Source organism: Cohnella boryungensis, from assembly GCF_042651945.1.
Lineage (GTDB): Bacteria > Bacillota > Bacilli > Paenibacillales > Paenibacillaceae > Cohnella > Cohnella boryungensis.
In genome coordinates this window covers 57,672-115,342 of the sequence record NZ_JBHSED010000023.1, presented here as the reverse complement: position 1 = coordinate 115,342, position 57,671 = coordinate 57,672, and the positions used below count along the sequence as shown (strand labels likewise).

Here is a 57,671-nt window from a genome sequence, read left to right as displayed (position 1 = left end):
CCCCGGACCCGGAGCTTGCCTTCGGATCGCCCGAGGCTTGGTTGCCCCCGCTGTTGGCGCTGTTGCTCCCGCATGCCGAGACCAAGACCATCAGCATGATGGCTGTCAGGCAAATACCGAGAAATTTTTTCACTTTCTTTTCCTCCCTTTTTCGCTCTGAGCTTGAATCTATACAAAACGGCTGTGAGCCGTCATGTAGCGCGTTTCGGTCACTTCTTGCGCCCGGAGGCGAATCGCTGCTTCAGCTGAGGAATCGCTACGGAGAGGATCAGCAGCAGGCCCAAGACGATAAGAAGCATCTGCGCGGAGACGTTCACAAGACCGAGGCCGTACCGCAGGAAACCGATCAGGAACACCGCAAGAATCGCTCCGATCATTCGGCCCTTCCCCCCGGCTGTGCTGATCCCCCCGAGCACGACCATCGCGATCACTTCGAGCTCGTAGCCCATCGCGATATTCGGACGCGTGCTGCCCATTCTGGAGGTCAGGAACAGCGCCGTAATCGCCGACATCACACCGGCCAGCGTAAAGACGACAAGCTTGATTCGGTCGACCTGAATGCCGGAGAACCGGGCGGCCGTCGCATTATTGCCCATCGCATACAAGATTCTTCCGAAGAGGGTCTTGTGAAGCAGCAGCCAGAAGACAACCGCGAAGAAGACGAAGGCAATGAGAATAAACGGAATGCCGCCGACGTAACCCCATCCCAGAAATTTAAACCAGCTCGGAAATTTGCCGGAGGCCTGATCCTCCAAGAGGATATAGGCTATCCCCCGATAGATGATCATGGTCGCCAGCGTAACGATGACCGCCGACAGCTCCTTGTATTTCACGATCAGCAAGCCGTTAATCCACCCGGACAGCGTGCCTACCGCAAGGCAGACCAGCATGGCCCACTCCATCGGAAGCCCGTGATTGTACAGATCGGCCATAATGACCGAGCATAAGGCGACAATCGAGCCGACGGAAATATCGATGTCCCCAAGCAGAATGATGAATACCATCGGCAGGACGATAAAAGCTTTGTCCAAAAAACCCATCGTCGCGTCTCGCAGATTCGCGGAATCAAGAAAGTAGTCGGACAGATTCGAGTTCATGACGAAGACGGCTGCAAGGAGAAGGACCAGCAGCCACTCCCATTGGAAGAAAAAGCCCTTCAGCGTCCATTCCTTCTTGTTGGCAATCAGTCTCTGTTCCATGGCTTATATTTTCCTCCTCATCAGGTTGTTGCGGTCGATCCCCCGTTTCACCAGAGCGTTAACCAGCACGGCTATGAGGATGATCGCGCCTTGAATGAAGTTTTGCCAGAACGGCGATACGTTGATCATTGGCAGTGCGTTGTTCAAGATGCCCAGCAGAATGGAGCCGAGTACAATCCCGGAGATTTTCCCCACCCCGCCCGCAATGCTTACGCCGCCCAGCACGCAGGCCGCGATGACGCTAAGCTCGTAGCCCGAAGCCGTGTCTCCTTGAGCGGATGCGAATTTGGACACCCACAGAACGCCGGCCAGCCCGGACAGTCCCCCCATAATCGAGTAGACCAGCCACAGGATTCTGCCGGAACGAATGCCGCTGATCTCTGCGGAGCCTGGGTTGCTGCCGACCGCGTAAATTCTGCGTCCCGTCCGCGTATGGCTGACGAAATAATAAGCGATGAGGTAGATAGCGATCGCAATCAGAATGAGATTGTTGATCCCCAGCAGCGATCCCGTCGCAATGCCCTTAAAGCTTGCCGGCATCTGATGGGCGCTCACCCATTTCCCTCCGCTCGTCTCGAAGGTCAGCCCCCGGAAGACGTTCATCATGCCCAAGGTGGCGATAATCGGCAGGATGTTCACCCACGAGACCAGAAATCCAATAACGATGCCGCATGCAAGGCCGATACCGATACCCAGTCCGACGGCGAGCAGAGGATGCAGGCCCGGATAGTGGCTTACGGTGAGCGCTGCAATCATGCCCGATAACGCCAGCGTCGCCCCGATAGACAGATCAATGCCGCGCGTAATGATAACGAGCATCATGCCCACGGCGAGAATGCTGAGAATAGCCGTGTTCGTGGCAATATCGCTGATGTTCTCCCAAGTCAGGAAGCTCGGGTTGCGCAGCTGCACGCCAAGGGATAGCAATACAATAAACGCCAACAGCCCCAATTCCCTGAACCTCGCGATATACGCGCTAATCGACATGGAGGTTTTTTCTTGCCCGGCATGCGCAACCGACAGCGCCGCCGATTCGGCTGCGGGATTCATCCCTTTTCTCTTCATGCCTCAGCCCGCCTTTGCCCGCCCGTCTCAGACGTCGATTTCGTATCATCCATAGAAGCCGCAAGGATGGCTTCTTGCGTCAGGCCCTGGCGGTCGAGAATCGCCGTAATTCGGCCTTCTCTCATGACCGCGACCCTGTCGCACATTCCGATCATCTCGGGCATCTCCGAAGACACGAGCAGTATGCCGTATCCCGCGCAGGCAAGATCGCTGATCATTTCATAGATCGCGGATTTCGCCCCGACATCCACCCCCTTGGTCGGCTCGTCGAGAATCAGCACGTCAAGCTCTCCCGTCAGCAGCTTGGCGAACACCACCTTCTGCTGATTGCCCCCGGACAGAGAGCCAGCCAAGTCAAAGACGCTTTTCGCCTTCACGCCAACCTTCTCTGCCAGCCGCTTGGCGGTGTCCAGCTCCTTGCGCGTGTCCAGCATGCCGCTGCGGACGAACTTCTGAAGCGCGGAAAGCGTGATGTTGCGCCCGATATCCCATTGCAGCACCAGTCCCTGTTTCTGCCGATCCTCCGGCAAATAGCCGATGCCTTGACGCATAGCGTCCTTTGGACTTCTTACCTGAAGCTCCTTGCCCTTGAACATGATCTTTCCCTTGTCCGGCTTCGCCACCCCGAAGAGCGTCTCGCAGACCTCTGTTCGTCCCGCGCCGACAAGACCGGTTAGCCCTAATATTTCGCCTCTTCTTAGCGTGAAGGAGACGTCGGCGAAATACCCCGTTCGGCCCAGCCCCTCCAGTCGAAGCAGTTCCTCTCCGATCTGCGCCTCCTTCTTGGGAAACAGCTGCGAAATTTCCCGGCCCACCATCGCGATGATCAGGTCCGGGTTCGAAATTTCGTCGACATTCCAGGTGCCGATGTACTTCGAATCCCGAAATACCGTCACCTTGCCGGCCAGCCGATACATATCCTCAAAGCGATGCGAGATGAAAATAATCGAAGCCCCGTTGTCCCGCAGACGTTCCGTAATCCGGTACAGCTCCTCGCTCTCGTTTTTCGTCAGTGCGGCTGTCGGTTCGTCCATAATAATAATTTTGGCATCCACCGAGAGCGCTTTCGCAATTTCGACGATTTGCTGCTCGGCCACGCTTAGCGCGCCCATCAGCGTTTTCGGACTAAAGCTCGCTCGCAGCTCCTTCAGCAACCGTCCCGCTTCCTCGTGCATGTCGCGCCAACGAATCCGTCTCGTCGTTTTTTGTATTTTCTCGTGACCCATAAATATGTTTTCCGTCACGCTTAAATCCGGATAGCTCGTCACGTGCTGATAGATGGCCGCAATCCCGGCTTTCTGCGCATCCGTCGGATGGCCGAAAGCGACCTTCCTCCCGTTCAGAAACATTTCACCTTCTTCCGGCGCGTGCACGCCGGTAATGACTTTGATGAAGGTCGATTTGCCTGCGCCGTTCTCGCCCATCAAAGCGTGAATTTCGCCCGGTCTCAGCTTGAAATAGACGTCATCCAGCGCTCTGACTCCCGGGAATATTTTCGTGATGCCTTTAAGCTCCAATACGTATTCGGCCTCTGCCATTCCCCGACTCCTCCCTCTAGCTGGCGCTCTATGTAGCTATAAGCTTACAGGCCGAAGGAGGAGCTCCATAGGAGACATTATTCAGGTATGGGGGATAAACTTCGGATCATGATCGGCAAAAAAAGGCTGCTTGAGCAGCTGAGATACCTCTGGGGGCTTTGGCGTGCTTTAGTTCGACTTTGCGTAACTAATCGGAGGCTTGGCGGGGCTTTGGCTGGCTGTAGTTCGGCTTTGCGCAACTAATTGGCTGCTCGGCGGGGCTCTGGCTCGCTGTAGTTCGGCTTTGCGTAACTAATTGGCTGCTCGGCGGGGCTCTGGCTCGCTGTAGTTCAACTTTGCGTAACTAATCGGAGGCTTGGCGGGGCTTTGGCTCGCTGTAGTTCGGCTTTGCGCAACTAATTGGCTACTCGGCGGGGCTCTGGCGCGCTTTAGTTCGACTTTGCGTAACTAATCGGAGGCTTGGCGGGGCTTTGGCTCGCTGTAGTTCGGCTTTGCGTAACTAATTGGCTGCTCGGCGGGGCTCTGGCTCTCTGTAGTTCGGCTTTGCGTAACTAATCGGAGGCTTGGCGGGGCTTTGGCGCGCTGTAGTTCGGCTTTGCGTAACTAATCGGAGGCTTGGCGGGGCTTTGGCGTGCTCTAGTTCGACTTTGCGTAACTAATCGGAGGCTTGGCGGGGCTTTGGCGCGCTGTAGTTCGGCTTTGCGTAACTAATTGGCTGCTCGGCGGGCCCATGGCGCGCTTTAGTTCGACTTTGGCGAACTAACCGCATGCCGAGCGAGGCTAGAACTCCGCAGTTCAAGCGGACAACGCGAACAGGCAGGATGCCCGCGGGCGCCCTGCCTATCGTCCTTATGCGCAATTCTCGCGCCGTACCGGCTACTTCAAGTAAAAGATTTCGCCAAGCGGACGAATCGGCTCCGCTTCTCTCAAATCGAAGGAGCCCTCTATCATCCTGGAGGTTATCGCGTTCCAACGTTGGCAGACGTCGCTCTCGGCCAGAACCGCAAAAGCCTTCTCCACGTCCTCGCACTCAAAGCAATAAAAAAACTGGCGGCCGTTCTGAAAGATCGAATAGTTCCGAATGCCCGCGCGGGAATGCTCCGCCATCATCTCCGGCCAAGGCTCCTTGTGAATCGCCACATACTCTTCGAGACACTCGGGTTTGACCGCCCATGTCCAGGCGAACTTACGACTTCCGCTCATCGTCTTCCCCGCCTCTCTGCCCGAACAACGGCTCGCGATATTTCGACGGGGTCTGTCCTGTCCACTGCTTGAACAAGCGGCTGAAATATTTTACGTCCTGATATCCGATCAGGCCGCAGACGTCCTGGATTCTCAACGCGGGGTCGGCCAATAGCTCCTGCGCCCGTTCCATCCGTTGCCTTGTCAAGTAATCCAGCATCGTCTCCCCCGTATGAAGCTTGAAGTATTCGCTGAAATACGTCGGGTTCATGTACACCTGATCGGCAATCCGCTTAATCGTAATCTCCTGGTCGAGATGCTCCGCAATCCAGCCTTTGGCATGCTCGATCGGCTTCCGGCTCTCGCTTTCCCGCGCCCGGCGAATAGCCGCGATCACTTGCTCAACCATGCCTTTAATGCGCTGCTTCACCTCTTGCATATTGGCGGACCGTTCCGCATTCTGCAGCTCCTCTTCGATCGAGGGCAGACTCGCCCCGTCTCTTCTGCTCTCTATTCCCGCCGAATGAAGCAGGATAATCGCGTTCCGCACCGCTGTCTGCAATTGAGAAGGCGACTCTATCCGACCAAACAGCTCGAATAGCAGCCTGAGCTCTTCAGCCGCTTCCCGCGCATTCCCCTGTTCAACTGCGCGCTTAAGCTTCCGGGCCGCGGCCGATAGTTCTTGATCGAACGCGCTCGAAGGAACCTCATGCATTCCGACGTCCTCCGGCCGGAATATCCGATTGCCTCCGCTGACGAAGCGGTAGTTCATCAGAGAGACAGCCTGCCGTTTCGCTTCGGTCAGCAAATAAAGATCCTCAATCGGATCGCCGTAAGCGACGGATACGGAGAAAGGCGTGTAGGTCTGGATCGAGGAGCGAATTTTCGCCGCCAATTCGTATACGGCCGTTGCCCAGCACAGCTCGTCATCGGAGCTGAAGAGCAGCATCCAGAATTCGGCCTCTCCCCCGCGCCAGCACCAGCACTGCCGGTCGGCTTGCCCGAATTGCTGCTCCAGCACTTCGACCATAATATTTTCCAACGCGTAGAAGTAAGCCTTCCAGTCGCTGGCCTTGTAGCTTCTCGTCTTAACCGGCATCGTATCCATGCGGACCGAGAGCAGCACGAAATCCCCCTTGGGGAAATCCTCCACCCAGTAGCCCAGCGAGGCCAAATCGATGTCCATGGAGGTGATGTAGCTCAGCGTCTGTATTTGCCGCGATTTCCGCAGCTTCTCCGCCTCCCGTTCCATCTCTCCCCGCTTATGGGTCTGATAACGGCCATCCGAGATAATCGCGCGGATCTCCGACAGCCTCGTGCGAAATTGCTCGCGGTCGACCGGCTTGAGCAGATAATCGAGCGCCCCCTCTCTCAAGGCGGTCTGAAGATACCGGAAATCATCGTATCCGCTGACAAGCAGCGGATAGAAGGAATAGCTTTGCTTCGCTTCCCGAATCAAGCTCAGACCGTCCAACTCCGGCATCTTCACGTCCGTAATCAACAGGTCGACCGCTCCGCCCGTCTCGTGAAAATACTCCAGCGCCTCCTTGCCGTCGCTCGCAGTCGCTACGACCTCCCAGCCGTCGCCGCAAGAGCGTACGAGCCGCTCGATGCCGCGCCGAATTCTGGCTTCGTCATCCACGATTAACGTTCTGATCGGCTGCATTCGCATTCCCCTCCCCTCGGATCATGGGGATGCGGATGATGACCTCCGTCCCCTTTCCAACGATACTGTGCAACTGCAGCCCGTAATCCGGGCCGTGCATCATGACGATTCGCGCATTGACGTTGATCAGGCCAAAGTGCGCGCTCCGGCCTTCGAAGCCGACCTTCTTGAGCGTCTGCTCCATCTCGTCCAAGCGTTCCGCCGGGATGCCCGGGCCGTTGTCGCGAATTCGGAACACAATGTCCCTCTTGCCCGAACGCGCCACGAATTCCTGGCTCGCCGCGATGTGGATATCCAGCGCCTTGCGTGTCTCCAGACCGTACTTGATGGCGTTCTCCACAATCGGCTGCAAAATGAATTTCGGACTGTACAAGGTATGAAGATCCTCGTCGTCCATCACCTGAACGATCTCGAAACGAATTCTTTCCTCGAACCGAAACTTCTGGATCGTCAGATAATCCCTGACGTGCTGCATTTCCTCCGCAACGGTCACGGACTTGGACTGGCTCGATACGGAGAAGCGCAGCATGCGTCCCAGCAGCGTAACCATATCCACGACCTGCTCGTTATCCCCTTCTTCGACGGCCATGCCGATCGTCTCCAGCGTGTTGTACATGAAATGGGGATTGATCTGGGATTGGAGCGCGTACAGCTCGGCGTCCTTCTGCCTGATTTCGATTTGATAGTTTTTCTGAATCAGATCCCGGATCGTCGCGATCATCGAGTTGAAGCTGCGCGCCAGATTGCCTACCTCGTCGCCGCTTTGCACCTTGAGATCGACTTGAAAATCCCCCATCTCGACCGACTTCATCAGCCCGCTGAGCTTCTTCAAGGGCCGGGTTATGTTGTACGAAATGACGACGGCAATGATAGAGGTTACGATAATGACCCCGATGATGACGAAGACGGCGACATTGCGGACCAGGTCCGTTCGCTCGGTCAAATCCTTCAGAGGGATGCTATGGACAAGAATCCATCCCCGTTCGGCCGACTGATTGACGCTGACTAGTTTGGGGGGTCCTGCGGAGCTTGTGCGGAAGCTGCCGTTCAGCGTCGGGTAGCGCGCCTTGTCCTCGTCTATCGTTCCGATTCTCTTATGATCCGTATGGTAAATTACTTTGCCGGACGAGGCCATCACCCACAACGCAGCCCGTTCGTTGCGCTCGAAGTTGCGCACGATGCTGTCGATGAAGGTCAGATCGACCGCAATGAGCATCGTACCCAGATTTTTACGATTGTCATTGTCGCTGATGGGCTTGAGGATGAACAAGGAGGGTACGCGGCTCTCGAAGCTCAAGCCGAGCTCATCGGGCAGGAGCATTCGGGCCTGGCTTCCCGTAGTCTTCGCCTTCGTGACGTAGGCTCCGAGCCGCTCGCTCCAATCCTGCTCCAGAAAACCCGATTTGGCGCTGTAGAACAGCCTGTCGTTGGAAATGACGAATACGCCTAGCACGTCGGCATTCCTGCCGCTCGTATACGTACGGGCCAAGTAGCTATTCAGCGTGTATTGATCCCGGTTGAAGTCCGATGTCCGCTCATAGGACTCCCGCCGCAGGATGGCCAGAATCGCCTCCGAATTAAACAACATATCGGGCAACGTCGTCAGCTCGTCGATATGCTTCTCGATGTCGGCGTTCGCCTGGTACAGAAACCTCGGCATATATTCTCCGATCTGGTCCTCGACCGATCTGGCGTACTGCGTGTAAGCGATATAGACGAGAAGCAGCAGCGGAAGCACTGTAAGCAGACCGTAGGTGACGATCAGCTTGTATGCGATAGGGTAATCCCGGAAGTTGAAGCCCAGCCGACGCTTCTTAAAAATCATATTGACCTACGTTCTCCGCCGTGAAATCAAGCGGCTCGCCCATGATCACCATATCCCCGTTCACCCGTATGTTCCCTACGCCCGAGACGGCTTCTCCGTCCTTGGGCAGCTTCCCGTTCAGTAAATCGTTCGCGAGCATCACCGTAAGATAACCCAGCTTCTTCGGGCTCCACAGGGTGGACATCTGCGCCGAGCCGTCCAGAAGATGAGGCCTCATCTGGTTGGGACCGGACAAGCCGACGACCTTGACCCGCCCCGCCTTCCCTGCCTCCTTCACGGCTTTGGCCGCGCTTGGCGGACCGACGGAGGAATTGCCGATTATTCCGTTCAAGTCCGGATAATCGGCCAGCAGCCTAGCCGCCGCCTCATAAGCCCGGTTCAGATCGTCTCCCGTTGTAACCGTTTGCACAAGCTCCAGATCGGGATAGTAATCTCTCTGTTGAACCTTGATCCAGGCCAGCCATTCGTTATTGTTGGCCGCGGCGAACGAGCTGGTCATAATCGCGAACTTGCCCTTCTCGCCCATCGTCAAGGCCAGCGTATCCAGCAGATGTCTTCCCAGCATTTCCGGCTCGACCATATTGACGAAAAACTGCCGCCCCTCCTCCTGGGTATCCGCATCCCAGGTAATGACCTTGATCCCTTGCTCCATCGCCTTCCTCAGAACCGGAACCAGCTTGACCGGATCGTTGGCGGAAATGGCAATAAGATCGACCTTGAGATCGATCAGCTGCTTCACGGTATTCATCTGCAGGTCCGCATCGGCGCTGGCCGGTCCTTGGTAGATCAGCTCGATGCCCAAATCCGCCGCCGCTTCCCTCGCCCCTTCCGCCGCGTACTCGAAATAATCGATGCCAACGCCTTTAGGCACCAAAGCGATTCTGTATCGGGGCGCAGCCCCGTCCGTTCCAGTCGAAGAATCCGTTGCCGCGGGAGCCGCCGGGGAAGTCCCGGGCTCCATGGAATAGATGAGCTCATAGCCCTCGGCCGCCCCCGAGCGGCAGCCGAGGAGCAGCAACGATAAAGCAAGGAAAATGGACAGCGCTCGATACACAAGCTTTCCCTCTCTTCCAACCTCGTCGAATATTAAGCCCGTTTATGATTTATAGCGTAACGGAATGAATGCGCATGAGTTGCCCGACCTTGGTCAGCAAAGAGCCGTTATGGCCGATCGACATGGCGCAATGATGGGTAGGGGCCTCTGCGAACCAGCGCTCCATGTAGTCGTCAGGGTGCATTCGGAACTTCACGGGGGTCTGCGTATTGCCGATCTTCATGATCGGACCGTCCGTCGATTCGGCTTCGCTGACGATGAGCTTCAGCTTCCCGTCCCCGGTCTGGGTAACGTTAAGCGTCGTGATCGGCCCGGTCTTCACCTTCGCTTCGACGGATACGCCCGTTCCCTGTTTGCCGTGATACAAGCCCATGCCTCTCAGAACGGGCTTTCCCTCGGAGATGGCAATGTGAAAAGGCCCATCATGTCCCAGCAAAATTGTGCCGTCGACGTAATCAACGACGACAATCTCCGAGAAGCTGCCTCCGGTTCCGAGAATATCGCAAATTTTCATGGCTACAGCCGTCTTGAGGTCTCCTTCTCCCGCGCACGGGATGCCTCTGGCGGTCAGCAGGGAGTGCCCTACGATAAAGCCGCCCTGCAGCTTCTCGTATTCCCCTCCCGGCGCTCCATGGTAATAATAGCACAGCGCGTCAAGATCGAATTCCCTAACGAGCTTTTCTTGCGCCGCCGCAACCCGGCACGACCAATCGAGCTGTTCCTCGCCGGGATTCCTGGCAATCGGGTCGGAAGGCGAATCGCCGCTGATTCGGAACATTTCGTTGACGGCATTCAATTGCTCCCGCACCTCGCGCTCGGTTACGCTCTTCAGCATCCGGTCGAGATCGCACATCTCCAGCACCTCCACGTGCAAGCCCGTCTGGGCTTGAATCATCGTAAAGTCGCTGTACATGTCCAGCATACCGCTGTAGGTGTTGCCCAGAAATCCGAATCGGCTATGCTTCAGCGTGCGAGGAACGGCTGCGGCGCGTACCCATTCCTCGATCTCGCGCCAGGCGCGAAGCGCCTCCGCCTTCTCGCTCGTCTTCTCGTTCGTCAAGGAAATCGCCGGAGTGTAATCGAGTCCGAGCATGCCGTTGATCACACGAAAAGGCAGACCGGCGCGATTGAAGGCGTTGGCGAATTCCGGTACCGGACAAGCTCCGCAGTGCGCCAGCCACTCTCCCGTCGTCGTCTTGTCGTAGTGAATTCGGTCGGTCGGCTGAAGGTTAAGAAACACGGTCGGCGCAGGACAGATTTGATGAACCGGCAGCACCGTCGCGCTCGTCGCGTATGTCGCCGCGTGGCAGAATACGAGATCCACGCCGCTCGCGTTCAGCCACTCTCCGGCTTTGCGCCCTTCCGTCTCGGTATCGACCAGCCCGTAATTGTAAATCTCTCCCCACTGGGACATTCGCCGCTCGATGAACTTCCCGTATTCCTCCAGCCGCTCCCGCAGACCGGGAAATTGCTCCCAGTATGCGCGCAGCCCGACGCTGTACAAGCCGATTCGCGCCTTGCGCGGCGGCTTGATCGCTTGCAGGAAAGACATATTTACCACCTCTTGTACGTATGGAATAATGGTTGTATTCCGATTGTAAATGCTTTCAATCAATCTGACATCCAACGATCTTGGCTAATAATGACACAATCTTGGAGATGAAGCCTTATGCCGAGCTACCGAGAGAAAGCCTCTCATGACTGGACGGGAGACTCGATTCGCACGATGGTCACGCCGTCCGCATTCGCCAAAGCATCGCTCTATTACGTGCAGGAAACCGGCCGCTTCCGTACGATGTCTTCCTATTACACGGAGCGTGAGCATCTGGACTCGTACTTGGTCGTCTATACGACGAATGGCAGGGGATATCTCAATTACGGGGATAAACGCTATACGCTGACTCCCGGCCAGCTCTTCTTTATCGATTGTCGAAAATACCAGTATTACTACACCGATCCGGGCGAGCTTTGGGAGATGCTGTGGGTCCACTATAACGGCAGCTCCTCTCCGGGGTACTATGATCGCTTCTCCGCCTGCGGCAGTCCGGTCGTCTCTCTATCCGCACAATCGGGCATTCCGGCCATTCTGGAGGAAATCGTCGAGCTCTATCAGGGAAAAACGTTCCAAACCGAGCTGTCCGGCTCCAGGCTGATCGTCGATCTGCTGACCGAGCTGCTGTTGACCGTGCATAACCGCGAGGCTTCCTCCGCCCCCGGCATTCCGACGCTGATCCGGGACGTCATGAAGCATTACGACCGGCAGTATGGCGAGAGGCTCACCTTGGACGGCGTGTCGGCCGCCTTCTCCGTCGATAAATACCATCTCTCGAAGGAGTTCAAGCGCTATACCGGCTTTTCTCCGAATGAATATTTAATTACGGTCCGCATTAATCGCGCCAAGGAGCTGCTCCGCTTCACGGATATGCCCGTGGCCGAGATCGCCGCGGGCGTCGGCGTGGACAATGTGAGCCACTTCATCAGCCTGTTTCGCAGTCGGGAGACGTCAACCCCGCTCGCTTACCGCAAAATTTGGCGGCAACGCTAAGTCATGAAACGGCGAGTCAACCCGGGCGCGCGCCTCGCTCCGGCCTTCGCCGCATTCCTTTCTTCTTATCCGTCTTCGAAAAAGACGACGGGTATGCTATATTACGATTAGGAAAAGCCATGACAGAGCCATATGGCAGGACGAGAGAGGAAGACGACTATGAGAACACGGGTATTCACGATGATTGCCGCCTCGCTCCTCCTCTTGCTCACGGCAGGCTGCGGCCCCTTCCCGTCCGCGCTTGCCGCCGACGGGGCTGTCTCCGAGGCCCGAATGCAGCAGGACATCGTTAACGCGCTTAAAGAGCGCAAAAGCTCGCTGCAGCTTAAATTCACCGGCAAAGCCTCCACGCTGAAGCAAACGGTGAAGGATACGCTGGAGAAGGCGATTCGTACGGACGACTATTTGCACTACGTCGTCAAAACCTATGGCTACAAGGCGACGCTTAAGGGAGACACCGCCACCATCGCCTTCAGCTTCACCTATTGGGAGACGTTAGCGCAAAGCGCAGAGGTGAAGCGGCAAGTCGCCCGGGCGTTAAAGCGGATTCTGACTCCTTCGATGAACGACCATGAGAAAGAAAAAGCGATTCACGACTGGATTGTGACCAATCTTTCCTACGATACGCAGCTTATCTCGCATTCTGCCTACGACGGACTGATGAACGGCAAAACCGTCTGTCAGGGCTACGCTCTGCTTACGTACGAAATGATGAAGCAAGCGGGCATACCGGTGAAAATCGTAGAGGGAACCTCGCGCGGCCGAGCGCATACCTGGAATCTCGTGCAGATCGCCGGGCAATGGTACCACCTGGACACGACCTGGGATGATCCGGTGCCGGACATGGCCGGCAAAGCCTACTACAACTACTACAATCTCACGGACGCGCAGCTTCGCAAGGACCATCACTGGAAGGCGTCCGCTTCGTATCCGGCAGCGACCGCCGATTACGGGCAAGCGCTCAAGGCCCTCGGCGCCAAGCCCTCCTCCAAAGCGGAATTTTACCGCAAGCTGTACGGCACGCTTGGCTTCTCCTTCCTGGAGGACGCTTATACGGTGACCAGCGTCTCCGATCTGACCGACCGTATCCGCAGGGCTGCAGACAGCCGCGAGAACGAGCTTGTCGTTCGGTATACGCGGGGAGGCACGGTGAAGTCCGATCTGAAGAAGGCCTTAAACGCGCAGACGGGCGTCGCCGGAATGAGCTACACAATGGAGGACTACACGCGGACGACGATTAACGATAAGCTCCTGCGAATCAAGCTGCAATATTAAAGAACAACCCCCGAAGCGGCGTATGCGGCCGCTCGGGGGTTGCTCTGTCTATGCTGTGTCTATGCTGTGTCTATGTACGCTTTATTGCGTTTCCTCATCTTCAATTTCATCATCTTCAATTTCATCATCTACATGTTTCGCCCATTCGCTTTCATCCTCGGACTCTTCCTCTTCCTGCACGTCCATGGTCGGATCGTAGGTTTCATCCAAGTCGTTCTCGGCATCGTCTAGAGGACTCCGAACATCGGCGTTGCTGACGCCGCTGGGTGAAGCGGTCTGTTTCTCCAGCGTTCTTAACCCGGTTCGCAGCAGCCCCATCTGAGGCATCGAATTCCTTCTAAGTCCGGATCGCAGACGCATCAGCGTAGCCTCTTCCCGCGCCTCCGCGCTCGTCTCGTTCTGAGCCCGTTCGATGTCCGTCATTTTCAGCCTCTCACTATAGGTACTCAGCAGCGCGTTTTTCTTGAAAACGGCCAAGTTGCGAGCTTCGGCCACCTTAGCGCCTTCGGGTCCGCGCTTGACCTTTTTCTTCACCGCGTAATCGGATAGCTCCCTGTTCATGATCGAATTTTCTACAGCATCGAATTGATGGACCGCACCCGTGCCCGTGGAGCTAAGAGTTCCAGGCAGGTTAAACGTCACTTGCTCTTTTTTCTTCTTTTTAGTAGCATTTTCTGCTTCTGAATCGTCCTTCTTTGAATTTCTCTTTCTTTTAGTGTCCAGCTTGCGCTCCTCCGAGGTTCCAAAAGCGCTGCTGAAGGACGCGGAGGCGCCCGTGGAATGCGCCTGATTGGCGATTTCCAGATTGGTGCTGGCGCCCATTAACGGAGACCGCTGAACCTCGGAGATGTTGGTAATCGTCGGAACCGACATCAGCAACTGCTCATGTGCTTCAAAGCCATTTGGAGGCTTCTCTCCGCGGTTGACCGCATCCAGCGCCTTCCATACATCCTTCCTGGTTTTCCCGCCGGTAGTCAGCTCCTCCAGATGATCGGCCTCTCTCGGATACGGAGTGAAGCTGCCGCTTTCATCGTAAAAATGCTGCTCCTTCGCAGACCCTTTCATCGGCGGATTTTGAAGTCTGCCGAGCTTGAAGTTTTCCTGTGAATTCGATGAGGAAGGCGCTTCCAGCTTCAGGTACTTGTGGCCGCGTCTCTGATCCTGCGCTTCCTTCACCAGCGCTGCGCGATCGGAGGGCTCCATCAGCGTCGCGAGACGTCGCCCATCCGGCGTCTGGGCGTTTAAATGAGGAAGCTGCTCCTGGTCGCTGGAGCTGACCGTATTAGCGTATGCGGACTGCAGCCCTCGATTGAATTCCTGCAGGAGATCCAATTGCGGCAGCTGATAGTCAAATCCGCCGGCGCTGACTTGAAACGTATTCGGCCCGGGCGCGGAGGTCGCCGGACGAGTCTGAATCATCCGCAGCGTGTCCTGATTCCCTTGCTGCATGTCTTGCGCATTGCTCACGACCGCGCCGGAGCTCGAGGAGGCCGAGGCCTTCGCCCGGCCTCCTTTTTTATTTGATTTAGGCAATTTCTTATCCTCCCTTAATCCTCCCCGCTCATCTCGGTTTCCCCTTCAACAGCTTCTTCCGAGGAGCTCGATCCTGGCACTGGAAGTCCATGCTTGCTCGCACTGGCGTCCGATTCCCGTTTGGCCAGCGTTCTGAGACTGTAGGGCAGCAGCCCCATCTGAGTCATCGTATTTCTGCGCAGGCCGGATTGCAAACGCATCAGCGTAGCCGCCTCCCTGCCCCCATCTCCCTCGATCTCTTGAGCTTTGCGGATATCTGTCATCTGCAGGCGATCGCCAAAGGTTTTCAGCAAGGCATCCTTCTTACCGACGGCCAGATCGCGAGCTTCAGCTACATTGCTTCCTCTGGGAGCGCGTTTTACTTCCCCCCGTACAGCCGCATCGGAGATGTCCCCGCTCTCGATGGCTTTCTCTACCGCTTCGAACTGGTGAACCGCTCCCGAGCCCGTGGAGTGAATCGATCCCGGCATGTTAACCAGCAAGGGCTTTGGTTTGCGCGAGGGCTTTGCTTTCTTTTTTGTCGCAGTTGGAGACGCTTTTTTTCTGCTGGGTCTCGCGCGCTCCTCCGTATAACCGAAAGCGCTTTGGAAGGATGCGGCTTCTCCCAAGGCGTGCGCCTGATTGGCCATTTCCAGATTCGCGCCCGCGCCCATAAGCGGCGAACGCTGAACCTCGGAGATATTGGTGATTGTCGGGACTGACATCAGCGACTGCTCGTGCGCTCTAAATGCTTCTGACGGTCTTTGCCCGCGATTAACCGCATCCAGAGCTTGCCACACATCCTTCGTCGATTTTCCGTCGGCGGCCAAGCTTTCGAGATGCTCGGCCTCTCTCGGATACGGAGTAAAGCTGCCTCCCGCATCATAGTAATGCTGCTCCTTCCATAGAGCAGGCCTTGTCGGGTTTTGTATTCTTCCGATCGGGTAGGTCTCCGAAGGCTTCGCTAAAGATTCTCCATCCAGCCCTGTATCCAGCTCTGCATCTAGCTCTGCTTCCAGCTGCGCGTATCTGTGACCGTGTCCCAGCTCCTTCGTTTCCGCTACCAATGCCGCGCGGTCGGAAGGAGCCTTGAGCAACGCACGGCGTCTCCCCTTCTTTCCTTTGGAGTTCAAGTGGGGAAATCGGTCTTTATCGCTGGAACTGGGCGCATGGGCATAAGCGGATTTCAGTTCGCGATTGAATCCCTGCAGCAGCTCCACCTGTGGCAGCTCATAGTGATTCCCTCCCGCACTGACATGAAACCTATCAGGAGAAGGCGTAGCGGAGGGGGGGAGACTCCGAATCAAGCCGAGCGCATCCTGATTGCCGATGGCTGGCGTTCCCGCTTGAGACGAGCGATTGGCAGAAGAAGCCCCTTTCGAGTAGGGACCTTTCCGATCACGCTTTGTAGAATCTTTAGGTATCCTCTGCTCCCCCTTCCGTCTAGGAAACCGTATGACTCCATTTTAATCCAATTGGTAGTAGAAACAAACAAAAAATGAGCCCCCTGAATGCCGGGCGGCTCATTTTTTGTCTGTGGGGCCTATCGCGCTAATCCGCATATTGTCTCAGAAGCTCCTCTGTTGTCAGTTCCACTTTCGCTTCCTTGTTCAACAGTCCCTTTTCCTCCCAACAAGCGACGCATTTGCCTTCCGTATCGCATTGGTGAGCGTCCTGGCACGTATAGCAGAACTTAAGGTAGTTTACGGTAAACAGGTTTTGGGTTTCCATTGTAATCACTCCTATCGTTTATCTTGCACCTTAAGTGTAAACGATAACCCGACGTATGTATGTGATTTATTTCACATTGTATGAGGGGTACGTATTATTTCTTTATTATTTGGGTCCCGTTTTACATGCCAAAGCCCCGTCCATGGATGACCATGACCGGGGCTAGCCTTGCGATAACCGACTATTCATTTGTTTTTATTGAACCTCCGATACATGCGCCGCATGCGCTCATTCAGATTTTTTACTCGAACATGCTTGGCATGTAACCATTCACGTTCACTTTCGCGTTCTCGTTCAATCGCTTACCTGGATACCCGCATGCCGGGAGGTATGCTGGCACGCTTCGCCTCGCGCTACGTCATCGGATGATACTCCCTTCTGCCTGTCGGATTTATTGCTCAGTTCAAGCGATTCGTGATTGGGGGTGAGCCGGACCGACCCGATTGCGCTGGGTCGCCGTTTGGTCACCTCAGGTTCGCCCGAAGCAGGACAATCGAAGCTGTGAAGCTTACTCCGTGATGCTTGAGGAGGAGTGGTGTTGCTGTCTTTATTATAGCCTGACTTTCAATAAAACTAAATATTCAGATTATTCTGTTTGATGTAAAAAGAAAGGCATTTGCTCCGGGATTCACGCCTATTCTCCATGATCTTTACTTTTTCGCCGTTTGCAAAGCGGACGGGAAGCGTTGCGGTTCTCCTGCTTCATCCGTAATCAGGCAATTTTAAGCTAAGCTTCATATCAGATTAAGATCCGGGGTTCAGAATAAGGACAACATCCTGACGGAAGCCAAAAGGAGGATACTTATGGCGAGCAACAAATGGACGAAATGGTTTGTCGGCTTGTCCGGCGCAGCGCTATTCACAGGTTTTGTCGGGCTGATGGCCGGAGATAAAGCGAATGCGGGTACGGATACGCCCGTAGCCGCTTCTTCGGAGACCGTGACTGGCGAGGACGGAATCGAGCGCCAATGGAGAGAGCAGGATCGCAATATGGGCGGCATACGCAGCTATGGATTCGAGCAAGACGGGCAAACCGATCAAGGCGATGCCAACGCGCCAAGCGCCCCCCAATCCAGATCCTCCGGCAAGATGAGAACTCACGCTTCATAGGAAAGGAGGCCGTGTTATGCATGCATTTCGAGCGATGAATTCGAATATTGTCACCTTGGGCCTGCCTGCCCGCTGCAGAACCAAATCGGAAAGCTGGTTTGCGTTCGTGGAGCGCAACCTAAGTCGGTTTCTGCCGCAAAGCGAATTAAGCTCGCTTAACGCGGCGAATGGAAATCCGTTCGTCGCCTCGGCCTTGCTCTATCAGGTTGTTGAGGAAGCCGACCGTTATTACCGGACAACCGAAGGCCTGTTCAACCCTTATTTGGGAGCTCGCCTCGAACGGCTAGGCTACTCGGAATCCTTCGAATGTCTCGGCGAAGCCAAGCGCAGCGAGCCGCTCCTTGGGGCCGGATTGGAGGGCACGCCTTGCTTACTTGACCCGGCCATGAAGAGCATAAGGCTTCGGCCCGGCGCGTCCGTCGATCTGGGAGGCATCGCCAAGGGCTGGAGCGCTCACCAGCTGTCGCTAATGCTGCAGAGAGAAGACCTTCCTGCCGGGGCCATCTCCGCGGGAGGAGACATTGCGTTCTGGGGAACGCCTGACGAAGGCTGGGAGGTCGGCATCGGTAATCCGAATGGCGAAGGTCCGGATCTGCTGACGCTCCGGCTGCAAGGAACGATGGGCGTCGCGACGAGCAGCGCGATGAAGCGGCGGTGGGCGGACGATTCCGGGCAATGGCATCACCATCTGCTCGATCCGCGCAGCGGAACCTCCTCCAGCTCCGATCTGGTCCAGGTGACCCTGCTCGCTCCCCATCCGGTCGAGGCGGAGGTTTTCGCAAAATGCGTTCTGATTCTGGGCTCGGAAGCCGGGACGCGCTGGCTGGAAGCTCGCCATCCCGAGTGTGCGGCAATAGGCATGACCCGTAACGGCTCGCTTATCCATTGCGGGAATCTGGCCCGGTATCGCTGGAAGGGGGCGGGCTCTCATGAACGGATTTCTTGAATGGCTCGGAATCTGGGCGACGACGCGGGCGGCGGGCTTGACCGCTTACCTGCTGCTGTTCGCGTCCGTTATGACCGGGATGATGTCCAGCTTGAAAATGTTGAACGGGCGCTCCAAGTCCATCCTGCTTACGGTGCATCAATCCAGCGGCTGGTTCGGCTTCCTGTTCGGACTGGTTCATGGAGCCGTGCTGCTGTTCGACAATTATGTCAATTATAGCGCCACGGGGCTGCTCATTCCGTTCACGGCTCACTCCCACCCCGTTCTGACCGGTCTCGGTACGCTCTCCTTCTATTGCCTGCTTGCGTTGCTCCTGTCCACGGATTTTATCCATAAGCTAGGAAGGAAAACATGGCGGCTTATTCATTTCCTTGCCTTCCCCTGCTTTGCTCTGGCATTGACGCACGGGCTCATGCTGGGAACGGATTCGCAATATATATGGGCCAAGTCGCTGTATCTGTGCACAGCCATCCTGTTCGCCGGAATGACTCTCCTTCGAATCGGAGTTGCGATCCTCGATCGCAAACGAACTTCTCAAGCCTGACCCGAAGGCCGGAACACCTTGAACGGGGCGTTCCGGTCTTCGCTTTTTTGCCGCGCCCGCGGTATTCTAATTGACAAACGTCAACTCCCCCCGGTAATGTTAGCTTATGCCCTTTTGTTTTGTAACCTAATCGATAAACTAAAATATAACTTTACTTTACTTGCATAAGTCGACAATCCGCCATTAACCGGAGGTTAATCAACCGATGAAGCAAAGCGTTACAATGCGCGACATCGCCGACAAGCTCGGAGTAAGCAGCGTTACCGTGTCCAAAGCCATCAACGATAAAGAAGGCGTAGGCGAGGACCTCCGCAAGAAAATCAAAGAAGCCGCCATCGATATGGGCTACCGCCTGAACGCCGCTGCCAAGTCGATGAAGGACGGCTTATCCTATAACATCGGCATTATTATTCCGGAACGATTCACCGACGTCACCCAAGGCTTCTACATGCGCTTCTATCAAGACTTGGCCAAAAGCATGGACGAGCATAGCTACTCCGGGATTATGCACATCCTGAGCATGGAGGACGAGGACAACCTGATCCTGCCGCGCGTCTATCTGGAGAAAAAAGTCGACGGCTTCATCATCCTGGGCCAGGTGAGGCGCAGCTATATCGATATGTTTCTGCAGACGGATACCCCGATCGTGTTTCTTGATTTCTACACCGATCAGCCCGATGTCGACTGCGTCATTACGGACAATTTCTACGGCATGTACGATCTGACCAACTACCTCATCCGGCTCGGTCACCGGGATATCGCTTTCGTAGGCAATATCCACGCGACCAGCAGCATCCTTGATCGTTATCTGGGGTATTACAAATCTATCCTGGAGCACGGAATTCAAGTCGACAGCGATTATCTGGTGAATGACCGCGACGAGAACGGCCAGTATATCGACATGACGCTGCCTGCGCGCATGCCGTCCGCCTTCGTCTGCAACTGCGATCAGATCGCCTTCTATCTCATCTCCCTGCTTCGACGCAAAGGGGTCAACGTCCCCGAGGATTGCTCGGTTGTCGGGTTCGACAACGACATCTACGCAGGGCTTGCCGATCCGAACTTAACGACGGTGGAGGTCAACATGGCGGAAATGTCCAAGACCGCCGTCTCGATGATCGTGGAAAAGCTCAAGAATCGGAATTCCAGCCAAGGACGGGTAGCCATTAAAGGCAAGATCGTCTACCGGGACTCCGTCAAGGATTTGCGATAACACCCGGAACCGCTTGTCGGCCGCCTCCCCCACAGGGAGCGCGGCCGATTTTTTTTCGCAAAAATAATTGACTTGAAAGCGCTGACATCTTATACTCACGTTGTAACCTAATCGATTAGCTAAATTAAGGGGGAAATCGTAAGTGAAGAAACCTTTATTTTCAGTCACCCTGGTTCTCGTTCTTCTCGGCAGCTTACTTGCAGGATGCGGGGGCAACAACAAAAACGAAAGCAGCCCGTCGCCTTCTGCCAGCAATTCGTCGCCTTCCGCCTCCGAGAGCGCTCCGGCGTCGGAGAACAAGATTAGCGGCTCCATTACCGTACTTACGCAGCGCACCGACATTGTAGATACGCTGCAAGGCGAATTTACCGATGAGTTCAATAAGGTTTACCCGGACGTCAAGGTCAAATGGGAAGCTGTCCAAGAATATGAGAACAATATCAAAATCCGCATGAACACGGAAGATTACGGCGATGTATTGCTCATTCCGAACAATATCGAGCCGAAGGACTATCCTAACTTCTTCGAGCCGCTGGGCGATTACGAAGCCGATAAGACGAAGTACTCCCAGATCGACGCTCACCGCTTCGAAGGCAAATATTACGGCATTCCTATGGCGATCAATACCTTGGGTATCGTATATAACAAAAAAGTGTTCAACGATGCCGGCGTTACGCAAATGCCGAAAACGCCAGCCGAATTCCTGGAAGCGATGCATAAAATCAAGGACAACACGGACGCCATTCCGTTGTACACGAACTACAAGGACGACTGGACGCTGAGCCAGTGGGCGGATTACCTGCAGCCCGCTTCCGGCGATCCGAACTATCCGAACATCGGCCTGCTTGAGGACCCGAACCCATGGGCGGCCGGCAAGCCGTATAACGATATTTTCAAGCTGATGTACGACGTGGCGAATCAAGGCCTGATCGAGGCCGACCCGACGACCACCGACTGGGAATCCTCCAAGGGCATGATCAACCGCGGCGAGATCGGCACGATGGTGCTGGGCTCCTGGGCGATCACGCAAATGCAGGGCGCAGGTCCGAATCCGGACGATATCGGCTACATGCCGTTCCCGACGAACGCAGCCAAGCTGTCCGCGCCTCTGGCAGCCGACTACAACTGGTCGATCAACGTGCACAGCAAAAACAAAGAAGCGGCCAACGCATTCATTCACTGGGTCGTAGACGAATCCGACTACTCTACCAAATACCAAGGCGGCTTCAGCGCCAAATTCGGTGCGGATGGTAAATTGCAAATTCCCGAGCTGCTCAAAGGCTTCCAAGAGCTTGGCGTGACGATGGAGCTTTCCACGCCGGGGCCGGACGACCTGAACGGTATGGGCACTCAGATCGACAACGACTCCGAGGTCGGCATTCACAATCCCGACTTCAAGAAACGGCTGATCGAAGCTGCGATCGGCAACCGCAAGGACAGCTTCGACGATATCATGAACGACCTTGACAAGAGATGGAACAAATCCCGGGAGAAGCTGATCCCGGATAAATACAAGAAATAATCCGATACGGCGCAAACGACTCTTAGGGGAAAGTGCATTCGTGCTTTCCCCTAAGTCTTTCTTACATTAAAAGGGCAGCGGAGGTACGGGAATGCTCAAGTTATCGAATCTCAGCTATAAGTCTCAAAGAATCCTCATCATTTTCTCTTTTTCGGCCATACCGATTCTGTTGTTGCTGACCTTCGGCTACTTGCCCGTCATCGGGATGTTCCGATACGCCTTCACGGATTGGAACGGATTATCGCCCGACTACAATTGGGTAGGCCTGGACAACTTCAAGACGATCTTCACGGACGAAAGATATTATGAAGGCTTTGTTAACAGCATTTATTACTTCTTCGGAAGCTTCGTACAGCTCGCCATTGCATTGTATTTCGCGACGGTGCTCAGTTTCGCGGTACGGGGCAGGAATTTCATGAAAGGCGTGCTGTTCTTCCCCAGCATGATCAACAGCGTCGCCGTAGGTCTGATTTTCCTGTTCTTCTTCCGGCCCGAAGGCACACTGGATTCCATTCTCAGCTTCCTGGGCGTTACCAATCCGCCGAAATGGCTGCTCAATCCCGAAATCATCAATTTCTCCCTGGTCGGCGCATCCGTATGGCGGTACTTGGGCTTTAACTTCATTTTGCTGCTCGGGGCCATCTCCTCGGTGCCCGGGGATCTGTACGAAGCGGCTGAAATCGACGGCGCCAACCGTTGGCACCAATTCCGGTACATCATTCTGCCCAGCATTCGGAGAATCGTTGCCATTACGCTTATCCTGTCCATCAGCGGTTCGGTTGCCCCGTTCGAAATTCCATATATCATGACCGGAGGGGCTAACGGCAGCAACACGTTCGTCATTCAGACGGTCACAACGACTTTCCGGTACAACAAGTACGGCATGGGCTCGGCGATGGCGGTCTTGCTCTTCCTGATTGTCATTCTCGTAACAGTCATCCAGAAGCTGGTTATTAAGGAGGAGAAAAAGGATGTATAAGCTGAAATACGCCTCGTCGTCCACGTTCAAGTATCTCACCTTGATTATCGGCGCGTTCTGCGCTCTGGCACCGCTTGTCGTCGTGCTGTTCGCTTCCTTCAAGACCTCTCAGGAGTATATGGGAACAAGCTCGCTCACTCCCCCTGAGAACTGGTTCAACCTTGAAAACTACAAAACCGCCTTCGTGAAAGGCAAAATGCTGATCGGCTTCAAGAACACCCTCATCATCATGGCCGTCGCGCTTGCGGGCAATATGGTGATCGGGACGATGATCGCTTATGTGCTGCAGCGCTTCACCTTCGTGTCCCGCACCGCCATCATGGCCGCCTTCTTGTTCGCCGCCTTGATTCCGGGAGTTACAACCCAGGTCATTCTGTTCAAAATCGTGCACGCGCTCGGCTTGTTCAACACGATGGGTTCCGCAATTATCCTGTACATGGGAACGGACATCATCGGGATCTATATCTTCATCCAGTTTATGGACAACATCTCGAAGCAGCTGGACGAATCGGCCATGCTGGACGGCGCTTCCTACTTCAAGATTTTCACCAAGATCATCTTCCCGCTGCTGGCGCCGGCGATCGTGACGATGATGATTATCAAGGGCATCGGCATCTACAACGACTTCTACATTCCGTTTCTTTACATGCCCGATCCGGCCCTTCGAACGATCTCGACTTCATTGTTCGCCTTTAAAGGACCTTTCGGTTCGCATTGGGAAACGATCTGTGCGGCCGTCATGATCATCATCATCCCGACGACCGTCGCCTTCCTTGCCTTGCAGAAATACATCTATAACGGATTCACCCAAGGCGCGGTGAAGTAACATCACATCCGAACCACAAGGAGACTGCAATGAGCCTAACCCTAACCCTTACGAACAACTGGAAGTTTCGAGCCGCTGGCGACAGTCTGTGGCTTCCGGCCCAAGTCCCGGGCTGCGTGCATACCGATTTGCTGCGCAACGACAAGATCCCGGCTCCCTTCTACGGCACCAACGAGAAGGAGCTGCAATGGATCGACAAGCGCGATTGGGAATACGAAACCGAGTTCGATATATCGGAGGAGCTTCTGCTTCAGGAGCGTATCGAGCTTGAGCTGGACGGTCTGGATACGTATGCCGACGTTTCTCTGAACGGGCAGGCACTCCTCGCGGCGGACAATATGTTCCGTTCCTGGACAGTTGACGCCAAGCCGCTGCTGCGGGCGGGTGAGAATCGGTTGCATATTCGTTTCCGCTCCCCGATTCAAGAAGACCTGCCCAAGCTGGAGAAGCTCGGCTACCCCCTGCCCGCGTCTAACGATCAATCCGATGTGGGCGAGCTGGGAGAACGAAGGGTCAGCATTTTCTCGCGCAAAGCGCCTTATCATTACGGCTGGGACTGGGGGCCGCGCTTTGTCACGAGCGGCATATGGAAGGACATCCGGCTGGTTGCCTGGTCGGGCATACGTCTGCGCGATCTGTACGTGAGGCAGAACAAAATTACGGCAGATACCGCGCTGCTGACCGTTGTTCTTGAAGCGGAGGCGACCCGGGATTGGGAAGGTCAGCTTAGACTGCAAGCGGACGACCTGCAATGGGAGGAGGCCGTTCGTCTTCAGACGGGCAGCCAAACGGTCCAACTGGACATTACGATCGATTCTCCCCGGCTCTGGTGGTCGAGAGGCCTGGGCGAGCAGGCTCGCTACACGTTTACCGCCGCGCTGCGGCAAGGCAATGAGGCAATTGCCGAGAAGTCGGTCAAGACAGGACTTCGCTCTATTCGCCTAGTCCGGGAGGACGACGAGCACGGCGCCGGCTTCCAATTCGAATTAAATGGCTTCCCCGTATTCGCCAAGGGAGCCAACCACATTCCGAACGACAGCTTCATCACGGAAGTCAGCGAGGAGCGTTACCGACACGAGATCGCATCGGCAGTACAGTCGAACATGAATATGCTGCGCGTGTGGGGCGGCGGCGTGTACGAGAGCGATCTGTTCTACGAGCTTTGCGACGAGTACGGCCTGCTCGTCTGGCAGGATTTCATGTTCGCATGCAGCATGTATCCGGGCGATCAAGCATTCCTGGACAGTGTGCGGGCCGAAGCCGAGCAGCAGATCAAACGTCTTCGCAATCATCCTTGTCTCGCTTTGTGGTGCGGCAACAACGAGATCGATACCGCATGGGCTCACTATGACGAGAATCACGGCTGGGGCTGGAAAAAGCACTATACGCCGGAGCAACGGGAAGAAATGTGGACCAGCTACACGGCCGTCTTCCATCGCATTCTGCCAAGCGCGATCTTCGAGCTTCACGGAGAAGTCGATTATTGGCCATCCTCTCCGCTTCACTCGTTGAGCGGGGATGCCCGGCAGCATGCCCGCTACGATTCTACAAGCGGCGACATGCACTATTGGGGCGTCTGGCACAATCTGGAGCCGTTCGATCAATACAATCGGATCATTGGACGATTCATGAGCGAGTACGGCTTCCAATCGTTCCCCGAGCGGCGCACGGTTCTATCCTACGCCGAAGAATCCGACCTTTATCTGGAATCCGAGGTGATGCTTCGCCACCAGAAGAACGGGCAAGGCAACCAACTGATTCGTCAATATATGGAGAAATATTTACCCGAGCCGAAGGACTTCTCCTCGTTCCTGTATATGAGCCACATTCTGCAGGCGGAGGCGATGAAAACGGCCATCGAGGCGCACCGCCGCCGCAAGTTCTACTGCATGGGAACGCTGTACTGGCAGATGAACGACTGCTGGCCAGTCGCCTCCTGGTCCAGCATGGATTATTATGGACGCTGGAAGGCTACGCAATATTACGCCCGCCGCAGCTTCCGCGACGTTCTGGTATCCATTGACGGCACTCGCGAGGAGCGGATCGATATTCACCTCATATCCGATCTTAGAGACGCCTTAAGCGGAACGCTGGAGCTTCAGCTGCTGGATTTCTCCGGCCGCGAGCTGCAAGCCTGGCATCAGGAGATCACCCTCTCCGGCAATGCGGCCGAACGGGTTCGCAGCTTCTCGAGGAAGGAGCTGCTAGAGAGACGCGATCCGGGAGCGGTGCTGCTTCTGGCTCGCTTCGCGCAAGCGGGAACCGTAGTGGACAGCAAGGTGCATTACTTCGTATCGGCCAAGGAGCTCGTCTTGCCGCGGCCTGAGCTGCGGACGACGCGCAGCGATGAGGACGGACGCACATCCCTTACGCTGGAGACGGACAGCCTGGCCGTGCAGATTTGTCTTACAGCCGAACAGGAGGGCACGTTCAGCGATAATTTCTTCGATCTGCTGCCGGGATACCCGGTTACGGTCGAATTCTACCCGAGGTCGATCGAGGGCGAACCGTTCGTTCCCGGTCTGGCGGGAAGCGTCGAGATTCGCTCCATGGCGGATTATGTGAAGTAAAACGACAACAGACCGGGAAGGAGGGCCGCCCTCTCTTCCCGGTCTGTTGCGGTATAAAGCTTCACTCCCAAGGTTCCTCCCTTCCCAAGATGAAAAGGGGCGCAGGCTATGCTAAAATTGAGCTTTGCGTCTTCACGTCCATTCCCGTCAGGAGGTTCATTCGCGCTATGCTGATTATCGGTATTGCAGGCGGCACCGGCTCCGGCAAAACGACGGTGGCCCGCTCCGTTATCGCCCGTCTAGGCGCCGACAAGGTCACCTTTATCTCTCAGGACAACTATTATAAGGATCACGCCCATCTCAGTCCGGAGGAGCGCAGGGCCATCAACTACGATCATCCGCTAGTCTTCGACAATGAGCTGCTCATCGCGCATCTTGCCGCTCTTCGGGAAGGTCGAACCGTTCATGCCCCCGTCTACGACTTCACCGTCGATTCGCGTTCCGCTTCCGAATCGGTCGAGCTGCCGCCCAACAACATCGTCATTCTCGAAGGGCTGCATGTGCTGTCCGACGAGAAGCTTCGCGCTCTGCTCGATATTAAAGTGTTCGTGGATACCGATCCGGACGTGCGCATCCTTCGAAGGGTGCTGAGGGATATCGAGGAGCGCGGCAGGACGATCCGTTCCATTCACACCCAGTATTTGAACTCGGTAAAGCCGATGCACGAAGCGTTCATTGAGCCTTCCAAGAAATATGCCGACATCATCATTCCTCAAGGAGGAGAAAATGAGATCGGCATTGAAATGCTCTCGGTGCTGACGGAAAAGTATCTGCACGGCTGAAAGACGGCAGATTAACGTTCTCCTCTTCCGCTTACCCTCCGGAGCCCTGAACATTATGAATGAGCACAACCGCAATTGCGAATAGGAGCACGCAGGCCAGAATGCCTTTGTCTTCATAGAGTAGAGCCTCAGGCTTGCCCCCCTTCCCCAGCACATGAATCAAATAGAGATAACGGAACATGCCATAGATGACGCAAGGAATCGTCCACATAAGGACCGTCTGGCTGGAGATAAACGCATACAACGAGTAACACATGATCGTCATCGTCGTGACGACGCCGGACATCTGATTAAGCAGCGGCTCGGAATAATTCAACAGCACCTTGCGGTGCGAGCCCCGGTTGAATTCCAGCAGAAGCAGCTCGTGCCTCCGCTTGCCGATAGCCAGAAATAGCGACAGGAAAAACACGCATAGCAGAAACCACGGCGTAAAGCTCGTCTTGAGCACAAGACCTCCGCCGACCGCCCTCATTCCGAAGCCGGCTGCAATAATCATAATATCTAGAATGACGACATGCTTCAGCTTTAACGAATAGGAGACGTTCATCGCAAAATAGGCCGTCAGCAGAAGCCCGAACAAGCTGTTCTGATAGAAGCCGACGGCAAGTGACCCCGCCAGCAGAAAACCTCCGAACGTCAGCGCCAATGCCGGATTCAGCCTTCCCGACGCCATCGGGCGATTGGCCTTGTCCCTATGCTGACGATCCGCTTCCCGATCCACGTAATCATTCAAAATATAAACGCATCCCGATACGAAGCAAAACAGCAGAAATGCCGTTACGCTCGACTTCAGGCCTCCCAGATTTATCTCATCGACGCTGAATACCAGCGCCCCGAAAACAAGCAGGTTTTTGGACCATTGCCTGGGCCGCAGCTGCTGAAAAAGCAGCATGATAATTTCCAGCAGATGGGGTCTTTTGGGCAACGGAATCGTTTCTTTGCCTAATTCCATTCTCTGTCCCGCCTCCTTCCTGTAATGAAGCAAGGAACCATCTCTTACTTCTTCGTCGGCAACGGATTGGACCTGTGAACTGAACGGACGAGCTTGTTCCCCAGCAGCCTGAGACATCTGTAAATGAGAACAAACAGCTTGCGCCACGGAAACACTTTACCGAAAAACCGGTTGATTTCCGCCGGCTCGAACATGTAGGAACGCGGAAAATAGCGAATTTCGCTTGGCGTGTAGCCCAGCAGTTGAATCCATAGATGAAGGCTTGACGATTCCAGCTCGTCCTTCACCAGAATCAGGTATCCGGGCTGCGATGACAGCGCCTCAATCTCCGCCTGAAGCGCGGGAATGTCGGCTTCCTCCCGCACAATGTACACACGCTCCGTTCGATTTCGCTCTCTGCGCATGAGCATCAGCGGAACACGGCGGGCGAAGTACGCGGCGTTGATACGCCATCTGGGCAGCTCGCGGCTTAAGCTCGGATGAATCCGATACATCCGCGTAATATTCAGATCCCACTCGATCATCTTCTCCACGCTTCTGAGGTCGCCGTACGCCTCCCCGTGGTACTGATGCAACGCTTCAATGCCCAGATGAGACACGATTCGCATCCCGAGGCGATAACAGCGGTACCCGATATCCGTATCCTCCATCCCCCAGCCCTTGTAGCCTTCATCGAACCCGCCGAGCTGCTCCAGCCGCGCGCGCGGCAAAGCCATATTGCAGGAATAGACGCAGTGCCACGGGTGCTCCAGAGCCGACAGATTGAACGAGTGAAGCTGACTGTCGAAGTGACGCGCCTCCAGGTACTCTAGCGAGCGGTAGTTCTGCTGAAATACGCGGCCCGACTTGACCTCCTCGAAGGCGATCGGCTCCTTCAGCATGTAACGATAGGATATGACAAGCATATCGGGACGGGCAGTGAAGTAACGCCCAAGCTCCCGCATATAGCTTCGGGCGACAATCATATCTGAATCCAGAAAGGCGACGAATTCGCCGCGGGCCCGTCTCCAGCCTTCGTTGCGCACTCTGGCCCGGCAGGAATCCGGCGAACGCTCCAAATAAACGTAATGAAAAGGATACGTTCGGGGAATATCCGCTACCTCTTCCCGTGTGTTATCGTTCGAGCCGTCGTCCACGACGATGACCTCGTAGCCGCCGCGCTCGATATCCAATTGGTCGTTCAGAGCTTCCAACACGTTCTTAAGCAGACGCTTGTTATTATAGGTAGGAATAACGACACTGATTTTAATCAATGAGCAAGCACTCCTTTCTCCGGGTCCGATTGAAAGCGATAGAACCATCGGATTGCCGTCCGGAAAACGATCAACAGAACCGCGTTAAGCGCGATGACCGCAATCATGCCTCCGATAACGCCGGAATGCTTGACGAGCAAGTATTCCATCAACAGCACCCCAGGAATCGGAATTATCAGAGCAAGGAAGGTCAGTCTTGCCGCTCTGGCTCCGTCCAGAGAGATGACCGAGGTGAAGAGCAGGTACATCATATTCATCGCAATGCCGGCCGAGGTCAAGCCCACATAGAGCCAGTCCAATGGAAACGATTTGCCCAGAAACAGGATCAGCATTACCGTCACCAGACCGGCGCCGAGCCACACGACCCCTCCAATCGGGACGGCGTACTTCACCAGCAAGCGGTCGACGTGCCGCTTGTTAAGCGCCGCGATCATCGGCAGAAATACGACGGCAAATACATCATGGAACAAGATCGTGCACAGGCTTCTTATCGTATTCTGGTATACGGAATAGACGCCCAGCTCGTATTCTGTGGCGAATTTGGCCACCAGCAGCAGATCGGCGGTAAACAACAGCGTCGACACCAGCCAGGACAGCATGATAAAGAAACCATAGGCAAACAGCTTCTTTAACGCCCGCTTCGTCACCTGGAGCGGACGCAAGCCGTTGCCGCGCAAGGCGCTGAAGAAAAAAAACAAATTCTGTGCGATTAAAGGAACAACGTAGCTGAGCAGCGACTTGACCCCGAGCAGATACAGAGCAGCCAGCGCGCATGCAAGAAATACAATCGAACCCAGCAGCTTGTACAATCCAAGACGAAAGAATTGCTGCCGACCGCGTAAAAAGGACTCTGTGAGGATATACAGGTTGATGCTCATGGCTAGCGCAACGGCAGGCAGCCATGATGAGGGCGGGAAGCCGAACAGCCGCTCGACAAACGGCCCCGACAGGAGCAGAACGGCGGCGAGCAGCGCCGATAAGACCAGATTGGCGAGCAACGCAGTCCCCATTAATTCCCGGCTGTCCGCCTCGGACTCGACCGGAACGTATTTCACGATGCCGTTGTATAAACCGAAGGTCAACGGAATTAATAGAATATTCGCGACGCTGCCGATAAGTGCAACCTGACCCCAAGTAATGACGCCAAGCTCTCGGGCGCACAGCACGTAAACGACCAGCGTCATCAGCAAAGACAATGCCTTGAACACGAAGGTGACGCCGATATTCCGCAGAAACAGCGCAATTCCCGGCCGCCTGGCTTGCTCTGCGGCCCGCTTGACCATAGCCGATAGAAGGCGGGGTTTTCCTGCCGCGGTCATGCCCCGTTCATCCCGGAAGAACTCATGAAGAGATCGCCGCCTCGGACTTCCCTCTGCTCTGCACGCGCTGGGAGATCCGCTGAAACCACTTGTCCAGAGGCGCGAACAAGACGAGCAGGAACAAAGGAATATGACAGAGAGCGAACACTATCGTCTCGTCGTAGGAAGGAGCGTGGCCTAGAAATACGATAATATGGTGGGCATAGATGAGGCCGCCCTCGGGAATTTCGACCGGATTGATGGTGTAGAATGCCAGATCGAGAAAGCCGGAGAACAAGGTGATTGTAGCCAGCAGGGAAATCTTGATCGTCTTGCCCGGCGTTCCGCCTCCCATTCGATAAGCGAAGGAAACGGAGAAATTGATCATCTGAACGACGAGCAAATACAGCAGCGTGTACCATTCTCCGACCGACTCGAAATTCGTCACGATCACGTTGCCCGTAACTCCGAAGAAGCTCACTCTGGGAATCAAAAACCCGAGAAAAATAATAAACGGTGCATATACCAGCAGATGACCGTACTTCAGCCGATTGGGGAAGAACGCAATAAAACCGAGAATACAGCCGTAGGTCGCCAGCTTCGCATAGAGATGCCACAGCTTCTCGATCTCCGGCTCGCGGGGAATAACCAGCCACACGAACGCGAACCCTGCAATGCCCAGCAGAAGGAATGCCAGCCATAAATATCTTCGAATTAAATCCATCATTACACCTCCCGATTGATGAAGCCGTCGTTCCTTACACAATTTATAACGTTTTCTATTCCGCACCTCCCAATTCGAGATATTATGACTACTTTTTAATCATATATGAATATTTTTACATGTTACAACATTTTTTTTAAGTTTCTGAAAATTATCCATGAAAATAAGCCGAAAGAACTTCCAAGCCGCACGATTAGTCAGAAACGACTATCCAATCGCCCGATTGCATAGTAAAATCTGGTTATCGCATATGAACGGAACGATAATACCTCTAACAGAAACAGGTGCCTCCCATGCCCGGATTTGTCCACTCTCCCGATTCCAAAACCGAATCCCCAACGCTCTCTTCCGCTTCTTCCTCACGCTCCGGCCCGGATGCGTCGCCGGGTACAGGAGCGCCTATGAGCCCTGCCCACATTCTTGAGCTTCAGGGGATGCTCGGCAATCGAGCCGCCTCTCAGATGCTGCGGCCGGATGGCAGATCGGGTCTCCCCGCCCCGTTGAAGAGCGGAATCGAGAGCCTCTCCGGGATCGCCATGGATGACGTCGCCGTGCACTATAACTCTCGCAAGCCGGAGCAAATTCAAGCGCATGCCTTTGCCGCAGGCACGGACATCCATCTGGGAGCCGGCCAAGAGAAGCATCTCCCTCACGAGGCCTGGCACGTCGTCCAACAGAAGCAAGGGAAGGTGAAGCCCACCCTTCAAGCCAAAGGGAAAAAGTTCAACCTTCAGTCCGATCTGGAGCGGGAAGCCGATCTTATGGGCGAGCAAGCCGATATCGCCGGCCGAGCAGGAGCAGTCCAGCCGCGCCCTCTTCAGATTACGCCTCCGATTGCCCCTGTCATCCAGGGAAAGTTCATTATTAAATCCAACGGCACAAGGGAAGAAGTCAGCGACGATTATCGCCTGAAGCCGGGGGAACAATTTTTGAACGAACCGGAAGAAAAGCACCACACCGATGATGAGGAAGAGGATGATGACGGGGGGGACGATGATAAAGGGGTTGCGGCCGACGATGATGGTGGGCCTGCGCTTGCGGATGACCAATGGGACGATGACGATGATGATGGCGGGCCTGCGCTTGCGGATGATGAACGGGATGATGACGATGATGATGACGATGGTTGGCCTAAGCTTGCGGATGATGATGACGATGTTGCGGATGACTCGGACGGCCAAGAATCCAAGGACAGAAGAGTCCTTGTGGATGCAGAGCGCAGCAAGGTAGGGAAGTCGCCCGCCAAGTATGTGCGAGAGGTTCTGGAGGAGTCGTCGTCCGATGAGGACTCCGGCATGGATAGCGACAACTTCGCCCAAGCTTTCGAGAGAATTCAAAGCGTCAGGAAACCCATCGCACGCAGTGAAATCGAAGATAAAAAGGAGCTTTCCGATACCTTTGCACAAGAGGTGGGGCGTGGAAAAGGAGCATCCGGCGAAACCTTCTCCAGGCTTGCCGGTATGCATCGGGATCGTGACGGCGTCGTTTCTGTGCGAAGCAATCGCATCCTATTCGCAGCACATCGCAGAATTATCCCCTTAAATCAATCAGGCAGAGCACCCGGCCAGAAACGTGCTGCCAAGTATACGCCCCCCCTTCCTTACGCGGCCTACCGCAAAAAATTCAATACGGCCGTCCCTCAAGCATTTCGGGATCTGCTGAGTAGAGGAGGCAAGGGCTTCCCCGCCCGGGTGAGGAGAAGATTAAACCGTGAGAGTCAGGGTCAGTTTGATCTCTGGCAAGATGAAAGAAGATACAAGACGCTGGACTTGACAAATCCGGAGGGAAAAGCCGCCGCACTGGAGCATAAGCTGAATAAAGGCGGCAGTGCCGGTTTCCCGGAAGGACAGGTTCGTTCCAGAAACCTTTCACTGGTCAATGATGCAAGAAAGGACGACAAGGGACTCCACCCCCTGTTCCATAGCATTAAAGCAGGCAATGGCAGCGGCTCAACCAATTATTCGGCATTTCATTCCGCTGCAGCGGCTGCCGTAGCCGCAGGAATTCGAGTCGACAAAAGACACAGAGCGCAGGATTCGGAAGACAGCGATCGGGTTGACAATGAATCCGATAGCGATAGAGATTCCAAGTCGGAACATAGCGATTCGGATTCGGATAACCGGCATATCAAGAAAAAACGAAGAAGAGGCTCCCCGCCTCCTCGACCGCACTAAGACAATTGTTAATCACTGAATGCAAGACCGTAATTAAGAGGTCATCCTGGACGGAGGCGCTATGCAGACGCTGGAAGTGAACGTCAGATTATCGCAGTCGAGACTGTGGGACTATCAGAATCAATATTTCTCCCGGAAGGGCGTCGAGGCATGGCGCAACGGCGAAGTACCTCATTACGTGACAAGCCATCCGGTCATGGCGAATTGCTATGCCGAGCTGGTATTCGCTTTCCTGCAGGATCGGCAGAGAATGACCGCCGCTTCCTCGCTTCCGAATGAGCCGCTGTACATCTGCGAGCTAGGAGCCGGGTCAGGACGATTCGCCTATCATTTCTTGACCCGGCTGAGCGCCCTCTGCCAAGAATGCGATCTGCCTCTTCAATCTTTCCGCTATGTCTTAACCGATTTTACGACAAGCAACCTGGAGTTTTGGCGGCGGCATCCGTCCTTTGAGCGTTATTGGAGCGAAGGCCTGCTGGATATGGCTCTCTTCGACGCGCAGCAGACTGAGGAAATTACGCTTCTGCTAAGCGGGACAACCCTCCGTGCGAACAGCCTTGGCTCTCCTCTCGTGGTCATTGCCAATTATGTGTTGGATAGCCTTCCCCAGGATCTTTACTATGTGCACAAGGGAACTCTGTCTCATTGCCTCGTTACGCTGGAGACCGCAGAGCCTGTAGACGAGTCGGAGCCGGCCCAAGCGCTTAAGAAGGTTAAAGCCCGCTACTTGCGCAGAAGGTGCACGGAGCCTCCCTATCCCGAGCCCGAATTGGCAAGCTTGCTTGACCGTTACTCCGCCTCCACGGATAACGGCTACCTGCTGTATCCCGCAATCGGGCTGCGTTGCCTGCGTCGGCTGCGCGCCCTGTCCGGCGAGAGCGGCCTGCTGCTGCTGACCGCCGACAAAGGCAGCCACCTCATCGGCGATCTTCTAAGCGCGAATCCCCCGGAGCTGGTCCGGCATGGCAGCGTTTCTCTATCCGTCAACTATCACGCCTTCAAAGCGATATGCGAAGCCGAAGGCGGTATTGCCTTATTTCCCGACATCGGCTTCAACCACGTGAATGTCGGAGCGCTGTTCATGGCAAGCGATGCGATACGCTATAGAGAGACCGCAAGGGCTTATCGCCGTTTGGTCGCGGAATTCGGACCGGATGATTTCTACAGCGTCATTAGTCATGCCAAGCGCAGCATAACCGAGATGTTGATTGAAGATTTGCTGGCCTATCTGCGGTTGAGTCTGTACGATGCGCATCAGTTCTCGCACTACTATCCGAGACTGATGGAGCTGGCCGAACAGGCCTCTCCCCGTGAGAAGACCGCGATGCTAGACGCGGTCGACCAGGTGTGGCAGCTTTATTATCCGCTGGGAGAGAAGCGGGATCTGGCCTTTCAGCTCGGCTCCCTGCTGTATGAGTTGGAGTCTTACGAGCGTGCAATCTTCTACTTCAAGCAGTCAGCTCGGCTATACGGCGGGTATATTGGCACCTCGTACAATCTGGCGCTATGTTGCCATATGCTCGATCGAGTCGATCAAGCCGAAGGCTATCTGCGTAACCTCCTCAGCCTCGAACCGGACTTCGAGCCGGCCCTCGAATTGCTGGAAGAGTATGCTCGCAGCCGAGAACTCCCGGAAGAAAAGTAAAGAGCCGGCGTTACGCCTGCATACGGAGCCAAGCAATTGCAAGCAGCCCGACGCCTATCGTCAGGCACAGAGGCGAGTACAGCAGCGTATCCCATTTGGCGAACGTCGTTCCCTTCCGGCTTTTGAACAAGCCAAGCCACTTGAAGTCGCCCACTGCCCGAAGGAGAAATACGGCCGTTAACGCCCATCCTCCGTAGGGCAGCACCGCAGAAGGAAAGATCCCCCTTCGAATTCCGGCCCACTCCAATACGAACCAGGCAGCTAACGCCGCCAGCAAAGCTACGATTCCCGTAGCCAGCTTGGAAGGCCGGAAGAGCGGCCGCTGCCCCGTATGGGGAACTGCCGCCTCATGTCCTTTCCTTCCGCCCAGCAACCAGTACACATGCAGGAGAGCAATCCCGAGCAGCACGCCTGACGTCCCCCATGCCAAAGCCTCGGTCATTTCCCGTCCCCTCCTTCGTCAAGGCTCCACTCCGCCAGAAGTCTGTCCAGATGACGCTCCACCTCGGCAGCGGATTGGGTCACGTTCTTATGGCGTTCATACCAGCCCAAGTAATAATGGTAGAGCATCCATGAGAGGTGCGAGGCCCGCTCGTCGGGGAAGCCCCGACGAATGAACAGCTCCTTCGCGTGATCCATTCTCGCTTGTTCGATTCTCTGCAATACGGAAGCGTAAGAAGGCTCTTGCAAAGCGAGCTTACGCAGGTAAAAGAGAAAATCCCCCTTCCCGGTAACCGAGAACATCTGCCGGAGCATAGATTGAAGCTGCTCCTCCGCCTTAGGCGCTTGCACCGAGATTTCCATCACTTGGGTGGTCGATCTCGCCGTCCATTCCTCCACGATGCGTTGCAGGTAAACCCCGCGATTGCTGAAGTACCAATAGAAGCTGCTCTTGCTCGTTCCGAGCTCGGCCGCGATTTTCTCCACGACCAGCGCTTCCGCCCCGCCCTTCGCGAAATAAGCCATTCCCGCTTCAATCCATTGCTCTTCCGTTGCAAGAATCTTAGGCATTTCCATCACCCCTTTCTGTACGAAAGCGTCTAGATAAAGCGATTATATCGAGTAAAATAAAAAAAGTAAATATCTATACGGAATCGTACAGATACTTACTCTATCGTTTCTCTCGTTTTCCTGAATTTATTATTTTCTGCTATCAGACAGCTTCATGATCAAGGAGTCATACAGGAGAATCAACGATCTGGAAGGACGAATGCCCAGCTCTCTGTTCAGCAGCTTGACGTAGTCCGTATACTGGGCGGTCAGCCCCTTCTTGTTGCCCTCTTGCGCGTGAATCTTCATCAGTCGGCTCACAATCTCCTCATCCAGAGGATTGCGGGCATGCAGCTTGACAAGCAGCTTGAAAGCCGCCGTCAAGCTTCCAATGGAGGTCAGAGCTTCGGCCAATCGCTGCACGAAGGATGCATATAGCTCAGCAAGACGCTCCGTCTCATGCACCGCCCACACGTAGGCTTTGCTTCCGAACAAATCCCCCGTATACAGCCTCTCGACTTGCAGCAGATGCTCCGCGTTGCCGGCTTCTACATGGGAGAATTGACTCGCCTGCCGCTCGAATTCCTCGTAATCGATGGTCGCGCGGCCCAGCTCCAGAACATAACCGTCATTCTCCGATCGGATCGTTTCCCTCATGCCGAAGGGCTCCAGCGACTTCCGCAGCTGATAGACGGCCGTATTCAAATATTTCTCTGCATTCTCCCGGGTCATTCCGCCGAAAATATCGGTCACCAGACGCGAGCGCGCGACCCGTTTGCCTCGATAGAGCAGCAGATACGCGAACAATTCCGCGCTTTTGTTCGAGATCCATTTCACCCGGCCGGACTTGTTCTGAATCGCGAAGTCGCCCAGCGTTGTAATGACAAGCTCCGACACCTCTCCGGACGCGACCTCGCGGCTAGGCCGCCCGCGCAAGGAGTCCCGTCCCGCACGCACGCGATTCACCGTTCGCTCCAGCCGCTCCTGGGATACCGGCTTAATCAAGTAATCGACTACGGACAAGTCATACGCTTCCAAGGCGTACTTCTTGTGCGAGGTGACGAACACAATCTGGGCTCCGTTGCCCGTATTCTCCATCTTGGCGGCGAAGCTTAGTCCGCCCTCCTCGGGCATGGAGATATCGACGAAGGCAATGCCGATATCCGCATTCTCGCTCAGATAAGCGGCAGCGGAGCGCGTGTCGGTGAATGCCGCAGCCACAGTGACCTCCGGGAGCTTATCCAGCATTTTCCGCATAATCAGATGCATGACAGGTTCATCGTCCACCAGGATGACCTTCATCGTCAGCCCACCTCCGCTTCCTTTTCGTGCTCCGTATTCTCCCTGCTTGCATAACCAGGCAGCGTGAATGTAAAATTCGTCCCCGCTCCCGGAACGCTGTTGAATCCAAGCCTTCCGCCGTGAATCCGCAGGAACTCGCGGGTCAGCACCAGACCGAATCGCATGGCCCCGCCTTCGCCCTCAGCGCCACGCTCCTTGAAGAATAGCTCCTCTTGGCGCAGCAGCGCGGACGTCTCCTCGTCGATTCCCGCACCGTTGTCTTTGACCGACACGGTCACCACCTGATCGTCCAGCGCGGCGCCAATCTCGATTTTCCCTCCGATTCCGGTGAACTTGATCGCGTTCGACAGCAGATTTCTCAGGATGAGATCAAGCATTTCCTTGTCGGCGAACACCGTCAGCGCCTCATCGACGTTCTCCGTCATCTCGATCCGCTTCATCCCCGCCCTTGCCCCGGCAAGGGCGAGGGCTTGCCGAACAACCTGCTGCAGGCTCCACCCCGACGGTCGGAAGGACACCTCTCCGTTCTGACTGCGATACCAGTCCAGGAGGTTGTCGACCAGATGGAACGTGCTGCGCACTTGCCCCTGCATCTCTTGAAACACCTCGGCTTGGAGAAGGTTGGAATCCGCCGGCTCCTCGCTCATCAGCTCGGTCAGGCTGACCAGATGCGCAATCGGATCGCGAATGTCGTGAGCTACCACGGTAAACAGCTTGTCCTTAAAGGCGTTAAGCTCGGAAAGCTGACGCGCGGTCTCGCGCAAGCGGCTCTCGTTCTCCATCAGCTCCGTAATATCGTTGAACATGAGAATTTTGCCAATAGGAGTTCGTCCCTCGTCCCCGATATTGGAAAGACTGCAGATGTAATGCCTGAGGCGGTTCCCCTGCGCAAGCTGGAGCGGAAAACGATCTTCCTTGCCGTTCGCCGCCGATAATCGTTCCGGCAAGCCCGGAATATCCGACAGCACGTCCTTACCAGGCACAGGATAGCCGGATATGGCGGCCAATCTGGGAAAAACCTCCTCGGCCGCGACATTGTAGCTGACAATCTGGTCCTCGTAATCCAGCAGGACAACGCCGTCCCGGATCGTGTCGAACACCTTGGCCAGAGCGAGCGGCGTCAGCCTCATCAGGTTAAAGCGGAAGATGCCCCACACGAACACGATGCCCGATATCGCAAATCCGAACGGCGTAAAATCGATATTTTTGCCGAAGACATAAGCCAAGTTAAAGAAAGCGGGCGCTATCGCTCCCAGAATGAGCACGAAGATTTGCTTCCGCACAAAAGGCAGCGATCGCCAATACATCGGCACGATCAAGCCGATGCCGCACGCCAGAATAGAATAGTTATAAATCGCATGAACAGCGTACCAGGGACCCTTGGCGGTATGGTACAGCGGTACGCTTCCGCTGTCGTTAAGGATGTAATCGGTATAGATAAGATGATGCCATTCGTTCGTAAGGTGAAAGAGAAAGGTGAACATGGGGATGATAAACAGGAGCAAAGCCAGACGTCTACGCATGCGCACCGTGACTCCGGTAAATTGGATGACCAGCTGCAGCCATAGCACGGTAACGAACGGAATCCCCAGGTATTGAATCTGAAGCGAAAGCTTAACGCCGCTCAGGCTTCGGCTCATCAGCTCCAGTCCATATCCGACCGCATAGAAGGCCGCGGCGAGCATCACCAGGATCATCGTTCGCGCAACATGCAGCTGACGCTTGCGATAGGACAGCACGGTGACGAAGCCCATCAGCCCCGCTGCGAGAAACAATAGGATCGACATCCATAATCCAGTATCCACGGTGGCCCTCCACCTCCCGACTCGCCAGCTCGACCTGCCCGAACTGCGACGGAGCAGGCTTTATGTAAGCTATTATAGCATTAAGCCCGGGATGTAGGGCGATAGGAGAAATGATAAAGTTTGACTACCTACATTTAGTACTGTATAGTTCTAGTATGACGAAAAAATCAAAGCCTTCCAACCGCGATATCGTGATCCGTATCGCAACCGGCCTTTTCCTGGAGAAGGGCTATCCCATGACCAGCATGGATGAGATCGTAGCCGCGAGCAAAGTGTCCAAGACGAATATTTATTACCACTTCAAGAGCAAGGAGGAGCTCCTGAGCGCTATCGTCACACAGATGATCGACCGCTATGAGCAGGTCATTGCCGAAATCGCCGGTCAGTCGCAGCTTGCCGTCGCGGAACGGCTTCGCCGGTTCGCTTCCTTGCTGGCCGACCAAGGACCCGACAGTCTCGGCGGCTGCCCCTTTCTCACCCTATATGTTCAGACGAATCGGGAAAGCCGCTTCGTAAGAGAGGAAATCAGCCATTTCTTCCATAATCAGATCGCAACGATAGAGAGGTTGCTTCACGAGGGGATCGCTCGCGGGGAGTTCAGCTCCGAGCTGCCGGTATCGCAAATTGCCGTCATGATCGTATCCATGATCGAAGGCGGCTTGTTCCTGCAGCATACCCAGCAGGACGAGACGCTCTTGCCTCGCGTTCTCCATGCTTTGGCATTTTTGCTGAAGTAATTTTTTTACCCCTAATTAGCACTAATCAGTACTATAAGATGAAAAGAGGGATTCTCCGGGATGAGTTCGATATTTATTACGGGCGGCAGCGGCTATATCGGAAAATATGCAGTGGCGGAGCTAGCCAAGGCGGGTCACAAGCTTTTCGTGCTCGCGCGCTCCAAAGACAGGCTGTTTGAGGGGTTGAAGGGGATCGGATGGCATGACTTCACCTCCATCCACCCGGTGCAAGGCGATCTCACCTCGCCTTCGTTAGGCCTCTCGCCCGACGATCTGCAACGGGTGTTGACGGCAGACCTCATTGTTCACGCGGGCGGGCCTATGGACATTCAGTTGAAGGAGGAAGCGGCAGAGAGGGTTTTTCTGGGGGCTGCCCGCGAGATCGCCGAGCTTGCCCGAACCCTTCATGCCGCGAAACGGTTAAGTCATTTTATCCATGTCGTGGGGTATAAATCCCCCTATTCGGACGATTGGGAGAATAGAAAGCCGGCCGAACCAAGCCGCCGAGAGCCCGCCTACGAGAGAATGAAGTTCGAAGCCGATCTTCTCATCCGACAGGAGCTTCAAGCTCTGCAGATTCCCTTGTCGGTGATCAACCCGAGCGTCGTCGTAGGCGACTCCGTAACAGGCGTTACCGAGCAGACCGGTGGGCTAGGCCTTCTGGTTGACGCGGTACGCAGGAAGCTGATGCCCCTGGTGCCGGGCGGCGGCAGCTATTGGCTCCCTCTTGTGCATGTAGATCATGTGGCAAAGCTCATTGCCGCCCTGGCGGGGGAAGCGCATCCGGCGAACCGGACCTACTACTTGCTGGACCGGCAAAAAGACAGCCCCGATATGATCGAGCTGATCCGGCTGATCGCTAAGGAGACGCGCGTGGGCGGTCCGAAGGGAAGCGTCCCCTTCCCTCTCGTCAAGAGGCTGCTCGGCCTCGGCGGGGGCCGGTTGGTCGGACTTCCTAAGGAATCCCTCGATTTTATCGTGAATTCCGATTATCCGACCGAAGCCAAGGACGATATTGCGGCGGCGAGCGGCATGCCTCTCTCGCTGGAGCGATCCACGTTGCCCTTGGTTATCGCAGATCTGGATTATCGGCTCGCGCGCGAGCCGGTTCGATTCCCTGCGCGTTTCCAGCCACGAACAAGAGCAGGCATGGTCACGCTGGAAAGCCCCGGACAAGGGACCCCGATCGTTCTTGTACACGGCACCTTCAGCCATTCCTTGCCGCTCATGCCGCTTGCGCAGCATCTGTCCGATCAGGGGCATCCTGTCATCCTTCCCGATCTTCCGGGATTCGGCCGCTCTCCCTTCCATCACGACCGCTCGGTTCTGCGAGGGTTCGAGCAAGCGCTGGAGGGCCTGATCCGCAGTCTGAACTCCAAGGTCGTGCTCGTCGGGCATTCCTTCGGAGGCTACCTTGCCGGCCGAATGCTGGAGACAATGGGAGATCGCATAGAACGCGCCGTTCTGCTCCAGCCCGTACTGGAGCCCGTCAGTCCGTCCTTCAGATTCTCCCCGGTTACGCAAGCGTTGCTGCGTATCCTGTCCCTCGGGTCTTTGCGCAGGAGATTGCTTTCCTCCGGAAGCTTCGTTAGCGAGGGGGAGATTCCGGAAGGCTACTTGGCGGGATTACGCGCCGACATGAAGTCTCCCCGTATTCGTACAACGACTGCCGAGGTTATGTCCGCGCTCGCCGATCGGAGAAGGCCCCGCCTTCATCCAAGCCGCTGGAGCGCGGACAAGGTTTCCGTTGCATGGGGAACTCAAGACGTCCGCTCCGATATCCCGCAGCCGTTCCGCGGGCTGCGCAGAACTCTATTGCCTTACGCTCATCAATTTCCGCTCTCGCATCCCGCAGAGACTGCGCAATACGTGCTGCAGCAGCTTCTGCCGAATACGCTGAACACGATCGGCGAATCTACTTGATCCTGCGGATGCGAACGGCCTGATACACCTTATCCGGCAATTCCACGCGGCTCAGCCCCGAGAAGGTTCCTTCGACCTTGGTTACGGTCATCGCCCATGTGTCGATAATATCGACGGCAAACTCGGCTTCCTCGGGAAGAGGAATGTCGCGATAGCAAGGACGGTGAAGGCCGAAATATTGCAAGTAATACTCTCCTTCTACGCCGATGGTTGGCACATCGTAAATCTGAGGAATCGGCGAGCAGTTGTCGGGCGCCTCCTCCAGAATTTCCCGGAGGAACGCGATTCGCTCCGGGCTGGAGCCGTGCAGCTTGCCGCCCTTCGCCCACCAGATATCGTTCTCCGGATCCGCATAGGTTTCTCCATGGGCGCAATACGCGCCCCGCGCGACCGAATCCCAGAATCGCCGGGTCATCTCTTCTGCGGTAATATTGCCCCAGCGCTGCGGCAGATTGCCTTCGTAACAGCATTCATCGATCACCATCGGCTTCGCATACTGCCTGTGCCAGATCGGAGGCAGCGTTACGTCCCAATGCTGGACGCTCAGATGCGTCACCCACGGCTTGGCATGGTCATAGAAGCGAATGCTGCCATGGTCGTACATTCGGGTTCCGTTATGGATAGAACGCAGATGGGAATACGGGTCTTCCTCCTGTACAATCCGGAACAGCCTATCCCAATCGGTCAGCGTTTTCTCCTTCATGAAATCGTACTCGTTGGCCAGCGACCACCATACGCTGCGAATCGAAGCCAGACGAGCAATCGCATAGCGCAAATAGAAGTCGTCGACGGCGGCATCCATGCGGTCGAAGCCCCAGTGCCCTTCATCATAGGGATGGAACAAGATCAAATCCGTCTCTATTCCCAGCTTCTGCAGGTCCAGAATGCGCCTCTCCAGCTTCGCGAAGAAAAGCGGATTAAAGCGGGTTAAGTCAAAGCCGCCTTCCGGCTTCTGCTCGAACGGATAGATGTCCGGATCGATCGTGTTAAACGCGTAGTGCTTCGGGAACACGCACATGCGCAGCTTGTTGAATCGCGCGCCGGACAAGGACTGCAGCGTCTGCTCCTGCATCTCCTCCCCGAAATGGATCCAGGCGTAGCAGGTCGTGCCGAACGGGTGATACACCGTGCCGTCCTCATAGGCGAAATGATAGGCGTCGCGAACCCGAACCGGCCCGCGATTGCCCGCCGATGGCGGCACGCATTCAAAGCGGCCCGACACGCCGTTTAGCTCGGCGGTAGCGCTGATCGTCTCGTAGCTCCACTCGCCCTCCCGATCCGGCAGGAACCGGACTAGGTACTTGCCTTCGCCATCGTAGAAGCCGTTAACCTTAACCTCTCGTCCGCCGAAACGGAATACCGCCTGTACGGAATGGTCGCGGAAGGGGTTGCCTGTGCTCGGCCCGCGAAGCGGGAGCTCGAACACCCCCCACTTCTCTACGCTTCCGCTTGCTTGAATCGTCACCGTAATCTCTCCTTTTCTCAGCCTTTAATTCCCGTCGTCGATATGCCTTCCACGAAATATTTTTGCAAGGAGAAAAAGATCAGCATGCTCGGAATCAAGGATACGACCGACATCGCGAGCATCGCTCCCCAATTGGATTGGCCCGAAGAATCCAGGAACAATCGCAATCCGAGCGGAACTGTATATTTCCCCGGAGAATTCAAATAGAGCAATTGACTGAAGAAGTCGTCCCACGTCCAGATGAAGGTGAAGATGGCCGTCGTGATCAGGGCCGGCAGCGCCAGCGGCAGAATCATGCGCCAATAGATCTGTATGGAGCCGCAGCCGTCGATGGTCGCCGACTCATCCAATTCCTTCGGTATTCCGCGAATGAACTGCACCATCAGGAATACGAAAAAGGCATCCGTCGCCAGCAATTTGGGCACAAACAGCGGACTTAAAGAATCGATCCAGTCCAGTTGGTGGAACAACACATATTGCGGAATAATCGTGACGTGATGCGGCAGCATGATCGTCACCATCATGAGGGCGAACCAAACCTTCTTCCAGGAAAAGTTCAAGCGCCCGAATGCATAAGCCGCCATAGAGCAGGATATCAGATTGCCGATGACCGCCAGCACGCATAACAGAATGGAGTTCAGCAGGTAGGTTCCGAAGCCCGTCTTGGAGATGCCTGCCCAGCCTTTAATATAGTTGTCGAAGGTCACTTGGGTCGGAATCAGGCTTTGATTGGAGAATATCAGCTCGTCTGGCTTGAAGGAGCTGCTGATCAGCCATAGAATCGGGTAAAGCATCACAATGCCCATCGTCAGAACAAAGACATGAACCAGCCAAGCCGTATTCTTGGAGTATACTGTCATTAGGATCGTCCCCCATCCGCATAGTGCACCCAATATTTCGAGGTACCGAAAATAACGGCGGTGAAGAGACCGATCACCACAAGCAAGATCCAGGCCATAGCCGACGCATAGCCCATTTCAAATTGGGAGAATCCCTTCTGGTACAAATAGAGCGTGTAGAACAAGGTGGAATCGATCGGGCCGCCTGTGCCTTTGCTGATGATGAACGACTGCGTGAACGCCTGGAACGAGCCGATCAGCTGGATGATCAGGTTGAAGAAGACGACCGGCGATAGCATAGGGAACGTAATGCTGATGAAACGGCGGAATTTCCCCGCTCCGTCGACCTCGACCGCCTCGTAGAGGTCCTGCGGAATCTGCTTAAGCCCCGCCAGGAAAATAATCATCGAGGAGCCGAACTGCCATACGGTCAAAGCCACGATCGAATACAACGCATAGGACGGGTCCGAAATCCAGTCCGGCGCTTCGACCCCGAACACGTTCAGCAGGAAACGGTTTAATAAACCGTCTCCGCCGAACATTTGCCGCCACAACACGGCGATTGCTACGCTCCCCCCGAGCAGGGTCGGGATATAATAGATCGTTCGGTACAAGCGCAGGCCTTTCAGCCCTTTGTTAAGCAGCATCGCCACCGCAAGCGTAAATCCGAGCTTAAGCGGCACCGAGACCAGAACGTAGGTGAGGGTTACCTTTAACGATTGCAGGAAACGCGGATCGTCGAGGAACATCTTCTCGTAGTTGGCGGTGCCGATCCACTTGGCCGGGGTCAGCACATCGTACTGCGTAAAGGAAAGATAGAACGAGCTGACCATCGGGCCAAGCGTCAGCACGAAGATTCCGATAAACCAAGGCAGTAGAAAAAGGCAGGCGACCGCATTTTTCTTCCAGAGCCTTATGAAATAGTGTCGTATTCGCAGAGGATTGGCAGACGGTTTCAAATACGGTCCCTCCCATGGTTGACTTTTATTTCGACTTCGCAATCGCTTCCTTCGCCGCCTTTACCGTTTCAGCGGCGGCATCCGCCACGGACGCTTTCGCAAATGCGACCTTCTGCGCGGCATTCCTCAGAGCGGCATCCCATTGCGCAATGTTCGGCATTTCCATATCCATATCGCGCGCTTGTTGGGCAGCGACGTCGAGATAATTATAGGTTCTAAGCACGACAGGATCGGCATTCCCCTTCAGAGCTTCGCGAACGACGCTGGACCCCGGGATTCCCCGGTCGCTTCCGAGAATCGCCGTCGCTTCCGGATCGTTGACGAAGAAGCTGATGAACATTGCCGCTTCCTCGGGATTTTTCGAATCCTTGCCGATCGCCATGAATTGGCTAGGCTGAATCCACATCCCCTTCTCGCTTCCGCCCGTCGGCAACGGGATCATCTGAAGCTCGTCCTGCATCGCGCCTTGGAAAGCGACCAATTGATTCGACCAGATGACGGACATCGCGACTTTTCCTTCGACCAGCATGGAGTTGTCCGGGGAAACCTCCAAATACGCTGCGGCCTTCGTGGCAGGAGGAATGATCCCCTCTTGGCGGAACCTCTCCCACATCTCGTACCAGCCCGTCATATCCTGTTCGTCAAAACCGACGTCCGTCCCGTTATAAAGCGCTTTCCCGTTCTGACGCACATAGTGGCCTACATAGTGCGTGAATGCGGATTGGTCGGCGAAAGCGTAGTTGCCGTTGCCCAGCTTCTCAACCAACTGCTTGCTGTAAGCCTCCATCTCTTCCCACGTCCAGCCGGCCTTCGGCGGCTCCAGCCCGGCCTTCTTGATCAATTCCGTATTGTAGACGATACCGAGCGCATTCGAGCCTAGATTCACGCCGTATTGTTTGCCGTTAAACTTCCCGCTCGAAGCAATCGCTTCGTCGAAGTTGCTTAGGTCGATTGCGTTGCCCAGATAGGAATCGATGTCCAGCAGGGCGCCGCGAGTAACGTAGTCCGGGTAATTGTTGCCCAGCTGGATCAAGTCCGGCGCGCTGCCCCCGGCAATCTGGGTGTTCAGCTTATCCCAGTACCCGTCCGCTCCCAAGAATTCCGCGTTGATCTTGACATAGGGGTATTTCTTCTCGAACAGATCGATTACTTTTAACGTCGCGTCATGCCGAGCTTGAGATCCCCACCACATGATGCGAAGCTCGACGTTGTCCTTCTTGCCGCCTTCGCTTGGGCTTGAAGATGCACTTGCAGAGCTTGTCGCGGATGGTTGAGCACCGCTATTTTCTTTGCTATTCCCGCCGCAAGCGGCGATAAATACGAGCAAACCGGTAAGCAACAAAGCCCAGACCCTTTTTCCCTTAATCATGATGACAGCCTCCCTGTGGTTGTTGGTGCTATGGTTAAACTGATGAATCAGTGTAAAACCCGTTGGTCAACATTCGAACGCATACCGTCCCGATCCAACACGATACGTCGTCTCTCCCGGCTCCAGTCCGTCTCCGTCTGTGCGATTCGCCGGAGCGGGAAGCACTACCATAGCCGTCGTATTGGGCGGGATCAGCACCTCAAGCGCAAAGCCCTCCGGGCCGACTCGCCAATGGGATTCGATTCGCCCATACAGGCTTTCGTAGCTCGCCTTCACGTAGCTCAGCTTTCCTCCCGGGCAAGGACGAAGCTTGATATGCTTGAACCCGGGCGATGCAGGATCAGCCTCGATCCCGGCGGCATATCTGAACATCCATTCTCCGACGGAGCCCAGCGAGTAATGGTTAAAGGAGTTCATCGACGGAGATTGAAATCCGCCCTCCTCCGTCCATCCGTCCCACCGTTCCCAAATCGTCGTTGCCCCGTGCCTAACGGAGTAGAGCCAGGAGGGGAATGTCTCCTGATGCAGCAGCGTATAGGCGAGCTCCGATTCCCCATATTCCGTCAATGCCGGCAGCAAGCACCCCACCCCGAGGAACCCCGTCGACAGGTGATTGTCATTGGCCCGGATCAATTCCTTAAGGCGGTTAATGACCTTCCCTCGCCATTCCGTCGGCAGCATCTCGAAGTATAGCGCCATGGCATAGACGGTCTGCGTGTCGCCGTGAATAATTCCTTCCGGATTCATAAAGCGGTTGAGGAAGGCCTGCGTAATCTGACGGAACAGTTCTCCGTAAGCCTCGGCATCCTCCTCCCGGCCGACAACCTTCGCGATCTCCGCAAACAATCGGGTGCTGTAAGCGAAGTATTGGGTCGCGAGCACCTCTTTGGGCGTATCCGCCCGGATCGACAGCCAGTCTGCATGATTGGCGTAATCCGGACGAATCAACCCATCGCTCGTCCCCTTGCAATAGTCGATCCATCTTTTCATCGCGTCGTAATGCTTCGTTAAAATCTCCTTGTCGCCGTACATCATATAGATCGTCCAAGGAATGATGATCCCTGCGTCTCCCCAGCCTGCATTATCCGGGGCGTGCCAATTGGCGCTGGATACTTTCTTGAACTCCGACCAGTTCGCATCCGGCGCCGTATCGGGGAAGGCCCCGTCCTCGCGCTGGGCATCGATGACATCCTGCATATATTTATGGAAGAAGGCGGCAACGTTCTGATTGTAGGTCGCCGTTCGGACGAAGACCTGCGCGTCGCCCGTCCAGCCCAGCCGTTCGTCCCGCTGCGGACAATCGGTCGGAACGCTGAAGAAATTGCCCTTCTGACCCCATACGATATTCGCGTATAAGCGGTTTATCTCAGGATTGGACGTCTCGAAATCTCCCGCCTTCCGATTAGCGGAATACGCAGCCTGACCCAGCAAATGATCTGCGGGCAGCGCATCCGGCAATCCTTCTACTTCGACGTAGCGGAAGCCGTGATACGTAAATTCAGGCTCCAGCCACTCCACTTCCTCGCCGCGAAGGATAAAGATATCATCCTGTATCGCTTTACGCAAATTCGCGGTGTACAAGGTCCCGTCGGCGTTGAGCATCTCCGCGTGCCTGACCGTAACCACCTGTCCCTCTGCACCCGCAACGCGCAACCGTGTCCAGCCCGCTATGTTCTGGCCGAGATCGTACACCCAGCGGTTTGCGCCCGCAGCATGAACGGAGACGGGAGACAGCGCTTCCACCACTTGAATCGGCGGCTCCTGCTGAGCGACTAGCAGACCGTCGTAAAACTCGAACGTGTGCGCCTCCGCCCAGCCCTCCTCATGGAAGCCGGGGCGGTCCCAGCCCTGCGGCTCCAGCCTCGTATCCTGCTTCTCCCCTTTAATAATATCGGAATATACGATCGCCCCCGTATTTAAGCGCCATGAGCCGTCCGTCACAATGCTGTGACGCGATCCATCCGTATATTCCACATTCAACTGCACCAACAGCTGCGGACTTGTGCCGTAAACCCTGCGTCCCATCATCCCGACGGTTCCCGCATACCACCCCGTACCGAGCAGTACGCCGATCGTGTTGTCTCCTTCCGCAAGCATGGAGGTAATGTCGTAAGCCTGGTATTGAGTGCGGGTATGATAGTCCGTCCATCCCGGAGCGAAACGATCGCCTCCCACGGGCTCGCCGTTGAGTCTGAGACGATACAAGCCCAAGGCGCTGGCATACACCGTAGCCTGTCTGATCGGACGATCCGTTGCAAAGGATTTTCTCAGGTAGGTGACCGACGGATAGGCTTCCTCTGGAGAAATCACCCGACCGATCCATTCACCGCCCCATGCAGAGCGTTCAAGCAGTCCCATGGCCCAATATCCGACATCGCTCCACGCTGACGGACGGTCCAGCTTGTCCCATACGCGAACTCTCCAGAAGCACCTCTGACCGGAGATCAGCTTGCTCCCTCCGTACGGAACATGAATCGATTCCGAGGAATCGATGCGGCCGCTATCCCACAGATCCGGTTGCTCGAGAGAAAGAAGGGAAGGCTCGGTAGCCGCTTGAATGCGGTAGGCGGTCTGATATTGAGCGGATTCCCCGGACTCCAGCTTCCAGCTCAGCTTGGGAATGGGGCTATCTACATTTATCGGGTGCGGTTCGTAATTTACAGTAAGACTTGCAGGTAACATGAGCGAAAACTCCATTCTATCGGGATAGCGCTTTCATTTCATGTTCATTATAAAAGCATGAAAGGGATGATATATGGGGTGATCACGTGGATTTTATAGGTTGATTCACGAATCGCACTTGCTTTTGGAGAAAGAAGAGGTAAGATGGGGTTAACATCAACAGGCGGGGGACAGCTATGATTCAAATGCTGGGAGGGGAACGCTTCTTTGAACCGGATTTCCCGATATTCGTAAACCGCGAGACGGAATCCTTCAAGGTCAAATTCCATCAACATGACTTTATCGAGCTTTGCCTTGTGGAGGAAGGGCATGGCTTCCAGCATATCGGCGACGAGGTCATTCCGGTGCAGAAGGAGGATTTGTTCCTGCTGCCGGTCGGAACGCCTCATGTGTTCCGGCCCTCCTCCCCGCAATCGACGGCTCCTCTGGTCATCTGCAACTGCATTTTCAAGCTGGAGGCGATCGAGGAGGTCAAGCACTGGATTCCTCAGGACTCCGAGCTGTACCGCATTCTGTACGCGCCTAAAGAAAGAATGAAAGCCTGGTACCAGTACAGAGATCGGCACAATCGTTTCGGCCAGCTATTTCACACGGCATACTTGGAATATCACCAGCGCTTCTCGAATCATCGTACGATGCTGAAGACGATTCTTCTCCAGATCCTCCTGCTGCTGCAACGAACGCAGACGGTAACACCTAGTCAGATCGAACTTCCTATCCCCCACAGCAGCAAGGAGAAGGTTGAAGAGATCATTCAACACGTCAACCAGCACGTGCATGAGCCTTTGCTGCTGCATGCGTTGGCCGATGCCTATTTCATGAGCGTAAGCCAGCTTCAGCAGCGATTTAAAGCGGCTACGGGGCATACCTTTACTCACTATATCCAGCAGCTGCGCATAGAACGCAGCTGCGAGCTGCTGGAGACAACCGGGCTAACCGTTCAGCAGGTGGCCCATCGGGTCGGGTACACGGATATGAAGTTTTTTCACGCGTTATTCCGCAGAATTGCCGGCTGTACCCCGAAGCAATATCGGAAGAAGGGCAATCCAACGGATCAACGGTCATAGAAAGAGCGGACGAACCTGCTCCCGACCAGCAGCATTCCCCGATAGGCGAGCACGCCTAGCTTTTTCCACGAGAAAACCTGTCCTAAGAAGCGCTTGATTTCCTGGGGGTCGAAAACATAGGAGCTCGGGAAGTATCGGATCTCGCTTCGTGTATGACCAAGAAGCTGAACCCATAGATGGAAGTCGAGCGATTCGACTTCGTCCCGCACAATAATCAGATTGCCCGGCTGAGCCGACAGCTCGGCAATTTGAGCTTTCAAGAAAGGAAGATCCTCTTCCTTCCGTAACGCGAGGCGGTGCACGTTCCGATTCCGCTCCCTTCGCATCAGCATCGGGGCTACTCTCCGGGTAGCGTAGGCGTAGTTGAGCCGCCACCGGGGGAGCTCCCGGCGGAGCTGGGGATAAAGCTTATACATCTGCTTAATATTCAGATCCCACTCCCTCATTTTGTTCTGGCTTTTCAAGTCTCCGAACGCTTCTCCATGGTATTGATGCAAAGCGTCCATACCCGGGCTGTAGACAATGCTCATCCCCAGACGGTAGCAGCGATAGCCGATATCCGTGTCCTCCATTCCCCAGCCCTTGTAGCTTTCTTCGAATCCCCCCAATTGCTCCAGTCTTGCCTTGGGCAACGCCATGTTGCAGGAATACACGCAGTGCCAAGGATGCTTGAGCGTCGGCAGATTAAACGAATAGAGCTGACTGTCGAAGTGCCGCACCTCCAGATACTCCAACTTGCGATAATTTCTTTCGAATATTCGGCCCGATCTGACATCGGCCAACGCTACAGGCTCCTTCAGCATAAAACGGTAGGAAACGACGAGCAGGTCCGGCTGAGTCTCGAAGCAGCGCTCAAGCTCCCGAATGTAACTGCGGCCGACAATCATGTCGGAGTCCAGAAAGGCGACGAACTCCCCCCGAGCTTTACTCCAGCCGATATTGCGAACCCTCGATCTGCAGGAGTTTTCTGTACGCTCCAGATAGTGATACTGAAAGGGATAGGTTCTCGGTGTTTCCCCGATCTCGTTCCGGGTGTTGTCGTCCGAGCCTTCATCAACGACAATCACCTCGTACCCGCCGCTCTCGAAGCCAAGCTGGTCGTTCAGCGATTCCAACGTGTTGTTGAGCAGCCTTTTATTATTGTAGGTGGGAATTACGACACTTATTTTGATCAATGCGCAGCGCCCCTCTTCTTATTTCCTATGAATATTTTAACATTTATTAGAAAATAATTGACAAAAAAAAGCGCTTCTGCGTAATGATCGCAGTAGCGCTTACCTCATCGTTTTCATTCAACCATGCCCGGACACCTATATGTCCCTGTTGATTTGCGTATGCTCCCGAATAAAATCCACGATCTCCTCCGGCTGCTCCAGACTGTGGGGATGATGCCCGATGCCTGGCTTGACGATCATCTTGAGGGCTCCGCCCAGCTTCCGGTATCGCTTCTCCAGAATCGCCGCATTCTCCGCTAGGGGAACGACGTCGTCAGAGTCGCCGGCTACGACAAGGATCGGAATGCGAGCTGCGGCCACGGCTTCCACCCGGTCCAGCGGCGACACTTTAGCTGTGCGCGCCTCGTCTTCCGTTAATCCGTACGCCGCCAAGCATTCCTGCCATTCGTTCTCTGCTCCGACGCCCTCGCCTAGGCCGCCGGGCCAGCTCTGGATGTCAAGCACAGGCGCATCAAGATATAAAAGCGAGACTCGCTCCGGATATGTCGCAGCGTAATTAAACGCATATAGCCCTCCCCTGCTAAAGCCGAAAAGAGCAGCCTTCTCCGCTAGGCCGAACAGTCTCGTCACGAAATCCTGAAATCCCTTCATCCCATCAATGGCAGCCGGACTCCCGTACATGTTGCTCAGGCCATAGTAGGCAAGTACGTATCCCTCCCGAAGCAAAGCTCTGTCCGCGTAGTCAAAGCAACCGAAAAACTCCGCCCGCCATATCCACGGCCTTCCCTCTGCAAATCCTTCGGGCAATACAAGGAAGCCTTCTCTTCCCTCCAGCTCGAATACGACCTGGTCATACCCTTCCCATCTCGTGATTTTCATGCGAGCTCCACTCTCTTTCCAGTTGGCAGACAATTAAGGATTTCCTTTAATTATATCAAAGATTGACAACGATGGCCTGAAGGCTGTGCTTCTAGCGATCTATCGCAGGTTGTTCTGCTGATCTGCTAACCGATCCGCGATTTCTTCGGCCTGCTGAATGGAGGTGAACGGGTCTGCCGTCAGATACTTACGGATATCCAGCTCAACCAAGATTGAAGGCGATTAGCTTCAACTGGGTCATCTCCTGCACCGCATATGCGACCCCTTCTGTACCCTTGCCGCTGTCCTTGACTCCGCCGTAAGGCATTTGGTCAACCCGGAAGGTCGGGATATCGTTGATGACGACGCCTCCCGCCTCCAACTGGCGCGCCGCCTTGAAGGCGCTGTTAAGGTCAGGCGTATACACGCCCGCCATCAGGCCATACCGGGAAGCATTCACCTCTCGGATCGCTTCGTCCAGATTCTCGAAGGAAGCCAGCACCGCGACCGGTCCGAAAACCTCCTCTGTCCACACCTTAGCGAACCGGGGAACGTCCCTCAGGACGGTAGGCTCATAGATCGAATTCCCTTGCTCCGTTGATCTTCGTCCGCCCGTTACGATGGAAGCTCCCGCTGCGACGGCTTCGTCGACCCAATCCGCGATCCGATTCGCCGCCTTGGCCGAGATCAGAGACGTAATGTCGGTATTCTCCTCTAGCGGCGAGCCGACGACAAGCCTGGAGGCTGCCGCCGCGAACAGCTCCGTAAAACGGGAATACAGCGAGGCGTGAACGAGAATCCGCTGCAACGAAATACACACCTGTCCGTTATAGCCGAACGCCCCGGCTACGCAACGGTCGATGATCGGCTCGATATCGGTTCCCTTATCCACAATCAGAGCCGCGTTGGAGCCAAGCTCCAGCGTCGTTCGGCGCAGGCCCGCCTGCCGCTGAATGATCTCGCCAACGGTATGGCTGCCGGTGAAGCTGACTTTTTTCACAAGGGGGTGAGCGGTCAGTATTTCGCCAAGCTCCGCTCCTGCGCCGGTGACAATATTCAGTACTCCGGATGGAAGACCGGCCTCGGAGAACATATCCGCAAGCGCCAGCGCGCTGAGCGGAGTTTGCTCCGCAGGCTTCAATACGATGGCGTTGCCTGCGGCCAAAGCCGGTCCGACCTTATGCGCCACCAGGTTAAAGGGGAAATTAAACGGCGTTATCGCGGTTACCACCCCAATCGGCGTACGGAGAGTGAAGCCCATTCTTCCTTGGCCGCCCTCGGCCGCGTCCATCGCCACCTGCTCTCCGGTTATGCTTTTCGCCGCTTCGGCGGCAAAGCGGTAGGTTTCAATCGTTCGGGCGATCTCCGCTCGGGCCGCCTTCAACGGTTTTGCCGCCTCCAGCGCCGCCAATGCCGCCAGCTCCTCTCTGCGCCGGTCGATGATGTCCGCAACGCGATATAGAATCTGGCTGCGACGGAACGCGGGCATTAAGCCGTATGCGGCGAATGCCTCATGAGCCGTTTCGATCGCAAGCTCGGCCTCCGCCGGAGAGGCTTGGGCAATCTGCGTCAGCGTCTCGCCGCTATACGGACTAGTTAACGGTTCATACCGTTTCGCCTGCCGCCACTCGCCGCCAATCCACAAATCGTATTGCTGCCGCATCTCTGCTCACCTCATCGCTTATATTTCGCTGGCGTCTATGCCGCTGGAATTGTCTCCGGTTATACGAGCTATCTCTTCGCTGTTGCATGGTTTCTTGCATTCCGGATCTGCTCTATCAGCTTCGTTCTGCCCCAAACGACAAACTTGTATTCCTTGCCGCTCGTCACACAGATTTTCATTCCGTTTGGCACCACAAACATCGTATTCCGCTTCTCGACCTTTACGATTTCTTGAAGATCGATTTCCAGTATTTTCGTCTGGATGTTCAAGCTATGGGGCCTGAAGATTACCCTTTCATTGGTCACATCCAGCCTGCCCCCTACGCCTTCAATTCCCCTGAACAAATTCGCGGCAGCATTTTGAAGTATATATTGCTCCGTTGGTCTTAGCTCCATAGCTTCCATCGCTCCTTTGGTCGTCCGCAGTTGTTCATCCCCGCTTGGCTAACTTATTTATCGTTTTAGCCTCGTTAGTCATCATTTGCCCCGCCGTCGTCGGTTTGTTCCCCGGATATCCGGACGCAGAAGAGCTTATTCGCCACCAAACTGCCGTTTTGTGCAGGCTGGCGGACAGAGGAGCCGTTATTGACTGTAAAGTTGTTCAATTCGCTATCAACATGGCCTAATAACGGATTCTCCGTCCGCTCCATACTGTCATAGCGCGTTCTGGCGAATATAGCGCCATCTGTGTCCGCTTCCTCTCCTCCCTCATCGACCCGACTAGGCCGCAGGATATAGCTCCCCATTCGCTTTTAGAATTGAAAGAACAAGGGCAGCACCGCTACCATCACGATGCCCATGACGATCTGCAGCGGAAGTCCCACCTTAATGTAATGGGAGAACCGGTAACGGCCCGCCGACATGACCAGCGCATTCGGCGGCGTCGAGAAGGGCGAGGCGAAGCACATGCTCGCCCCGACCGATACCGCAAACAGGAACGGGTACGGACTGACGCCGAGCTGAAGAGCGGCCGCCAAAGCAATCGGAGCCAGCAACACCGCACAGGCTGTATTGCTGATGAACAAGGTGAGAATCGACGTTGTGAAGTATACGCCCGCCAACAGGACCAGCGGCCCGTAGTCGCCCAGCAGGCTGACCATTCCTTCGGACAGCAGCGCTGCGGCTCCCGTCTTCTCGATGGCGATCGACATCGGGATCATGCCGCCGATCAGCACCACGCTCTCCCAGTTGATCGTCTTGTAGCCGTCCTCCATGCTTCGCACGCAGCGAAACACGATCATCAACACGGCCGCGATCATGACGGAGGCCACCGCTGGGATGAAATTCGTGATCAGCAGCAGCACCATCAGCAGCATAATGCCTGCGGCGATCGGCGCTTTGTTATCCATCGTCACCTTGCGGGACTCTTCAATCGGCTGACCGACAACGACGACATCGGGCTCATTGGCGAGCAGCGCGATATCCTTCCAGGCTCCTTGTACGAGCATCGCGTCGCCAAAGCGGATCTTTTCCTCCTTCAGATTGTGCAGCAAATACTGGTCCTTCCTGTGAATCCCGAGAATGTTGACGCGATACTTCTCCCGGAAGCCTGACTCCTTGATCAATCGGTGAATGAGCGAGGAGGTCGGCGTGAGCAGCACTTCGGCAATGCCCACATCCTCCGTGGCGTAACGCTCCGCGTTGGACGATTGCTTGTTCTCCGGAACCTGATGATCCAGCAGCGTCAAGTCAAAATCCTCCGCGAACGCCTGCACGCGTTCGAAGGGACCATGGACATACATAATATCTTCTTCCTGAATAACCGTGTTCGATCTGGCGACTTCCTGATTGATCGTTTTGAAAAATTGGTTCTTGGCCGAAATTTTCCGCCGGATTTCAATTACGTTCAAGGCATATCGCGAGGGGATCTCCAGCTCGTGCAAAGTCTTCGAATGAATCGGCGAAAGAGGACCTACTTGGACGCGGTACAGATTTTGCGCCAGCCGGTACTGTTGCGCCAGCTCCTGAATCGAGCGGCCATTGCACGGATTATCGTCGTCCTGCTCGTTCTTCGGCAGGAACCTGCGCAGGAAGAGCAGCGCCGCCACCCCGACGACAATACTGACGAGACCAATTGGCGTAAAGGTAAAAAAGGACACCCCCTCATAACCGGCCTCCTGAAGCACCTCCTGAATGACCAGATTGGGAGGAGTCCCGATTAACGTCAGCATACCGCCAAGACTGCTCGCAAAAGCAAGCGGCATGAGCAGCCGCCCCGGATTCGTCTTCGCGCTCATGGCCAAGCTTACGACAATGGGCATCATGACCGCGATCGTTCCCGTATTGCTGACGAATGCGCCAATGACGGCGGTAACGACCATAATCATGATGAGCATTCGAGTCTCGTTCGTCCCTGCCAGCTGCAGCATTTTGCTGCTGACCATCTTGGCCAGTCCAGTCTGGAAGATGCCCCCGCCCACGACAAACAAGCCCACCATCATAATGACAACGGAGTTCGAGAAGCCCGACAACGCCTCTGCAGGCGTTAAAATATCGAATAGCATAAGCACGATCAGCGCTCCGATGGCCACGAGATCCGAGCGCACTTTGCCCGATATGAACATGGCGGATGCCAGAGCCAATACGGTCAGAGTAATCATCATCGAACCGTTCAAGTATATCTCTCCCCTCTGCAGGTATTAGCCGTATTCAATCAATTCCAGCGATTAGGAGATAGGCTTATATTTTCAGAATAATAGATATCGCCTCTTGATGCACGAGGGAGATCGGCGGATATTCTTACAATTAAGCGACACTCTGCGCCGCGATGTCTATTTGTCCGGCCAGCGGCCGTGTACGATCCGTTCAGTACCGCATCCGCATCCTTATATTCCAGATAACGAATCCTGTCGACATGGATAGCTATACCATTAGTAGCACGTTCAGCGGGATTGCACAATGACAAATGATACATCCGGTCCCTGCCGCGCATCTTGAAGACCTGCGACTCGCAGCACAAAAAACGAAAATCCACACCCTCGGAGGGTATGGATTTTCGTTCTGTGGAATCGGTGTGCCCGAATCGATCCTAGAGCTTGCTCGAGTTGGGACTTGTATTGACGAGCGCGACCAGCATCTTCTCGCTTTTCACCATCTGGGACTGGCAGATCGGACATGCGGGATCTGAGGAAAAGGCGAAGTTGTCCCTCATCCATCCTTTACAGCTCTCATCCGAGCAAGACCATATTGTCGTGATTTCCTCAGGCAACTCTTCAACAGGTCTTTTCCGTGAAGAATACAAGAACATCCCTCTTCCTATCCTGGATTTGGTGTAGCGATAAAAAACGCCCCAAACGAAAGGTTCGGGGCACCGTATTCTTGACTACACTTTGACTACGTTCTCGGCCTGTGGACCGCGGTTGCCTTGCACGATGTTGAATTCCACGCGCTGGCCCTCGTCCAAGGATTTGTAGCCATCGCCTACAATCGCGCTGAAGTGTACGAATACGTCGTTTCCGCCTTCGACTTCAATGAAGCCGAAGCCCTTATCTGCATTAAACCATTTCACTGTACCGGATTCCATATTGTTTACCACCTTATAGGGTTTACATGAACATCTTATTTTATTAAAAAAATAAAAATTCACATATTGTACAGGGTTATCATGTCCTGAAACCATAACCCTCTACATTATGTGAATGAGATTCCTTTGTTCACTTTCTTCATTGTAACACTTCTATCCCGCAAAAGAAACGGTTTATGCACCTT

At 55.1% G+C, this 57,671-nt stretch carries 48 protein-coding genes (1 of these 48 only partly in view); 16 read left to right on the top strand and 32 right to left on the bottom strand.

The genetic code is table 11. The features are described 5' to 3' along the window. From rhaS to ACFO1S_RS13465, 9 genes are all read right to left on the bottom strand, one after another. Positions 1-133 carry the 5' end (the start) of a rhamnose ABC transporter substrate-binding protein gene (gene rhaS / locus ACFO1S_RS13505; RefSeq protein WP_378126939.1) on the bottom strand. 941 nt of this gene lie to the left of the window's left edge, so only the first 133 of its 1,074 coding nucleotides appear in the window; its start codon is at positions 131-133; its stop codon lies off the left edge, out of view. A 76-nt stretch (positions 134-209) separates the two neighbouring features. After that, a complete protein-coding gene (locus ACFO1S_RS13500) occupies positions 210-1,199 on the bottom strand; it encodes an ABC transporter permease (protein ID WP_204604840.1) in 990 nt (329 codons plus the stop codon). Between the two features lie 3 nt (positions 1,200-1,202). Continuing rightward, positions 1,203-2,264, bottom strand: coding sequence for an ABC transporter permease (locus ACFO1S_RS13495; RefSeq protein WP_378126937.1), 1,062 nt, complete (start codon positions 2,262-2,264; stop codon positions 1,203-1,205). Continuing rightward, positions 2,261-3,802, bottom strand: a complete 1,542-nt coding sequence (locus ACFO1S_RS13490) for a sugar ABC transporter ATP-binding protein (RefSeq protein WP_204604841.1) — start codon at positions 3,800-3,802, stop codon at positions 2,261-2,263. The genes ACFO1S_RS13495 and ACFO1S_RS13490 overlap by 4 nt, the downstream gene beginning before the upstream one ends. An 876-nt stretch (positions 3,803-4,678) precedes the next feature. Continuing rightward, a complete protein-coding gene (locus tag ACFO1S_RS13485) occupies positions 4,679-5,005 on the bottom strand; it encodes an L-rhamnose mutarotase (protein WP_204604842.1) in 327 nt (108 codons plus the stop codon). Next, on the bottom strand, positions 4,989-6,650 hold the full coding sequence (locus tag ACFO1S_RS13480) for a response regulator transcription factor (RefSeq protein ID WP_204604843.1): 1,662 nt from the start codon (positions 6,648-6,650) through the stop codon (positions 4,989-4,991). Before ACFO1S_RS13480 ends, ACFO1S_RS13485 begins: the two co-directional genes overlap by 17 nt. Continuing rightward, positions 6,619-8,475, bottom strand: a complete 1,857-nt coding sequence (locus tag ACFO1S_RS13475) for a cache domain-containing sensor histidine kinase (RefSeq protein WP_204604844.1) — start codon at positions 8,473-8,475, stop codon at positions 6,619-6,621. Before ACFO1S_RS13475 ends, ACFO1S_RS13480 begins: the two co-directional genes overlap by 32 nt. Next, on the bottom strand, positions 8,465-9,529 hold the full coding sequence (locus ACFO1S_RS13470) for an autoinducer 2 ABC transporter substrate-binding protein (RefSeq protein ID WP_378126934.1): 1,065 nt from the start codon (positions 9,527-9,529) through the stop codon (positions 8,465-8,467). The genes ACFO1S_RS13475 and ACFO1S_RS13470 overlap by 11 nt, the downstream gene beginning before the upstream one ends. A gap of 49 nt (positions 9,530-9,578) precedes the next feature. After that, the gene (locus ACFO1S_RS13465; protein WP_378126932.1) at positions 9,579-11,081 is read right to left on the bottom strand and encodes an L-arabinose isomerase family protein; all 1,503 of its coding nucleotides are present in this window, start codon (positions 11,079-11,081) and stop codon (positions 9,579-9,581) included. A 117-nt stretch (positions 11,082-11,198) separates the two neighbouring features. On the opposite strand from ACFO1S_RS13465, the gene ACFO1S_RS13460 reads away from it, so the two are divergent. Further along, complete coding sequence (locus ACFO1S_RS13460) at positions 11,199-12,074, top strand: AraC family transcriptional regulator (RefSeq protein WP_204604845.1); 876 nt, start codon at positions 11,199-11,201, stop codon at positions 12,072-12,074. Positions 12,075-12,233: 159 nt separating this feature from the next. Further along, positions 12,234-13,349 carry a transglutaminase domain-containing protein gene (locus ACFO1S_RS13455; protein ID WP_204604846.1) on the top strand — a complete coding sequence of 372 codons (1,116 nt, stop codon included), beginning with the start codon at positions 12,234-12,236 and terminating at the stop codon, positions 13,347-13,349. Between the two features lie 81 nt (positions 13,350-13,430). On the opposite strand, the gene ACFO1S_RS13450 is transcribed toward ACFO1S_RS13455, so the two are convergent. The 3 genes from ACFO1S_RS13450 to ACFO1S_RS13440 all read right to left on the bottom strand — a co-directional run bounded on the left by ACFO1S_RS13450 (position 13,431) and on the right by ACFO1S_RS13440 (position 16,592). Further along, on the bottom strand, positions 13,431-14,882 hold the full coding sequence (locus tag ACFO1S_RS13450) for a hypothetical protein (RefSeq protein WP_204604847.1): 1,452 nt from the start codon (positions 14,880-14,882) through the stop codon (positions 13,431-13,433). Between the two features lie 14 nt (positions 14,883-14,896). After that, positions 14,897-16,168, bottom strand: a complete 1,272-nt coding sequence (locus tag ACFO1S_RS13445; protein ID WP_378126929.1) for a beta/alpha barrel domain-containing protein — start codon at positions 16,166-16,168, stop codon at positions 14,897-14,899. Positions 16,169-16,412: 244 nt separating this feature from the next. Beyond that, complete coding sequence (locus ACFO1S_RS13440; RefSeq protein WP_204604849.1) at positions 16,413-16,592, bottom strand: hypothetical protein; 180 nt, start codon at positions 16,590-16,592, stop codon at positions 16,413-16,415. Positions 16,593-17,396: 804 nt separating this feature from the next. Here ACFO1S_RS13440 and ACFO1S_RS13435 point away from each other — a divergent pair. The 9 genes from ACFO1S_RS13435 (at position 17,397) to udk (ending at position 27,084) form a co-directional block, all read left to right on the top strand. After that, a complete protein-coding gene (locus ACFO1S_RS13435) occupies positions 17,397-17,702 on the top strand; it encodes a hypothetical protein (RefSeq protein WP_204604850.1) in 306 nt (101 codons plus the stop codon). 16 nt (positions 17,703-17,718) lie between these two features. Beyond that, positions 17,719-18,648: an FAD:protein FMN transferase gene (locus ACFO1S_RS13430; RefSeq protein WP_204604851.1), complete on the top strand. Its 930-nt coding sequence runs from the start codon at positions 17,719-17,721 to the stop codon at positions 18,646-18,648. Beyond that, a complete protein-coding gene (locus ACFO1S_RS13425; protein ID WP_204604852.1) occupies positions 18,632-19,192 on the top strand; it encodes a ferric reductase-like transmembrane domain-containing protein in 561 nt (186 codons plus the stop codon). The genes ACFO1S_RS13430 and ACFO1S_RS13425 overlap by 17 nt, the downstream gene beginning before the upstream one ends. Positions 19,193-19,397: 205 nt before the next feature. Then, entirely contained in the window at positions 19,398-20,405 is a 1,008-nt protein-coding gene (locus tag ACFO1S_RS13420) for a substrate-binding domain-containing protein (RefSeq protein WP_204604853.1), read from the top strand. Positions 20,406-20,547: 142 nt separating this feature from the next. Next, positions 20,548-21,927 carry an ABC transporter substrate-binding protein gene (locus ACFO1S_RS13415; RefSeq protein ID WP_204604854.1) on the top strand — a complete coding sequence of 460 codons (1,380 nt, stop codon included), beginning with the start codon at positions 20,548-20,550 and terminating at the stop codon, positions 21,925-21,927. A gap of 91 nt (positions 21,928-22,018) precedes the next feature. Continuing rightward, a complete protein-coding gene (locus ACFO1S_RS13410) occupies positions 22,019-22,906 on the top strand; it encodes a carbohydrate ABC transporter permease (protein WP_204604855.1) in 888 nt (295 codons plus the stop codon). Beyond that, positions 22,899-23,732 carry a carbohydrate ABC transporter permease gene (locus ACFO1S_RS13405; protein WP_204604856.1) on the top strand — a complete coding sequence of 278 codons (834 nt, stop codon included), beginning with the start codon at positions 22,899-22,901 and terminating at the stop codon, positions 23,730-23,732. Before ACFO1S_RS13410 ends, ACFO1S_RS13405 begins: the two co-directional genes overlap by 8 nt. Before the next feature lie 29 nt (positions 23,733-23,761). Then, a complete protein-coding gene (locus ACFO1S_RS13400; RefSeq protein ID WP_204604857.1) occupies positions 23,762-26,302 on the top strand; it encodes a beta-mannosidase in 2,541 nt (846 codons plus the stop codon). A 167-nt stretch (positions 26,303-26,469) separates the two neighbouring features. Continuing rightward, positions 26,470-27,084, top strand: coding sequence for a uridine kinase (gene udk / locus ACFO1S_RS13395; protein ID WP_204604858.1), 615 nt, complete (start codon positions 26,470-26,472; stop codon positions 27,082-27,084). A 31-nt stretch (positions 27,085-27,115) separates the two neighbouring features. Here udk and ACFO1S_RS13390 read toward each other — a convergent pair whose 3' ends face one another. The 4 genes from ACFO1S_RS13390 to ACFO1S_RS13375 are packed head-to-tail and all read right to left on the bottom strand — an operon-like array spanning position 27,116 to position 31,314. After that, positions 27,116-28,036: a decaprenyl-phosphate phosphoribosyltransferase gene (locus ACFO1S_RS13390; protein WP_204604859.1), complete on the bottom strand. Its 921-nt coding sequence runs from the start codon at positions 28,034-28,036 to the stop codon at positions 27,116-27,118. A 44-nt stretch (positions 28,037-28,080) separates the two neighbouring features. Continuing rightward, the gene (locus ACFO1S_RS13385) at positions 28,081-29,289 is read right to left on the bottom strand and encodes a glycosyltransferase family 2 protein (RefSeq protein WP_204604860.1); all 1,209 of its coding nucleotides are present in this window, start codon (positions 29,287-29,289) and stop codon (positions 28,081-28,083) included. Continuing rightward, positions 29,286-30,608, bottom strand: coding sequence for an oligosaccharide flippase family protein (locus tag ACFO1S_RS13380; protein WP_204604861.1), 1,323 nt, complete (start codon positions 30,606-30,608; stop codon positions 29,286-29,288). The genes ACFO1S_RS13385 and ACFO1S_RS13380 overlap by 4 nt, the downstream gene beginning before the upstream one ends. Before the next feature lie 22 nt (positions 30,609-30,630). Then, positions 30,631-31,314, bottom strand: a complete 684-nt coding sequence (locus ACFO1S_RS13375; protein WP_204604862.1) for a hypothetical protein — start codon at positions 31,312-31,314, stop codon at positions 30,631-30,633. 398 nt (positions 31,315-31,712) lie between these two features. Between ACFO1S_RS13375 and ACFO1S_RS13370 the strand changes: the two genes are divergently transcribed. Together ACFO1S_RS13370 and ACFO1S_RS13365 are read left to right on the top strand one after the other, a co-directional pair. After that, a complete protein-coding gene (locus ACFO1S_RS13370) occupies positions 31,713-33,485 on the top strand; it encodes an eCIS core domain-containing protein (protein ID WP_204604863.1) in 1,773 nt (590 codons plus the stop codon). 61 nt (positions 33,486-33,546) lie between these two features. Next, complete coding sequence (locus ACFO1S_RS13365; RefSeq protein WP_204604864.1) at positions 33,547-35,130, top strand: tetratricopeptide repeat protein; 1,584 nt, start codon at positions 33,547-33,549, stop codon at positions 35,128-35,130. A gap of 10 nt (positions 35,131-35,140) precedes the next feature. Here the strand turns inward: ACFO1S_RS13365 and ACFO1S_RS13360 are convergent, their stop codons facing one another. From ACFO1S_RS13360 to ACFO1S_RS13345, 4 genes are all read right to left on the bottom strand, one after another. Further along, complete coding sequence (locus ACFO1S_RS13360; RefSeq protein WP_204604865.1) at positions 35,141-35,572, bottom strand: DUF3995 domain-containing protein; 432 nt, start codon at positions 35,570-35,572, stop codon at positions 35,141-35,143. Then, positions 35,569-36,141, bottom strand: coding sequence for a TetR/AcrR family transcriptional regulator (locus ACFO1S_RS13355; protein WP_204604866.1), 573 nt, complete (start codon positions 36,139-36,141; stop codon positions 35,569-35,571). The genes ACFO1S_RS13360 and ACFO1S_RS13355 overlap by 4 nt, the downstream gene beginning before the upstream one ends. 129 nt (positions 36,142-36,270) lie before the next feature. Continuing rightward, positions 36,271-37,422 carry a response regulator gene (locus ACFO1S_RS13350; RefSeq protein ID WP_204604867.1) on the bottom strand — a complete coding sequence of 384 codons (1,152 nt, stop codon included), beginning with the start codon at positions 37,420-37,422 and terminating at the stop codon, positions 36,271-36,273. Between the two features lie 2 nt (positions 37,423-37,424). Then, positions 37,425-39,227 (bottom strand): sensor histidine kinase, encoded by a 1,803-nt coding sequence (locus ACFO1S_RS13345; protein ID WP_204604868.1) that lies wholly within the window; start codon positions 39,225-39,227, stop codon positions 37,425-37,427. 110 nt (positions 39,228-39,337) lie between these two features. On the opposite strand from ACFO1S_RS13345, the gene ACFO1S_RS13340 reads away from it, so the two are divergent. Together ACFO1S_RS13340 and ACFO1S_RS13335 are read left to right on the top strand one after the other, a co-directional pair. Beyond that, positions 39,338-39,964 carry a TetR/AcrR family transcriptional regulator gene (locus ACFO1S_RS13340; RefSeq protein WP_378126926.1) on the top strand — a complete coding sequence of 209 codons (627 nt, stop codon included), beginning with the start codon at positions 39,338-39,340 and terminating at the stop codon, positions 39,962-39,964. A 60-nt stretch (positions 39,965-40,024) separates the two neighbouring features. Continuing rightward, positions 40,025-41,887, top strand: a complete 1,863-nt coding sequence (locus ACFO1S_RS13335; protein ID WP_204604870.1) for an alpha/beta fold hydrolase — start codon at positions 40,025-40,027, stop codon at positions 41,885-41,887. Here the strand turns inward: ACFO1S_RS13335 and ACFO1S_RS13330 are convergent. From ACFO1S_RS13330 to ACFO1S_RS13310, 5 genes are all read right to left on the bottom strand, one after another. Beyond that, a complete protein-coding gene (locus ACFO1S_RS13330) occupies positions 41,880-43,352 on the bottom strand; it encodes a DUF5605 domain-containing protein (protein ID WP_378126923.1) in 1,473 nt (490 codons plus the stop codon). The two genes, ACFO1S_RS13335 and ACFO1S_RS13330, sit on opposite strands and share 8 nt — an antisense overlap. 17 nt (positions 43,353-43,369) lie before the next feature. Beyond that, the gene (locus ACFO1S_RS13325; RefSeq protein WP_204604871.1) at positions 43,370-44,212 is read right to left on the bottom strand and encodes a carbohydrate ABC transporter permease; all 843 of its coding nucleotides are present in this window, start codon (positions 44,210-44,212) and stop codon (positions 43,370-43,372) included. Continuing rightward, positions 44,212-45,150 (bottom strand): carbohydrate ABC transporter permease, encoded by a 939-nt coding sequence (locus ACFO1S_RS13320; protein ID WP_378126922.1) that lies wholly within the window; start codon positions 45,148-45,150, stop codon positions 44,212-44,214. Before ACFO1S_RS13320 ends, ACFO1S_RS13325 begins: the two co-directional genes overlap by 1 nt. Before the next feature lie 25 nt (positions 45,151-45,175). Then, complete coding sequence (locus ACFO1S_RS13315; RefSeq protein ID WP_204604872.1) at positions 45,176-46,519, bottom strand: ABC transporter substrate-binding protein; 1,344 nt, start codon at positions 46,517-46,519, stop codon at positions 45,176-45,178. Between the two features lie 66 nt (positions 46,520-46,585). After that, the gene (locus ACFO1S_RS13310; RefSeq protein ID WP_204604873.1) at positions 46,586-49,201 is read right to left on the bottom strand and encodes a family 78 glycoside hydrolase catalytic domain; all 2,616 of its coding nucleotides are present in this window, start codon (positions 49,199-49,201) and stop codon (positions 46,586-46,588) included. 176 nt (positions 49,202-49,377) lie between these two features. Here ACFO1S_RS13310 and ACFO1S_RS13305 point away from each other — a divergent pair, with 176 nt between their 5' ends. Beyond that, the gene (locus ACFO1S_RS13305; RefSeq protein WP_204604874.1) at positions 49,378-50,268 is read left to right on the top strand and encodes a helix-turn-helix domain-containing protein; all 891 of its coding nucleotides are present in this window, start codon (positions 49,378-49,380) and stop codon (positions 50,266-50,268) included. Here the strand turns inward: ACFO1S_RS13305 and ACFO1S_RS13300 are convergent. The 7 genes from ACFO1S_RS13300 to ACFO1S_RS13270 form a co-directional block, all read right to left on the bottom strand. Next, positions 50,256-51,443 (bottom strand): glycosyltransferase family 2 protein, encoded by a 1,188-nt coding sequence (locus ACFO1S_RS13300; protein WP_204604875.1) that lies wholly within the window; start codon positions 51,441-51,443, stop codon positions 50,256-50,258. The two genes, ACFO1S_RS13305 and ACFO1S_RS13300, sit on opposite strands and share 13 nt — an antisense overlap. Positions 51,444-51,578: 135 nt before the next feature. Beyond that, positions 51,579-52,322: an alpha/beta hydrolase family protein gene (locus ACFO1S_RS13295; RefSeq protein ID WP_204604876.1), complete on the bottom strand. Its 744-nt coding sequence runs from the start codon at positions 52,320-52,322 to the stop codon at positions 51,579-51,581. Positions 52,323-52,524: 202 nt separating this feature from the next. Beyond that, positions 52,525-53,964, bottom strand: a complete 1,440-nt coding sequence (locus ACFO1S_RS13290) for an aldehyde dehydrogenase family protein (protein ID WP_204604877.1) — start codon at positions 53,962-53,964, stop codon at positions 52,525-52,527. Between the two features lie 68 nt (positions 53,965-54,032). Continuing rightward, positions 54,033-54,359: a GRAM domain-containing protein gene (locus ACFO1S_RS13285; protein WP_204604878.1), complete on the bottom strand. Its 327-nt coding sequence runs from the start codon at positions 54,357-54,359 to the stop codon at positions 54,033-54,035. A 356-nt stretch (positions 54,360-54,715) separates the two neighbouring features. Then, positions 54,716-56,578, bottom strand: coding sequence for an SLC13 family permease (locus tag ACFO1S_RS13280; protein ID WP_204604880.1), 1,863 nt, complete (start codon positions 56,576-56,578; stop codon positions 54,716-54,718). 413 nt (positions 56,579-56,991) lie between these two features. Beyond that, entirely contained in the window at positions 56,992-57,204 is a 213-nt protein-coding gene (locus tag ACFO1S_RS13275; RefSeq protein ID WP_204604881.1) for a cold-shock protein, read from the bottom strand. Between the two features lie 81 nt (positions 57,205-57,285). Then, complete coding sequence (locus tag ACFO1S_RS13270; RefSeq protein WP_185179800.1) at positions 57,286-57,486, bottom strand: cold-shock protein; 201 nt, start codon at positions 57,484-57,486, stop codon at positions 57,286-57,288. Positions 57,487-57,671: the final 185 nt, after the last annotated feature.

Bases quoted from the DNA above. Each gene is read 5' to 3' on its own strand.
- ACFO1S_RS13500 (WP_204604840.1), bottom strand. From the start codon at position 1,199: ATGGAACAGAGACTGATTGCCAACAAGAAGGAATGGACGCTGAAGGGC.
- ACFO1S_RS13495 (WP_378126937.1), bottom strand. From the start codon at position 2,264: ATGAAGAGAAAAGGGATGAATCCCGCAGCCGAATCGGCGGCGCTGTCG.
- ACFO1S_RS13490 (WP_204604841.1), bottom strand. From the start codon at position 3,802: ATGGCAGAGGCCGAATACGTATTGGAGCTTAAAGGCATCACGAAAATA.
- ACFO1S_RS13485 (WP_204604842.1), bottom strand. From the start codon at position 5,005: ATGAGCGGAAGTCGTAAGTTCGCCTGGACATGGGCGGTCAAACCCGAG.
- ACFO1S_RS13480 (WP_204604843.1), bottom strand. From the start codon at position 6,650: ATGCAGCCGATCAGAACGTTAATCGTGGATGACGAAGCCAGAATTCGG.
- ACFO1S_RS13475 (WP_204604844.1), bottom strand. From the start codon at position 8,475: ATGATTTTTAAGAAGCGTCGGCTGGGCTTCAACTTCCGGGATTACCCT.
- ACFO1S_RS13465 (WP_378126932.1), bottom strand. From the start codon at position 11,081: ATGTCTTTCCTGCAAGCGATCAAGCCGCCGCGCAAGGCGCGAATCGGC.
- ACFO1S_RS13460 (WP_204604845.1), top strand. From the start codon at position 11,199: ATGCCGAGCTACCGAGAGAAAGCCTCTCATGACTGGACGGGAGACTCG.
- ACFO1S_RS13455 (WP_204604846.1), top strand. From the start codon at position 12,234: ATGAGAACACGGGTATTCACGATGATTGCCGCCTCGCTCCTCCTCTTG.
- ACFO1S_RS13440 (WP_204604849.1), bottom strand. From the start codon at position 16,592: ATGGAAACCCAAAACCTGTTTACCGTAAACTACCTTAAGTTCTGCTAT.
- ACFO1S_RS13435 (WP_204604850.1), top strand. From the start codon at position 17,397: ATGGCGAGCAACAAATGGACGAAATGGTTTGTCGGCTTGTCCGGCGCA.
- ACFO1S_RS13430 (WP_204604851.1), top strand. From the start codon at position 17,719: ATGCATGCATTTCGAGCGATGAATTCGAATATTGTCACCTTGGGCCTG.
- ACFO1S_RS13425 (WP_204604852.1), top strand. From the start codon at position 18,632: ATGAACGGATTTCTTGAATGGCTCGGAATCTGGGCGACGACGCGGGCG.
- ACFO1S_RS13420 (WP_204604853.1), top strand. From the start codon at position 19,398: ATGAAGCAAAGCGTTACAATGCGCGACATCGCCGACAAGCTCGGAGTA.
- ACFO1S_RS13410 (WP_204604855.1), top strand. From the start codon at position 22,019: ATGCTCAAGTTATCGAATCTCAGCTATAAGTCTCAAAGAATCCTCATC.
- ACFO1S_RS13405 (WP_204604856.1), top strand. From the start codon at position 22,899: ATGTATAAGCTGAAATACGCCTCGTCGTCCACGTTCAAGTATCTCACC.
- ACFO1S_RS13400 (WP_204604857.1), top strand. From the start codon at position 23,762: ATGAGCCTAACCCTAACCCTTACGAACAACTGGAAGTTTCGAGCCGCT.
- udk (WP_204604858.1), top strand. From the start codon at position 26,470: ATGCTGATTATCGGTATTGCAGGCGGCACCGGCTCCGGCAAAACGACG.
- ACFO1S_RS13390 (WP_204604859.1), bottom strand. From the start codon at position 28,036: ATGGAATTAGGCAAAGAAACGATTCCGTTGCCCAAAAGACCCCATCTG.
- ACFO1S_RS13380 (WP_204604861.1), bottom strand. From the start codon at position 30,608: ATGACCGCGGCAGGAAAACCCCGCCTTCTATCGGCTATGGTCAAGCGG.
- ACFO1S_RS13375 (WP_204604862.1), bottom strand. From the start codon at position 31,314: ATGATGGATTTAATTCGAAGATATTTATGGCTGGCATTCCTTCTGCTG.
- ACFO1S_RS13370 (WP_204604863.1), top strand. From the start codon at position 31,713: ATGAGCCCTGCCCACATTCTTGAGCTTCAGGGGATGCTCGGCAATCGA.
- ACFO1S_RS13365 (WP_204604864.1), top strand. From the start codon at position 33,547: ATGCAGACGCTGGAAGTGAACGTCAGATTATCGCAGTCGAGACTGTGG.
- ACFO1S_RS13360 (WP_204604865.1), bottom strand. From the start codon at position 35,572: ATGACCGAGGCTTTGGCATGGGGGACGTCAGGCGTGCTGCTCGGGATT.
- ACFO1S_RS13355 (WP_204604866.1), bottom strand. From the start codon at position 36,141: ATGCCTAAGATTCTTGCAACGGAAGAGCAATGGATTGAAGCGGGAATG.
- ACFO1S_RS13350 (WP_204604867.1), bottom strand. From the start codon at position 37,422: ATGAAGGTCATCCTGGTGGACGATGAACCTGTCATGCATCTGATTATG.
- ACFO1S_RS13340 (WP_378126926.1), top strand. From the start codon at position 39,338: ATGATAAAGTTTGACTACCTACATTTAGTACTGTATAGTTCTAGTATG.
- ACFO1S_RS13335 (WP_204604870.1), top strand. From the start codon at position 40,025: ATGAGTTCGATATTTATTACGGGCGGCAGCGGCTATATCGGAAAATAT.
- ACFO1S_RS13325 (WP_204604871.1), bottom strand. From the start codon at position 44,212: ATGACAGTATACTCCAAGAATACGGCTTGGCTGGTTCATGTCTTTGTT.
- ACFO1S_RS13315 (WP_204604872.1), bottom strand. From the start codon at position 46,519: ATGATTAAGGGAAAAAGGGTCTGGGCTTTGTTGCTTACCGGTTTGCTC.
- ACFO1S_RS13310 (WP_204604873.1), bottom strand. From the start codon at position 49,201: ATGTTACCTGCAAGTCTTACTGTAAATTACGAACCGCACCCGATAAAT.
- ACFO1S_RS13305 (WP_204604874.1), top strand. From the start codon at position 49,378: ATGATTCAAATGCTGGGAGGGGAACGCTTCTTTGAACCGGATTTCCCG.
- ACFO1S_RS13295 (WP_204604876.1), bottom strand. From the start codon at position 52,322: ATGAAAATCACGAGATGGGAAGGGTATGACCAGGTCGTATTCGAGCTG.
- ACFO1S_RS13290 (WP_204604877.1), bottom strand. From the start codon at position 53,964: ATGCGGCAGCAATACGATTTGTGGATTGGCGGCGAGTGGCGGCAGGCG.
- ACFO1S_RS13285 (WP_204604878.1), bottom strand. From the start codon at position 54,359: ATGGAGCTAAGACCAACGGAGCAATATATACTTCAAAATGCTGCCGCG.
- ACFO1S_RS13270 (WP_185179800.1), bottom strand. From the start codon at position 57,486: ATGGAATCCGGTACAGTGAAATGGTTTAATGCAGATAAGGGCTTCGGC.